Here is a 57,491-nt window from a genome sequence, read left to right as displayed (position 1 = left end):
CTGGCGCGAGCGGCTTGAAGGTCTACCCGAGGATCCGGGGCTGACCCCAGACCTCGCGCGTCCGCCGGTGCTCAGCGGGGAGGGTGACGCTGTCGAGTTCAGCATCGACCGCGACACCCGAGCCAAGCTCGCCGACCTCAGCCAGCAGCTCGGCGTCACCGAGTTCATGCTGCTGCAGTCCGCGGTCGCGGTAGCACTGCACAAGGCCGGTGAGGGCAACGACATTCCGCTGGGTACTCCGGTGGCCGGTCGCACCGAAGCCGAGCTCGATCAACTGGTCGGCTTCTTCATCAACATCGTGGTGCTGCGCAACGACCTGAGGGGTAATCCCACGGTGCGTGACCTGCTGAGCCAGGCCCGCGACACCGCGCTGGGGGCGTACGCCCACCAGGATCTTCCCTTCGATCAGGTCGTCGACGCGGTTCGCCCGGTCCGCTCGTTGTCGCGGAATCCGCTCTTCGGTGTCGTGGTGCACGTACGGGAGGCGCTGCCCGCCGGGCAGGTCGTGGAGTCGACCGCCGACGGTGACACCGTTTTCACCGCACTGGAACCGCCGTTCGACGTCGCGCACGCCGACCTGTCGGTGAACTTCTTTGCTGCTGCTCAAACTGCCGGCTCAGCCGGCTCTGCCGGCGGCGACGACGGCTACCGCGGCCACGTCATCTACCGCACCGACCTGTACCGGCGCGCGACCGCGGACCGACTTGTGCGCTGGCTCGGCCGTGTGCTCACCGCGTTCGCCGACGATCCCGATCAACGACTGCGTGACATTCAGGTCGCCGATCGCGAGGAGCGGCAACGGGTCCACGTCTTCAGCGCGCGGGCCGGCGTCAGCGTGCTCGACCAATGGCGAGATCCCGTGGCGGTCGGTGTTATCGGCGACGTCTACGACCACCACATCGATGAGCAGGGCGCACATCTGCGTCCGACGGGTAAGCGGGCTCGCTGGGCCGACAACGGCGAGGTGGAGTACATCGAAGCCGCTCCGCCGTCGGCGACCGCGGGCCGGGCAGGACCCGCCGGGTCTTTTGAGCCGGTCCGCACCGAAACCGAACGTGTACTCGCGGCAATGCTGGCCGAGGTGCTCGACGTGCCCGACGTCGGGCGCAACGACGACTTCTTCAGCCTCGGTGGCGACAGCATCCTCGCGGTGCAGGCGGCTGCCAGGGCGCGTGACGCGGGGCTGGCGCTGACCGCACGAATGGTGTTCGAGCATCCCGAGATTCATGAACTGGCCGCCACCATCGACGATGCGGACGGTGCACCGCAAGCCGCCGACGTCCGTCACGAGCCGATGGCGGCGTCGGGGCTGTCGCCCGACGAACTGGCGGCGGTGACATCGATGTTCACGTCCGCGCGCGATGGTGCGCCGTGACCCTGACCGATGCCAAGGCGGCCGTCGAAGATGTGATGGCTCTCAGTCCGCTGCAGCAGGGCCTGTTCTCGCTTGCACAGCTGAGTAGCGGCGACAGCGATGGCAACAGCCTCGCCGGTGGCGACGACCCGTATGTGATCGCGATGTCCGCCGACATCTTCGGCGCACTGGACCCGGAGTTGTTACGCAACTGCGCTGCAGCACTGCTTGCGCGGCATCCCAATCTGCGCGCCAGCTTCTTTCGCGGCGATCTGAGCCGTCCCGTGCAGGTCGTTCCCAGCCGGGTCGACACGCCGTGGCGCATCATCACCGCGCCCGCGGACGAGGTCGACGCGCTGGACTCCGACGAACGGCTGCGCCCGTTCGACCTGGAGCGGGGACCGGCGATCCGCTTCGTGCTCATCGAGGTGCCCGACTCGCATTGGCGGTTCGTGGTTGTCGCCCACCACATCATCATCGACGGGTGGTCGCTGCCGCTGTTCGTCGGCGAGCTGATCGCGCTGTACCGCGCAGGCGGCGACGCCGGTGTCCTGCCCCCGCCGCCGCGGCCGTACCGCGACTACATCGGGTGGCTCGCGGCGCGAGACCAGGAGGCCAGCCGGGCATTGTGGCGCGAGCACCTCAGCGGTACGGGCAGCCCGACACTGCTGTCACCCACGCTCTCCACCGGGAAGCTCGCCGCCGCGCCGCCGCGCCGTACCGAGCTGAAGCTCGACACCGACGCCACCGCCGCACTGGCCGAATCCGCACGCTCGCACGGTGTCACCGTCAACACACTTGTTCAAATGGCTTGGGCGACATTGTTGTCGGCCTTCACGGACCGCAGTGACGTGGTTTTTGGTGTGACGGTGTCGGGCCGCCCCAGTGAGCTGGCCGGCGTCGAGACCATGGTCGGGCTGTTCATCAACACTGTCCCGCTGCGGGTGCGATTGGATCCGGCGGCCGATGCCGGAGCGCAATGCGTTTCGCTGCAGCGCGAGGCGGCCAAGCTTCGTGACCACAGCTACCTGCCCCACGCCGAGCTGAGGTCGATGGGTGGGATCGGCGAGATGTTCGACACCCTGCTGGTGTACGAGAACTTCCCGCCAGGCGGACTGGTCGGCGGAGGGGAATTCACGGCCAACGGGGCCACCTTCCGTCCCGCAGCGCTGGAGAGCCTGTCGCACTTTCCCGTCACCATCGCCGCCCACATGGTCGACGACCAACTGACGGTGCTGGTCGAGGTGGTCGACGGGGCGTTGGGGTCGATGACTCCCGAGGGCCTTGGCGGACGGCTGCTCAACACCGTCGAGCGGCTGATTGCCAAGTGGGACAGTCCGCTTCGTGACATCAGCGTCCTGCTCGACGGCGAGGAGCCGCGCACCGCGATCGACGAGACGCCTGATTCCGTCGGGCCCGGGGTGCACACCAGGTTCACCGAGATCGCATACACCCGCCTGGCGTCGCGGGCGCTGAGCTGGTCTGGCGGCGAACTGACCTACCGCGAACTGGACGAGGCCGCCGACCGGGTGGCCGCCGCCCTTGTCGGCCGCGGAGTACGCGTCGAAGATCCGGTGGCGATCAACCTTTCGCGCGGACCGCAGTATGTGATCGCCATGCTGGGGGTGCTGAAGGCCGGGGGCGTGATCGTTCCGCTGGACCCCGCCATGCCCGCCGACCGGATCGCCGACATCCTCGCCCAGTGTGGCGCCACGGTTGTCGTCGACGATGAGCTGATATCGGCTGCCGCGCACGAGCAGTCCGACGTATTCGAAGCCGTGCCCGCCCATCCTGGCCAGGCGGCCTACGTCGTATTCACCTCGGGCACGACGGGTCGGCCGAAGGGCGTGATCGGCACACATCAGGCGCTGTTGGCCTACGCCGAGGATCACGCCCGGCACATCCTGCGACCTGCGGCCGCACGGTTGAGTCATCCGCTTCGCGTCGCGCATGCCTGGTCGTTCACCTTCGACGCCGCGTGGCAGCCGCTGGCCGCCCTGCTCGACGGACATTCGGTACACATCATCTCCGACGACGTCCAACGTGACGCCGAGTCGTTGGTCGAGATCATCGCGCGCTACGGAATCGACCTGATCGACACCACGCCGTCGATGTTCGCCCAGTTGCACGCGGTCGGACTGCTGACGACGGTGCCCCTGGGGGTACTCGCTCTCGGCGGCGAGGCGATCGGCATTCCGGCGTGGAATCTCATTCGTGACGAATGCGCCCGCACGGGCATGACGGCCTACAACTGCTATGGCCCAACAGAATCCACTGTCGAGGCCGTAGTTGCCCCCATCGCCGAACATGCCGAGCCCACGATCGGGCGACCCACCTCCGGTACCCGCGCGTACGTGCTCGATTCATGGCTGCGGCCCGCGCCCGACGGTGTACCCGGCGAGCTCTACCTGTCCGGTCGCCAGGTGACCCGCGGCTATCTCGGCAGACCTGCGGAGACTGCGGGCCGGTTCGTTGCCGACCCGTTCGTGTCCGGCGAGCGGATGTACCGCACCGGTGATGTGGTGCGACGCCAGCCCGACGGGGCACTGCAGTTCCTCGGCCGCTCCGACGCGCAGGTGAAGATCCGCGGCTTTCGCGTTGAGCCCGCTGAGATCTCGGCGGTGCTGCACACGCACCCGGCAGTTCGCCACGCACACGTCGCGGTGCGGGAGCGCAACCGCGGCGGGCCGCGGCTGGTCGCCTATGTAGCCGCCGAACTCGCCCCTGACCTCTCCGAGCTGCGAGCAATGCTGTCAAAACGGCTGCCGCGCTACATGGTTCCGCACAGTATCGTCGTCGTCGATCAGATGCCGCTGACGTCGCACGGCAAGATCGACGAAGCCGCGCTGGCCGCATTTGCCGTCGACGACGGTCCATCGGCTGCACCGGAGACGGAGACCGAGGCCGCGCTCGTCGCTGTGCTGACCGAACTGCTCGACGGCGCCGAGATCGACGTCACCGCTGAATTCCTTGCGCTCGGCCTCGACAGCATCGTCGCGCTCTCGGTGGTGCAGGGCGCCCGCAGACGCGGGATCCCCTTACGGGCGCGGCTGATGCTCGAATGCGCGACCATCCGCGAACTCGCTGCCGCCATCGACAGCGAATCGGTCACTCTCGGTCGGCAGGGTGAGGAGCAGACCGGGCCGATCCCCGTGCTGCCCAACGTGCACTGGCTCTACGAGCACGGGCAGCCTCGGCGGCTGGCGCAGACCGAGACGATCCGACTGCCTGACGGGATCACCCGCGCGGATCTGAACCGCATGCTCAAGGCCGTCATCGACGGGCACGAGACGCTGCGCAGCCGCCTGGACCTCGACACCATGACACTCGTCGAGCACGAGCCTGCGGACTTTCTCACCGAGGTGTGGGTCGAGGGCGCCATGGTCGACGCGGTGGCCGAACAGTCCGGACATGCGGTGGAAAGGCTGGACCCGCAACGGGGATCGATGCTGTCCGCCGTGTGGCTGCGCGAACCGGGCGGCCCCGGCGTGCTCATGGTGGTCGCACACGTACTTGCGTTGGACCCGGCGTCATGGCGGATCGTATTGGGGGAGCTCGACGCCTCCTGGTACTCCATCAGATCGGGTCGCGACCCCGTGCCCGCGTCGGAGCACACCAGCTATCGGCGTTGGTCACAGTTGCTCACCGAGCATGCGGCCGAACTCGATACATGTGATTTCTGGGCGGCCCAGCTCAACGGTGCCGATCCGGTGCTCGGCACGCGCCGCGTCCGTCCGCAGACCGACCGGATCGGCGACGTCGTCGTCACCATGTCCCTCACCGACCCCGATGTGTCGGCGCGCGTGCTCAACGGGGCCAAGCCGGCTCAGAACCTTCTTGCCGCCGCGGCGGCTCGGACCATCGACCGGTGGCGAGAGCACCGGGGGCAGGATCGGCCGCCACCGCTGCTCGCGTTGGAAACGCATGGTCGCGCTGACGGAATCGTCGTTGACGCCGACACCTCCGACACGGTCGGCCTCCTCACCGCCATCTACCCGCTGCGGATGGACTCGCCCGGTGCGCTCGAGGCGATGCCGGGCGACGGCATCGACTACGGGCTGCTGCGCTATCTACGCCCCGACACCGCGCGGCGTTTACAGGCGTACGCCGAACCGCAGGTGCTGCTCAACTTCCTCGGCGGGGTGCATGTTCCCACCGGCGGAGAACTGACGCCGGATCGTGCGCTGCTCGCGCACGTCTCACCGCGGCCGGAACCCGATCTTGCGGTGCGACATGAGCTGACCATCCTGGCGGCGGTGATCGGCGAGGCGGGCTCGCCGGTACTTGGCACGCAGTGGCGCACACTGCCCGACATCTTGTCCGCTGACGACGTCGTCACCCTGCAGGCGATGTGGCAGGACTCGCTACGAGAGGTTGCACCATGAGGCCCACGCTCGCCGTCGTCGGCGCGGGGGCCAAGGCCGTCGCCGTCGCCGCCAAGGCGGCTGAGCTGCACGACATGGGCGTCGAGGTGCCCAAAGTCGTTGCGGTGGAACGCACCGGTGTTGCCGCCAACTGGCAGGCCGAGGGCGGCTGGACCGACGGTCAGCACCGGCTGGGCACCAGCCCCGAAAAGGATGTCGGCTTCCCGTACCGCTCGTCGCTGGTGCCGCGCCGCAACGCCGAACTCGATGAACGCATGACGCGGCACAGTTGGCAGTCGTATCTGATCGCCACCGGTCAGTTCGCCGAATGGGTGGACCGCGGCAGGCCGGCGCCCACGCATCGCCGGTGGAGTCAGTATCTGCGCTGGGTCGCGGGCAACTGCGAGATGAACGTCATCTCCGGTGAGGTCACCGGGATTTCGGTCGACAGCACAGCTGACGCGCCGCGGTGGGCGTTGCACACGTCCGAGAAGGCACTACTCGCCGACGGCGTGATGATCACTGGTCCCGGCCAGCCCGAGCGGTCCATACTGCCCGGCAATCCGCGGGTGCTGTCGATCGCACAGTTCTGGCATCGGGCGGCGGGCAGCGAGCTGATCTCCGCGGAACGAGTCGCGGTCATCGGAGGAGGGGAGACCGCCGCCTCGATACTCAATGAGCTTTTCCGGCATCGGGTTTCGACGATCACCGTCATCTCGCCCGGAGTCACCCTGTTCACCCGTGGCGAGGGCTTCTTCGAGAACAAGCTGTTCTCCGACCCCACGGGCTGGACCGGCCTCACGCTGGATGAGCGCCGAGACGCGCTGGCCCGCACGGATCGCGGAGTGTTCTCCGCCCGGGTTCAGGATGCGCTGCTGTCCGACGACCGGATCCGTCACCTTCGGGGTCGCGTCGCACACGCGGTGGCGCGCGACAGCCGAATCCGACTGACGCTGAGCACGAATCAAGGCGGCGAGAATCTCGAGACGGTGCACGGCTTCGATCTGGTGATCGACGGTTCGGGTGCTGATGCTCTCTGGTTCGTGCCGTTGCTGGGCCAGGACGCCCTCGATCTGCTCGAACTCAGTCTCGGCGGTCTGCTCACCGGTGACTCGCTGCAGGAATTCATCGGCGATGACCTGGCGATCACCGGTCTCACACCGAAACTTTTCCTGCCCGGCCTGTCCGGGCTCACCCAGGGGCCGGGCTTTCCCAACCTGTCCTGTCTGGGTCTGCTGTCCGACCGGATACTCGGCGCCGACTTACAGGCCGCCGCCACCGACTATGCGCGGGAGAGAAGCGACGAGCACGAACCCATTCGATGACGGCAGCGGTTCTCTGGGTGAAGAGTGCACACAGGGCTGTGGTCGGCATCCAAACCACAGCCCTCGACGCAATCTCGCGCTAGCTACGAGGGCACGCTAACCCGAGGCGATCCGCCAACCGGCGCTCTGCTCCTGCTGTCGCCAGAACTCGGCGAAGCGCCCTCCGCGCTGGGTGAGCTCGTCGATCGTGCCCTGCTCGACGATTCTTCCGCCGTCGACGAACAACACCTGGTCGGCGTTGCGGATCGCGCCCGGCCGGTGCGCGATGATGACGCGAGTGCGACCGCGTGGATCGTCTCTGATCGCGTCGGTGATGGCCGTCTCGTTCTCGGTATCCAGCGCGCTGGTCGCTTCGTCGATCAGCAAGACCCCCGCCGGCTTCACGAGTGCTCGCGCGATGCTTACCCGCTGACGCTCGCCGCCGGACAGCGCGGCGCCCGCCTCTCCCACCCGTGTCGACTCACCGTCGGGTAGGCGCGAGACGATCTCGTCGACTCGGGCCAGCGCCATCGCATTTCGAACGTCCTCGTCGTCGGCATCCGGATGGCCGGCACGGACGTTGTCGCCGATCGGACCGTCGAACAGATACGGATGCTGGAACACCATGCTCACCAGGGCTCGTCGCGTGGTCGCATCGAGATCGCCGATATCGGTTCCGTCGACCAGGATCTGGCCGCGGTCGGGAGTGTGCAGGCCCGCGATGAGCGCGAGGATCGTGCTCTTACCCGAACCCGATGGTCCGACGATCGCGGTTGTCGTCCCTGGTTCGAGCACGAAGTTGAGCTCGGCGAGCACGTCTGAAGCGTCCTCCGCACCGTCGTAACGGAAGCCCACCTCCCGGAATTCGATTCGCGGCGTGCGATTTCCGGCATTCGCGACCGCAGAGTCGGCAGCGTATGCCGCCCGCGGGGCATCGATGATGCTGCGAAGGCGGGTGAGCACACCGCGTGAGTTCTCCATGGCGCTGGACAGGTCTGCCAGCACGTTGAAAGGCTCCAGGAACCGCACCGTGACGATCAACAACGCGACGGCCTCCGGTGCGCCGATCTGGCCCCGCACTGCCAGGGCCGTGGTCGTGCCTGCCAGCACGATGAGGGCGAGTTGGCTGGCCGCGCTGAACATCAGCTGTCCGGGAATCTGGAACAACAGCAGCCGCAAGGTGGCGCCCTGCGCGGTGGCCACGGCCGCACCGGTCTGGCTGCGTGCGGCGGTCGCGCGCCGACTCGCCCGCAGCGCCTGCTGGGTACGCGCGAATTCCAGGATGCGTTCGGTGAGTGCGCTGTGCGCGCGACCGTCGGCCGCGTCGGCGCCCCGCACGATCCGCTGACTGGCCCAGAGGGCGCCGAGCATCAGCGGCAACGTGATGGCTGCCGCCACCCCGAGTTGCCATGAGACGAAAAACAGCCCGATCGTGATCGTCGCGGGTAGCAGCACCGCACCGAGGAACGGCGTGAGCAGGTTCGCGACGAAGGAGACGAGGTCTGGTGCGCTGGCCGCGATGGCCTGCCGCGCCATCGCGGTGTTGTCGGTGGTGAACCAACCGAGCGGAACGTCGGTGAGCCGGTCGGCCATCCTGTGCTGGGTGTCGTTGGCCAGTGCGAAGCCGATGCGGTAACCGATGCGCGCCTGGACCATATCGACGATCCAGCCGCCGAAAGTGGCCGCGGTCAGAGCACCGAGCCACGGCAGAGCATCCGAAGGTGTCGTGCTGAACAGGGCGCCGAGGAGCGGCACCAGAAGCAGCGCGCTGGCGGCGCGCAGGATCACCGAGATCACTGTGAGCACCGCGTAGCCGGTGAGTGCGCCGCGGTGTTCGGCGGGGACGAGCCGGATCAGGTTGCCGATCATCGGGTGACCTCTCCGGTGAGCGCCCCCTGCGGCGTTCTTGCTTCGCCGAGTCGGCTCTCCCACAGCTGGCGATAGCGGCCGCCGGAGTCGAGCAACTCGGTGTGTCTGCCGATCTGTGCGATACGCCCGTGATCGAGCACGACGATCTGGTCGGCTTCGGTGATGGTGTGCAGCCGGTGGGCGATCACGAGCACCGTCCGCTTGTGAATGAGACGACCCAAGGCCTGCTGCACAAGGTATTCCGATTCTGGATCGGCAAATGCTGTCGCCTCGTCCAAGATCAGGATCGGTGTGTCGGCGAGCAACGCGCGGGCGATGGTGAGGCGTTGGCGCTCGCCTCCGGATAGTTGGCTGCTGGCACCGAGCGCTGTCTGGTATCCGTTGGGCAGCCGCATGATCCGGTCGTGGTTCTGGGCATCCGCGGCCGCGGCCTCGACCTCGGCGTCGCTGGCATCGGGCCGGGCCAGCGCGATGTTGTCGCGGACCGTGCCACCGACGAGTTGGACATCCTGGAACACAAAGCCGACCTGGGCGTACAACTCGTCGGGCTCCAGTGTCCGCACATCGCGCCCGTCGATGCGGATCGCACCGGTGTCGACATCATGGAAGCGGGCGAGAAGCGATGCCAGCGTGGACTTTCCGGATCCGGAGGGGCCGACCAGTGCGGTGACCGTGCCTCGTCGCAGGGTCAGTGTGACGTCGCGGATGACCGGAACGCCCGGCCGATAACCGAATCCGACGTTCTCGAAGGCGACGGTCCCGGAAGCGGGTGGCTTCGTCGCGGTGTCCGACATGCCGGTGGCCAGTTCGTCTTCGTCGAGGGTGACCGCGAGGCGACGGGCGGCCTGTAAACCCTCGCGCAGACCGGCGAATCCGAATGCCATACCGAGCAGACGGGTCCCGAAGGTCGTTCCGAGGATCAGGAACGGCAGCAACGTCACCGGGTCCATCGCCCCGGATACGACGAACAGGGTTCCCGCGAATGCGATGAGCCACAGGAACGTTGACGGCCGGGTGGTCAGGTCCATGAACGTCTTCTTGCCGATGAACGGGCGCTGCCAGACATTGATGAAGTCGATGTATTCGTCCAGGCGCCGCCGGAACGACGAGGTCGCCGCGCCCCCGAAGATCCGGATGACGGGCTGACCATCCAGATAGGCCGCGGCTTCACCGTTCATTCGCTCGGCCCACCGGGACGCCTCGGTGATCTTCGGGCCGCTCTGGTACACCATCGTCCACGTCGTGAGGATGTACACCAGGATCGGTAGTAGCAGGATCAACGCCAGCCGCCAGTCGACGACGAAGAGGTACACCAGCACCGCGATCGGCGCGACGACCGCGCCCACCGCATCCGACACCGCATGGGTGACGAGGTAGTGCAACGACAGGGTGTCGTCTTGGATGAGCTTCTTGACCGCACCCGACCCGCGCTGGGTGAACCACCCAAGGGGTACCCGGGCGAGCTTGTCGAGCAGCCGCCGGCGCACCGCCGCGTTGAACCGCATGTCGACGACGTGCAGCCACACCAGAAGTGCGGCGCTGAGCGCGGCGCCCGTCCCCAGCAGGACCACGAACACGATCAAAGTGCTGCGCATGGCGGCCTCGTCGGCTCCCGCCAGCAGCTGCCTGGCTAGCTCGACGAGCACGATGAAAGGCGCGAGCCCGAGGAGCGTGATGAGCGTTTCGAGAATGCCCGTGGCGATCAGCTGCGGCTTCACCGGAGCCAACAGATCCTTGGCGGCCTGCGAACGCCACCGTCCCTTGGGAGCCTCCGCCGGGACAGGCGTCGCCTTCGTCTCGACCGCTGCGCCGTTGTCGACCTCGGCGGGTGTGTCCTCGGCGTCGCGGCGGCTGCCCATCTCGCGGCCCTGCGTCCAGTACGCCTGCGCATGCACGTCGGACTTCGGGAATCCGAAGACGTCGCGCAGCCGCTTGCGCAGGTGCTTGAGCGAGCCGGCCTCCGGGCCTGCCCATGCCGACCAGTTCGACCAGTCCCGCTCCTCGATGGCCGCGGCCAGGGCGAGCTCGTCGACCCTGTCCACCCAGTGCAGTCGGCGACGCGGATGGTCGTTGAGCGGGATGAGCTCGTCGTCGGGGGAGTGGCGTTCGAGGTAGACCTCGACCTCGACGTCGGCCGGGAGCGCGGCAAGGATCGAGTTGATGGCGGGTATGGATGCCGAGTCGCCGATGAGTAGATAGCCGGCGGGTAGTTCTTCTTCGGGAACCGCAAACCCCTTGGAGCCCAACGCAACGACGGGAAGGGTCATACCCGGTTCGGCCCTTGCCGCCCAGTGACTTGCGGGTCCTGACGGTTCGTGAAGGACGACGTCCACCGCGAATTTGCCTGACTCCGGCTCCGTCCACACAAGCGTGTAGATGCGCTGAAACTCGCTGTCGCTGCCATCGGGGTCAGGAAACCAGAAGCGCAGGAACGCAGTTGGCTCTACGACGACGTCTTCGAAGATGGTCGGCGATGACATGGTGATCCGCACAAAATGCGGTGCCAACCGCGAGATCTCCAGGACCGTGGCCTCATGGTCGCGCCCCCCGAAGCTCCGCAGTAGGGCCCCCTGCAAGCCTCTGCCCATGTCCAATGTCCTCTGCTCGGCGGTTGTCCGATCTCGCAGTTAGTTAGCCTAGCCTAACCTGGCGCGGGGATATGCTGGCCGGCCTGCCGGTTCGAACCGCCCAGCTGAGAGACCTGCGCTGCTCTACCGTTGTGGCCGTGACCACTTCTCGGCGCACGCTGCGCGTTGTCGCCGTCTTGTGGATATCGGCAGCCGTCATTTTCGTCGCGTTCGAGGCGATCGCGGCGGCGGCCGTCCCGTCCTACAGCTATGTGGCCAAGTACATCAGCGTGCTGGGTGTCCCCGAATGGTCCCCGCGCGCGTCGCTGATGAACTGGGGGTTCTTCCTGCAGGGCGCGTTGTTCCTGGCCGGGGCGGTCGTGGCGGTACGTGCTATCCGCGGACTGTGGGCAGGCTTGGTCTTTCTGCTGCTGGTGGCCATCAACGCCGTCGGCAATCTCCTGGTCGGCATCGTCCACGGTTTTTCGCCGTTGTGGAATGACGGCTACGACTGGTTGCACGGAATGGGTGCGTTTCTGGCGATAGGCGGCGGCAATGCGGCCATCGTGGCCGGTTCGGTGGTCATTGGTCGTGCCGTGTCGGTGCGCTGGTATGCCCCAATCGGAGTGCTGATCGGCGTGGCCGGCCTCGTGTTGGCCGTAATGCTGCAGACCTACAGCACATGGGCGATCGACTTCTCGCATATCGGCCTCGTCGAGCGGGCTTGTGTGTACACGATCATGATCTGGCAGGTTTTCACCGGCGTGGTCCTGTTGGCCCTGGTGGCCCGACCCCGCCTAGACATTGCAGCACCGCGCGCCGAAGGAGCGGATTGATGGCAGAGACGACCCGAGTGGTGCTGGCCGACGATGACATCCTGCTTCGGGCGGGGTTGGCCAGTCTGCTCGAGGGCGCAGGATTCGAAGTCGTCGGGCAGGCCGGTGACGGCGAGCAGCTGATCAGCCTGGTCCGCGCGATGACACCGGGCCTCGTCGTCACCGACATCCGGATGCCGCCCACCAACACCAGCGAGGGGTTGGACGCCGCCAGGCTGATCCGGCAGGAACTTCCGAACACCGCAATCATGGTGCTTTCCGCACACGTTGCCGTCGACGATGCGATGGACCTGCTGGCGGCCGGCGACCGCATCGGTTATCTGCTCAAGAGTCGCATCACCGATGTCGCCGATTTCATCGATTCGCTGGAGCGGGTCGCCAGGGGTGCGTCGGTGGTCGACCCTGCTCTGGTCGCCGAACTCGTATCGGCACGCAGGCGAGACGACCCGCTGAGTGTATTGAGCGAACGCGAAAGCGAAGTACTGGCGTTGATGGCCGAGGGGCGATCGAATGCCGGTATCGCGCATCGTATTTGGGTCACCGAGGGCACCGTCGAAAAGCACATCCGCAGCATCATGAACAAGTTGAGCCTGCCGGAGACGGGTGAGGACCACCGCCGGGTGTTGGCGGTGCTCGCCTTCCTCGATGCTCGGTGAGCGCAGCGGCGATTACCGCTAGCCGGTAGTCCAGATTCCCGCCAGCGGTGGAGACAGCGCATCGGTGCGGGTTCGATTCTGGGGAGACACGATCGGCAAGAGGGGACGTGCTCGCCATGACAGAACGCTTCGATGCCCTGATTCTCGGTAGCGGTAACGGCGGAATGTATCTCGCCTGGCACCTTGCGCAATCGGGCCAGCGGACCGCGGTTGTGGAGCGCCGATGGATCGGCGGTTCCTGCCCCAACATCAACTGTCTGCCGACCAAGAATGAGATCTCCAGCGCCAAGGTCGTCGATCTCGCTCGTCATGCTGAGACGTTCGGTCTCCGCACGGGTGTGGTCACCGTCGACATGGCAGGAGTCAGGCGGCGCAAACGCGAAATGGTCGACTACATGATCGACGGCACCCGCAAGCGGTATGAGAACAGCGGTGCCGAACTCGTGATGGGAAGCGGTCGTTTCGTGGCACCGAGAACCCTGGAAGTGCAACTCAATGACGGTGGCACTCGCACGTTGACGGCCGACCGCGTATTTTTGAACCTCGGGACGCACGCAGCGGTTCCCGATGCCCCCGGACTCGTCGATGCCCAGCCGATGACCAATATCGAGCTGCTCGAACTTGACTATGTCCCAGCCCATTTGATCGTTCTGGGCGGTGGTTACGTCGGCATCGAACTGGCGCAGGCCTACCGCAGGTTCGGCAGCCGCGTGACGATCATCCAGCACGGCGCGCAGATCGCCGCGCAGGAGGACGACGACGTGGTGGACGAACTGCGGCGGCTGCTGTCCGACGAGGGCATCGATGTCATCGAATCGGCCGATCCGATCGCTGTGTCCGGCCGCTCCGGCAGCGAAGTGACCGTCGAGGTCTCTACGCCGTCGGGTGAGCGCAGCATCGAGGGCAGCGACTTACTGGTCGCGGTGGGGCGGGTGCCGAACACCGCAGGCATCGGCCTGGGAGTCGCCGGCGTCGACGTGGATGACCGCGGGTTCCTCGATGTCAACGACGAATTGGAAACGAGCGCGCCTGGTGTGTGGGGGATCGGCGAATGCTGCGCGGGTCATGAGCAATTCACTCACGTGTCGTTTGACGACTACCGGATCATCCGGGACAACTTGGCCGGCGAAAGCCGCTCTTCTGGCGACCGGTTGGTTCCGCGCTGCATGTTCACCGATCCACAGTTGGCGCGCGTCGGGATCACCGAGCGCGAGGCCCACCGTGACGGTGTCGAGGTCCGCGTGGTGCGACTGCCGATAAGCGCGGTGCTGCGCAGCCAGACCACTGGGGAAACAAGGGGTTTCATGAAAGCGCTGGTGGCCGCCGACGACCGCATCGTCGGTTTCACGATGTTCGGCGCGGAGGCCGGCGAGGTGATGGCCGTGGTTCAGATGGCGATGATCGCCGGCATGCCGTACCAGGCGTTGCGGGATGCGGTGCTGGCGCACCCCACGATGGCGGAAGGGCTGGGAACGCTCTTCTCGAACGTGTCCGAACTGGTGACGGTGTCATGAGCCATCACGATGCGACCGCGTTGGTGACGGGTGCGACGTCGGGCATCGGTCGCGCGATCGCACTGCGACTTGCGGCGGCCGGCGCCGAGGTCGTGGTACACGGGCGCAGCAGCGAGCGAGGAACTGAGGTCGTCAGAGAGATCGAAAACGAAAGCGGCAAAGCTCGGTTCGTCTACGCCGATCTTTCGCGGCCCGACGACGTTCGACGTCTGGCACACGAGTCTGGTCCCGTCGACATACTGATCAACAACGCGGGGATCTATCGTTTCGCTCCGACGAGCGGGACCGACGATGCTTCCTTCGACGAACATGTCAACATCAACCTGCGCGCGCCCTACATTCTCGTGCAGGAACTGTCGCCCGCCATGGTGGCGCAGGGCAGGGGCGCGGTGATCAACCTGAGCACCGTTGCCGCGGCGGTGCCGGCGCGCGACGCGGGCATATACGGGGCGACGAAGGCCGCAGTGGAATTGTTGACCAAGGCCTGGGCCGACGAATTCGGCGGATTCGGCGTGCGGGTGAATGCGGTGCGCGCCGGTCCGACGGACACGCCCGGCACGGCGGTGACACCTGGCCTTGTCGACGGCCTCGCCACCACGACGGCCTTGGGCCGAGTGGCATCCACCAACGAGATCGCAGGTGCAGTGACATTCCTGTGCTCGCCCGATGCCAGCTACGTCAACGGAGCGGTGTTGGAGGTGACAGGCGGCCAGCGCGCAATCGCGCCGTGAAACCGAGGTGTTAGGTCGAGACCTGTTCGGAAATAGGCAGATCCATGTCGAACACCCGCGCGTGCAGCACGATCCGGTTGCGCAAAGCCGAGCGCACGGCGCGGTGTAGGCCGTCTTCCAGATAGACATCGCCGTTCCACTTCACCGCGTGCGGGAAGAGGTCGCCGTAGAACGTCGAGTCCTCCGAAAGCAACCGGTCAAGCGCCAGCACCGTCGTGGTCATCACAAGTTCGTCCAACCGGATCTGGCGGGGCGGGATCTGTGCCCACTGCCGATACGACAGCCCATGCTCAGGGTAGGGCCTACCGTCGAGCACCCCCTTGAAGATCATCGGAGCCGCCCCGGTGGCGACATCTGGCTCCGGAGCCGCCCCGGTGGCGACTTCTGGCGCCGAGCAGTCAATCCCCGCGTCGTCCCCCGAGGCAAACGCATCACTTGTGGAGGCTATCGCAAACGCCGCACGCACCGCGTACAGCCGCTGGTGCGGCATCGCCGCTGATGATGGCCGTAAAATGAATTCCAACCCCTACGAGAGGCAGGTGAACGCATGGGCAGCGCCGATGATCGTCGATTCGAGGTGCTGCGCGCGATCGTCGCCGACTTCGTGGCCACCAAGGAACCGATCGGCTCGAAATCAATCGTCGAACGTCACAATCTCGGCGTCTCCAGCGCGACCGTCCGCAACGATATGGCGGTGCTGGAGGCCGAGGGCTACATCGCCCAGCCGCACACCAGCTCGGGCCGGGTCCCCACCGAGAAGGGCTACCGCGAGTTCGTCGACCGGCTCGAAGAGGTCAAGCCGCTCTCGTCCGCCGAACGCAGCGCCATCCTGGGATTCCTGGAGTCCGGTGTCGATCTCGACGACGTCCTGCGCCGCGCGGTGCGGTTGCTCGCCCAGCTGACCCGCCAGGTCGCGATCGTGCAATATCCGACGCTCTCGACGTCCTCGGTGCGCCATCTCGAGGTGGTCGCGTTGACGCCGGCGCGGCTGCTGCTGGTCGTCATCACCGACACCGGTCGCGTCGACCAGCGCATCGTCGAACTGGGTGACGCACTGGACGAACACGACGTCGCCAAGCTGCGCGACGTGCTGGGGCAGGCGCTGGAAGGCAAGCCGCTGGCCGCCGCATCGATCGCGGTCGCCGATCTGGCCTCCCAGCTCAACGGCACCGGCGGCCTTGCCGACGCGGTAGGACGGTCTGCGACGATGCTGGTGGAGACGCTGGTCGAGCACAGCGAGGAGCGTCTGATGCTGGGCGGCACGGCCAACCTCACCCGCAACACCGCGGATTTCGGCGGGTCGCTGCGTTCGGTACTCGAAGCGCTCGAAGAGCAGGTAGTGGTGCTGCGACTGCTGGCGGCGCAGCAGGAAGCGGGCAAGATCACCGTCCGGATCGGCCACGAGACCGAAGCCGAGGCGATGGCAGGCACATCGGTGATTACCACCGCATACGGAAGTTCGGGCAAGGTATACGGCGGTATGGGTGTGCTGGGACCGACTCGGATGGACTATCCGGGAACTATCGCCAATGTCGCCGCGGTTGCTCTCTATATCGGCGAAGTACTCGGTACCAGGTAGGGCCGGCACAAACCGCTTCTAACCAGCAGGAAAGGTCAGGCAAGTCAGCGTGGCACGCGACTATTACGGGCTGCTCGGCGTGAGCCGGGATGCGAGTGACGCCGAGATCAAGCGCGCGTATCGCAAACTGGCTCGCGAACTGCACCCCGATGTCAACCCCGACGAGGACGCGCAGGCGCGATTCAAGGACATCAGCGCGGCGTACGAGGTGCTCAGCGATCCGGAGAAGCGCCGCGTCGTCGATCTGGGCGGGGATCCGCTGGAATCCGCCGCTGGAAACGGAGCCGGGTTCGGCGGATTCGGTGGACTCGGCGACGTGTTCGAGGCGTTCTTCGGCGGCGGAGCCACGTCCCGGGGGCCGATCGGACGCGTACGGCCGGGTTCGGATTCGCTGCTGCGGATGCGGCTGGACCTTTCGGAGTGCGCGACCGGCGTGACCAAACAGGTCACCGTCGACACCGCAGTGCTGTGCGACCTGTGCCAGGGCAAGGGCACCCACGGCAACTCCAAGCCGGTCACGTGCGACACCTGCCACGGGCACGGCGAGGTGCAATCGGTGCAGCGCTCGCTGCTCGGCCAGGTGATGACGTCGCGACCCTGTCCGGTGTGCGGCGGGGTCGGCGAGGTCATCCCCGATCCGTGCCACCGCTGCGGCGGCGACGGCCGGGTGCGCGCGCGCCGTGAGATCAGCGTCAAGATCCCCGCGGGCGTCGGTGACGGCATGCGCGTACGACTGGCCGCGCAGGGCGAGGTCGGCCCGGGCGGCGGGCCCGCGGGGGACCTGTACGTCGAGGTGCACGAGAAGGCCCACGACATCTTCGTCCGCGACGGCGATGATCTGCACTGCACGATCTCGGTGCCGATGGTCGACGCGGCGCTCGGCGCCACCGTGACCGTCGATGCGATCCTCGACGGCCCGACCGAGATCACCATCGCGGCAGGAACCCAACCGGGACAGGTCACGACGCTGCGCGGGCACGGGATGCCACACCTTCGGTCCGGGGTACGGGGAAACCTGCACGCCCATATCGACGTGGTGGTGCCGTCGCGGCTGGACCACGAGGACATCGAGTTGTTGCGCAAACTGAAGGACAAGCGCAGCCGCGACACCGCCGAGGTGCGGACCGTGAACTCGAACGCCTCCGGCGGAGGACTGTTCAGCCGGCTACGCGAAACGTTCAGCGGTCGCTGAGAGCCCGTGACAGGGGACCCCATTGCTCCGCTCTTCTATGTCGACGCGCTGCCCCCGGTAGGTGAGCTTGCCGTGGTCGACGGCGACGAAGGCTTCCACGCGGCGAACGTCCGGCGGATCCGCTGCGGCGAGAAACTCGACCTCAGCGATGGTGCGGGCGCGGTTGCTCACTGTGTCATCGAGGGCGTCGGCAAAGGCGTGCTGACGGCCCGCGTGATGGACCGTCGGACAATCGAGCCACCAACGCCGAGGATCACCGTCGTGCAGGCACTGCCCAAGTCCGACCGCTCCGAACTGGCCATCGAGCTGGCTACCGAGGCAGGGGCTGATTCGTTCGTCGCGTGGCAGTCGTCGCGCTGCGTGGCGCGCTGGGAAGGCCAGACCCGCGTCGACAAGGGCCTGCGCCGATGGCGGGCCGTCATCCGGTCGGCAGCACGGCAATCCCGGCGGGCACACATCCCCGACGTCAGCGGCGTGGTATCGACGAAGGAGCTGGTGGAACGGGTGCGCGACATCGAGTCGACCCCGGTGCTCGTCCTGCACGAATCCGCGACACAACCGATCTCCGACGTGCCGGTCGCGGCTGCCGATTCGCTCCTCCTTCTCATCGGGCCGGAGGGCGGCATCGACAACGACGAGATCGTCGCACTGTCGGAAGCCGGAGCTTCGGTGGTGCGACTCGGGCCCACGGTGCTGCGCACGTCGACGGCCGCGGCGGTCGCGCTGGGCGCCCTCGGCGTGCTCACCAAACGGTGGTCAACGGGTTAACCATTGGGTTGCATCGGCGACCGGCGGTAAACTGGGTACTCCCAGGCAAACAAGCAGGCCAGACCAGAAAGCAGGCAGAAAACCGCACGTGACGCCCAGCGAGACGAACGCTGACTCCGACGCGACCGTTCGCAGCAGCATCGATGTTCCGCCCGACGAAGTCGTGGGCCTGCTTGGATCCGCCGACGAGAATCTGCGCGCGCTCGAGCGCATCCTGGCGGCCGATATCCACGTTCGCGGCAACGCGCTGACGTTGTCCGGGGAGCCCGCCGATGTGGCGTTGGCCGAGCGGGTGGTCTCCGAACTCATCGCGATCGTTGCCAGCGGCCAGCGGCTCACCCCCGAGGCCGTCAAGCACAGCGTTGCCATGCTCACCGGAACCGGCAACGAATCACCCGCGGAGGTGCTGACCCTCGACATCCTGTCGCGGCGAGGCAAGACCATCCGCCCGAAGACGTTGAACCAGAAGCGTTATGTCGACGCCATTGACGCGCACACTGTTGTCTTCGGTATCGGCCCTGCGGGTACCGGTAAGACTTACCTGGCAATGGCCAAGGCCGTCAACGCATTACAGTCGAAGCAGGTCACCAGGATCATTCTCACCCGCCCCGCGGTGGAAGCCGGTGAGCGTCTGGGTTTCCTGCCCGGCACGTTGAGCGAGAAGATCGATCCGTACCTGCGGCCGCTGTATGACGCGCTGCACGACATGATGGATCCCGAGTCGATCCCGAAGCTGATGAACGCGGGCATCATCGAGGTTGCGCCGCTGGCGTATATGCGGGGTCGTACGTTGTCAGATGCGTTCATCATTCTCGACGAGGCGCAGAACACGACCAGCGAGCAGATGAAGATGTTCCTGACCCGACTGGGCTTCGGCTCGAAAATCGTTGTCACCGGCGATATCACGCAGGTAGACCTGCCCGGTGGCGCGTCGTCCGGACTGCGTACTGCGATGCGGATTCTCGATGGCGTCGACGACATCCACTTCGCCGAACTCACGAGCGCGGACGTCGTTCGGCACCGGCTGGTGGCAGACATCGTCGACGCGTACGCGAAGTCAGAGGATCCCGACCTGATGAACAGGGCGCAGCGGCGTGCTTCTGGAGCCGGAAGGCCGGCGACATCGAACACAGCTAGTCGGCCACGGCGGTAACGGAATTCAACGATGAGTATTGAGGTGTCCAACGAATCGGGCATCGACGTTTCCGAAGAGGAACTGATCAGCATCGCCCGATTCGTCATCCGCAAGATGAAAGTACATCCTGCTGCCGAACTTTCGATGGTGTTGCTCGACACCTCGGCGATGGCAGACCTCCATATGCGGTGGATGGACCTGCCCGGCCCCACCGACGTGATGAGCTTCCCGATGGATGAACTCGAACCCGGGGGCAGGCCCGACGCGGCCGAACCCGGTCCGTCGATGCTCGGCGATATTGTGCTGTGCCCGCCGTTTGCCGCCGATCAGGCTGCCGTGGCGGGTCATTCGCTCGGACAGGAACTGGCGTTGTTGACGGTGCACGGGGTGTTGCATCTACTGGGCTACGACCATGCCGAACCCGATGAGGAAAAGGAGATGTTCGCCCTGCAACGCCAACTGCTCGAGGAGTGGGTCGCCGACCAGGTCGAGGCGTATCACCAGGATCGTCAGTCCGAGAAGGACCGGCGCCTGCTGGACAAGTCCAGATTCTTCGACCAACCGTGAACAATCTGGGTCAGTTGATCGGCGCGATCGTTCTGATCGGTGTGGCCGGACTTTTCGCGGCAACCGATGCGGCGATCAGCACAGTTTCGATCGCCCGCGTCGAGGAACTCGTGCGCGACGAACGTCCCGGCGCGGTCCGGCTCGCCAGAGTGATGGCCGAGCGGCCGCGCTTCATCAACCTCTGCGTGCTGCTCCGAATCGCCTGCGAGGTAAGCGCGACCGTGCTGTTGGCCGCTTTCCTCGACGACTATCTCGGGGTGAGCTGGGGCCTCGTCACAGCGGCGGCGGCCATGACGGTGGTCAGCTTCGTCGCGATCGGCGTGGGTCCGAGGACCGTCGGCCGGCAAAACGCCTATTCCATCTCGCTAGTGGCCGCGCTTCCGCTGCAAGCGATTTCGATCGTGCTCACCCCGGTGAGCCGACTGCTGGTGTTGCTCGGTAACGCGCTGACGCCGGGCCGCGGCTTCCGCAACGGCCCATTCGCGTCCGAGATCGAACTGCGTGAGGTCGTCGACCTGGCGCAGCAGAGTGGTGTGGTGGCCGATGATGAGCGGCGCATGATTCAGTCGGTGTTCGAGCTCGGGGACACCCCGGCGCGCGAAGTGATGGTGCCGCGCACCGAGATGGTGTGGATCGAAAGTGACAAGACCGCGGGCCAAGCGACCTCGCTCGCCGTGCGCAGCGGGCATTCCCGCATCCCGGTGATCGGCGAGAACGTCGACGACGTCATTGGCGTCGTCTACCTGAAAGACCTTGTCCAGAAGACGTATTACTCGAACAACGGCGGGCGGGACACCAAAGCGTCCGAGGTGATGCGGCCCGCGGCTTTCGTGCCGGACTCCAAACCGTTGGATGAGCTGCTGCGGGAAATGCAGCGCGACCGTGTCCACATGGTGCTGCTCGTCGACGAATACGGGGCGATCGCAGGGCTCGTCACGATCGAGGACGTGCTGGAGGAGATCGTCGGCGAGATCGCCGACGAGTACGACACCGACGAAGTCGCTCCGGTGGAAGAGCTGGGCGGCAACAGGTACCGGGTGTCCGCCCGGCTCCCGATCGAGGACCTCGGTGAGCTCTACGACATCGATTTCGACGAGGACCTCGACGTCGATACGGTCGGTGGTCTGGTTGCCTTCGAGTTGGGGCGTGTTCCGTTGCCGGGCGCCGAAGTCACCTGGGACGGCCTGCGCTTGCGCGCCGAGGGTGGGCCGGATCACCGCGGACGGGTCCGTGTCGGCACCGTTCTGGTCAGTCCGACCGAGCGTGCGGAGGATGGCGATGACTGACCTCGATGCCGAGGACGCCAAGTTGGTGACGCTGGCGCGCGGCGCGATGGGGCGGGCCGAGGCATCCAGTGGTGCGGCCGTGCGGGATAGCGACGGGCGCACCTATGCTGGCGCGCCGGTGGCGCTGGACTCGCTGGGGCTGACTGCGCTGCAAGCCGCTGTCGCGGCAGCCGTGTCCAGCGGTGCGGCCGGACTCGAAGCCGCCGTTGTGGTGGGTGGAACAGCTGACGACGCAGGCGTCACCGCGGTGCGCGAGCTGTCGGCCGACGCCGTGGTGATCGTCACCGATCGCGCGGGTAACCCATTGTGAAGCTCGGCGCGAAAGAGCTCCGATGAACGAGTTTCGTTCGGGGTTCGTCTGTTTCATCGGACGTCCCAACACCGGCAAGTCGACGCTGACCAACGCCCTGGTCGGCACCAAGGTGGCGATCACCTCGAACCGGCCGCAGACCACTCGACACACCATCCGCGGCATCGTGCATCGCGAAAACTTTCAGATCATCCTGATCGATACCCCTGGGCTGCACCGGCCGCGCACGCTACTGGGCCAGCGGCTCAACGAGCTGGTGAAGGACACCTACTCCGAGGTCGACGTGATCGGGCTGTGCATTCCCGCCGACGAGCGGATCGGCCCGGGGGACCGGTGGATCCTTGAGCAGATCCGCACCATCGCACCCAGGACGACGCTGGTCGCGATCGTCACCAAGACCGACAAAGTGGCACGGGATCGCGTTGCCGCGCAGTTGATGGCGGTGAGCGAGCTCGTCGGCCCCCACACCGAGATCGTTCCGGTGTCGGCGACCACCGGTGAGAACCTCGACGTACTGACCGACGTGTTCGCGTCACAGCTGCCGCCGGGGCCGGCGTTCTACCCCGACGGGGAGCTCACCGACGAGCCAGAGGAAGTGCTGATGGCTGAGCTGATCCGCGAGGCCGCACTGGAAGGTGTGCGTGACGAGCTGCCGCACTCACTGGCGGTGGTCATCGAAGAGGTTGAGCAACGCGAAGGAAGGTCAGAAGAGCAGGGCGAGCTGGTCGACGTTCACGCCATCATCTACGTCGAACGAGACAGCCAGAAGGGCATTGTGATCGGCAAGGGCGGCGCGAGGCTGCGGACAGTCGGGACAGCGGCACGCACGCAGATCGAAAAGCTCTTGGGCACGAAGGTCTATCTCGACCTACGAGTCAAGATCGCCAAGAACTGGCAGCGCGACCCCAAACAGCTTGGCCGGCTTGGGTTCTAGGGTTACAGATAGGCGATGCAGTGCGCAGCGTCGCCGGGGGCCTGCTCGGCCACGACGGTGCCGTCGACGGTGATGCGGCACCCTTGGCTCCCGGTCTTGGTCACCACGACGACCTGGAGCAGTGCCACGTCAGGACCGATCGACACAGCCTGAGTGAACGGCGCGGCGGTGTCTTCGGGGATACGGCCGCCGGGATCCAGGTCGATCGAGTACACGGTGCCCGACCCGGTGACTTCGAAGACGACGTTGCGCGATTGTGCGGACGCGGGCGCGGTGCCGACACTCGCCGATATTGCGGCCGCCGCGAACGTCAGCGCCGCCACTTTCGTCACGCTGATTTCCACGGATCCTCCCGAAGAAAGACTTTTGCCAATGCGGGACGTCAGCCCGGTGCGCCTGCGCCCGGCGTGCCGAACGGCCTGCCGGGTGACTGCACCGGCGGTGCACCGTCGCCCTTGCCGTAGACCGCCACCACGACGGTGCGGTCGATCAGATTTGCGGACCACACACCGATGTCGACGTTCGAGCAGTCCGACATGATCGCGTTGTAGTCGGGTCGGTGATACCACTGATTGATCAACTCGATGCCGCTGATGGCGAGCGCCGGATTGATCGCCGTCGTCTCGGCGACTGGCCCGGCATAGCCGGCGTTGCGTGCGCGATCGGCCACCGTCGAACCGTCGGAACCGATATCGCCGGCCAGCGCGCGGTTGTTGAGGACATCGTTGGTGTGCCACTGCGCGGCCAGGCGCAGCTTGGGGTTGATCTTGATGTCGGTCGTACAGCCGGCTTGGTGCTGCATGGTGTAGACGTTGGCGACCACGCCGTCGTTCAGCCGCTTGTTGTCGGCACCGGCCGTCGGTGTTCCGATGATGCTGCCGGCCGCCACCACCAGGGCCGACAGTGCATATGCAGAGTGCCGCGCCGTCATGGGCGATGACATTACGCCACTTCGCCGGGCGTGATGTGCGCTATGGAATCGTCGTGCGGGCCGGTGGGCTCCGGATCCGGTGCCGTGGACGGCGTCCACCACACCTGCGGCTGCCGGTTCGACCAGCCGTTGATCGCCTCGAGTGCGGCGGCGAGCGAGATCAGTAGCGGCTCACTGTTGGCCGGGCCCATCAACTGCACGCCGATCGGCAGACCCGAGGACGTGAACCCGGCGGGCACACTGATCGAGGGCCAGCCCAAGAGGTTCCAGGGCCAGGTGACGGGGCAGGCCCGAATCATGGCGCGGTCGGTGGCCAGGCCACCGAGCCTGTCGAAGTCGTGCACTTCGGGAGGCGGTTGTGCGGTCGTCGGCGCGAGTACGACGTCGGCAATGTTGAAGATCCACCCCATGCGGCGCTGGGACGCGGCCTCTCGGGCGCGGGCCTTGCGAAGCGTGTTCTGCGATAGCAGCCAGCCCGTGCGGATGTTGGCTCTGGTGCGATCGTCGAGTGTGACGTCGCGGCCGAGGCGATCCGCCCACTCGACCAGCCCCGCCGTCGACCGGGACAGGAAGTTCCAGGACATGGCCAGGTCGTATCCGGGATCGGCGGACACGATCGTGTGTCCGAGTTCTTCGAGCTGCGCTGCGGTGGTCTCCAGCGCAGCACGGATCTCGGGATGCAGCTTGGCCCGGAAGACGGTGAACGGGAACTTCGTGGACTGCGCGATCCGCAGTGGGCCAGGCGCCCGGCCGACGTAGTCCGATACCTCTACCGGCGGCGGCTGGTGCAGATCACCGGGAACGTTGCCGGACGCCGCGTCGAGCACGATCGCCGCGTCGGTGACCGTTCGGGCGAGCACACCGTTGACGGTGATGCCGTTGAACGCCTCGGGCAACGGCCAGGTGGAGATCCTGCCGCGCTGGGGTTTGATACCGACCAGGTGAGTCCACGCCGCGGGGATGCGGACGCTGCCCGCGCCGTCCGATCCGATGGCCGCGGCCACCAGACCGGCAGCCACGGCGGCGGCGCTGCCGCCCGACGATCCGCCCGGTGTGTGCTCACGCGACCACGGATTGCGGGTGTGACCGAAGGCGGGCCCACTGGTGAACGGCCACTGACCCAACTCGCACGTGTTGGTCTTGCCGACGATCACCGCGCCCGCGGCCTTCAGCCGACGCACGACTTCGGCGTCGGCTTCGGCAGGCCGGATCGTGCCGTCGGCGCCGAACCTGGTGGGCACCCCTTCGACGTCGACGTCGTCCTTCACCGCGATCGGGATGCCCAACAGTGGAAGGTGTTTGCCGGCGGCGCGTTTGCGGTCCGCTCTGGCGGCGTCGGCCAGAGCCTGGTCGGCCAGCACCACCCGGAATGCGTTGAGGGTGGGCTGGCTGGCCGCGATCGCGTCGAGCGATCGGCGCACCAGGTCTTCGGACGTGACTGAACCACTCGCCAGCTGAAACAGCTGCTGAGTGAGCGTGGGGAATCGGAGCTGTTCGACCATCGCCTACAAGAATATCGGCGCTGCGTACCGGAATCTGTCCGATCGCAGTGGGAGACTGTTGTGATGCGGCTGTACCGGGATCGAGCGGTGGTGCTGCGTCAGCACAAGCTCGGTGAGGCCGACCGGATCGTCACCCTGCTCACCCGCGACCACGGGCTGGTGCGCGCGGTGGCCAAGGGTGTCCGGCGTACCCGCAGCAAGTTCGGGGCCAGGCTGGAGCCGTTCGCGCACATCGATGTTCAGCTGCATCCCGGTCGCAATCTCGACATCGTCACCCAGGTCCAGGCCATCGATGCGTTCGCCACCGACATCGTCAGTGACTACGGCCGCTACACCTGCGCGTGCGCGGTCCTCGAGACCGCCGAGCGGCTGGCAGGCGAGGAGCGGGCGCCGATGCCCGCACTGCACCGGCTGACTGTCGGCGCGCTGCGGGCGGTCGCCGACGGTAGCCGGCCGCGGGAACTCGTGCTGGACGCTTACCTGTTGCGCGCCATGGGAATCGCCGGCTGGGCGCCGGCGCTGATCGAATGCGCCCGCTGCGCGACGCCGGGTCCGCACCGGGCGTTCCACGTCGCAGCCGGGGGCAGTGTGTGCGTACATTGCCGGCCGTCGGGATCGGTGACACCACCGCAGGGGGTGTTGGACCTGATGGCCGCGCTGTATGACGGGGACTGGGAGCACGCGCAGGCGTCGACGACATCGCATCGCAGCCAGGCCAGCGGCCTGGTCGCCGCGCACCTGCAGTGGCACCTGGAACGCCAGTTGCGAACGTTGCCGCTGGTCGAACGGATGTACCGGGCCGATCAGACAGTCGCTGACCTACGGGCGCCGCTGGTCGGGCAGGATATGGCGCATGGCTACCAAGAAGGGCAAGCAGAAGTACCCACAGCTGCCCCAGGCGCCTGACGACTACCCCACATTTCCCGACAAGTCGACGTGGCCGGTCGTCTTTCCCGAACTGACGCCCCGCAGCCACGGCAGGTTCGCCAGGCCGCCGCAACACACCTCCAAGGCCGCCGCGCCTCAGATCCCGGCCGGCCAGGTGCCGAATCACGTCGCCGTCGTGATGGACGGCAACGGGCGGTGGGCCACCCAGCGCGGGCTGCACCGCACCGAGGGGCACAAGATGGGCGAGGCGGTGCTCATCGACATCACCTGCGGTGCAATCGAAATCGGCATCAAGCACCTGACGGTGTACGCCTTCTCGACCGAGAACTGGAAACGCAGCACCGAAGAGGTGCGCTTCCTGATGGGATTCAACCGTGAAGTGGTCCGTCGGCGCCGCGAGAACCTGAATGACATGGGCGTGCGGATGCGCTGGGTCGGTTCACGGCCGCGCATGTGGCGCAGCGTGATCAAGGAGTTCGACATCGCCGAGCAGATGACGGTCGACAACGACGTCATCACGATCAACTACTGCGTCAACTACGGTGGCCGCACCGAGATCGTCGAAGCGGCCCGCGAGCTCGCGCAGCAGGCAGCCGACGGCAAGATCAACCCCGGCCGGATCAGCGAGGCGACCTTCGCCAAGCATCTTCACCGCTCCGACATTCCCGACGTCGACCTGTTCATCCGGACATCGGGGGAGCAGCGGGCGAGCAACTTCCTGCTGTGGCAGGCGGCGTACGCGGAGTACGTGTTTCAGGACAAACTGTGGCCCGACTACGACCGCCGAGATCTGTGGGAGGCGTGCGAGGAGTACGTGAACCGCAACCGTAGGTTCGGCAGAGCCTAGTGTCCATGCAGGATCGACTGGCGGCCGTCCTTGGGGAGGTGCTGTCGCTGAGTCGGGAAGAGGACGGCGCGATCACCCTCCACCACGATGGCACGGTCGCGTCGCTGCGGGTCGTCGAAATCGCCGAAGGTCTTGAGCTCGTGTCGCTCACCCAGATCCTGGCGTGGGACCTGCCGTTGGACGCCAAACTCCGTGCGGCGGTGGCAGATCACGCGCACAACACCCTTCTTGGCACGGTGTCACTGGCGACCAAGGGTGGCCACGCCCAGGTCGCGGCAGGAGCCAAGCGCAACTCGAAGAAGACCGCAGATGTGTTGCTGCGCTACAACTTCCCTGCGGCGGGTCTGACTGACGATGCGTTGCGCACACTCATTCTGATGGTGCTGTCCACAGGTTCTGACGTGCGCCGCGCACTAGTCTGACTACGCGCCTTCCGTGCACGCCCCGCAGAGGCCGAAGATCTCGATGGTGTGGCTGACGTCGGAGAACCCGTGCTCGCGAGCGACTTCGGTGGCCCACGTCTCGACCTGATCGCCCTGCACCTCGACGGTCGAGCCGCAGGCCCGGCAGACCAGATGATGATGGTGGTCGTCGGAGCAGCGTCGGTAGACGGCCTCGCCGGTATCGGTGCGTAGCGCATCGACAAGGCCGGCGGTCGCCATCTGCTGCAGCGTGCGGTACACGGTGGTGAGCCCGATGCCCTCACCGCGTTTGCGCAATTCGTCGTGTAGCTCCTGGGCAGACCGAAATTCGTCGAGCTTGTCCAGCAGCGCGGCGATGGCGGCGCGCTGTCGAGTCGAGCGAACGCCGGTGGCTGGGGTCGTCACTCGTTGCCCTCTGCCGCGTGGGTCACGGCCGCGACGACGATTTCGGCGAGGTGGTGATCGACCAATCGATACATCACTTCGCGTCCCGACCGCGCTCCCGCCACCACGCCGGCGGACTTGAGGATCCGCAGATGCTGACTGACCAATGGTTGCGGCACCGCGAGCGCGTCGACGAGTTCGTGGACACAACGCGCCGACTCCCGCAGCTGGAGCACGATCGCGATGCGGACCGGCGCGGCCAGCGCGCGCAGCAGGTCTCCGGAGGTGTCGAGCACGTCGCGTGGCGGCAGTTCCGGGAACGGTGCGCCGCTGTGGTCGTGTCCGATCTCGGCGGGAACCGAGCCCTCTTCGCACTCGCTGCCGGCGAAAGTGGAAACCGTTTTCATTATGGCGCCAAGAATACATGCGGACTTCCGCATGTCAATGCTGCGGATGCTTCTCGATAGGGTGTTATCTCGTGGCTTCCATCATCGACACCGTCGCCAACCTCGCCAAGCGTCGTGGGCTCGTCTTCCAGTCCGGTGAGATTTACGGCGGCACCAAGTCGGCGTGGGATTACGGCCCGCTCGGGGTGGAACTCAAGGAGAACATCAAGCGGCAGTGGTGGAAGTCGGTCGTGACGGCCCGAGATGATGTCGTGGGGCTGGACTCCGCGATCATCCTGCCGCGCGAGGTGTGGGTGGCCTCCGGGCACGTCGAGGTGTTCAACGATCCGCTCGTCGAGTGCCTCAACTGCCACAAGCGGCACCGGCAGGACCACATGCAGGAGGCGTACGCCGAGAAGAAGGGGCTCGATGACCCAGATTCGGTGGCGATGTCCGAGATCGCGTGCCCGGACTGCGGCACCAAGGGGCAGTGGACCGAGCCGCGCGACTTCAACATGATGCTCAAGACCTATCTCGGTCCGATCGAGACAGAGGATGGTCTGCACTATCTGCGCCCAGAGACGGCGCAGGGCATCTTCGTCAACTTCGCCAACGTCGTGACGACCGCACGTAAGAAGCCACCGTTCGGCATCGGCCAGATCGGTAAGAGCTTCCGCAACGAGATCACCCCGGGCAACTTCATCTTCCGCACCCGCGAGTTCGAGCAGATGGAGATGGAATTCTTCGTCGAACCCGCGCACGCCAAGGAATGGCACCAGTATTGGATCGACACTCGCTTGCAGTGGTACGTCGATCTCGGTATCGATCGCGACAACCTTCGGCTCTTCGAGCATCCGAAAGAGAAGTTGTCTCACTACAGCGACCGCACGGTCGACATCGAGTACAAGTTCGGCTTCCAGGGCAACCCGTGGGGCGAACTCGAGGGCGTGGCCAACCGAACCGACTTTGACTTGTCCACGCACTCAAAGCATTCCGGCGTCGACCTGTCCTTCTTCGACCAGGCGACCGAGACCAGATACGTGCCATATGTCATCGAGCCCGCAGCCGGTCTGACCCGCTCGCTGATGGCGTTCCTGGTCGACGCCTATCACGAGGACGAGGCGCCCAACGCCAAGGGCGGTGTCGACAAGCGCACTGTGCTGCGGCTCGATCCGCGGTTGGCTCCGATCAAGGCCGCGGTGCTGCCGCTGTCGCGCAATGAAGCGCTGTCCCCGAAGGCGCGCGATCTGGCCGCCGAGCTCCGCAAGTTCTGGAACATCGAGTTCGACGACGCGGGCGCCATCGGCAGGCGCTACCGTCGCCAGGACGAGATCGGCACGCCGTTCTGCGTGACGGTCGACTTCGATTCGCTCGAGGATCAGGCGGTGACGATCCGTGAACGCGATGCCATGACGCAAGATCGCGTCGCGCTCGACGCCGTCAGCGATTACCTCGCCACCCGCCTCAAGGGCGCCTAGCGGGTCCTGCGCGACTGCACGCTTGTTGTACACATCCGCCGAGAGAGGGCGGAAACAGGCGTGCAGTCGGCGGCTAGAAGCGGCCGCCGCCGCCGCTATAGCTGCGTCCCGACGACCGCGATGACCCGCCAAACGACGTCGACCGACCATTCCCGAGACCGCCTCCGAAACCACCGCCGAAGCCGCCGCGCAGCGCGCCGCTGAGGATGTTGCCGATGATGATGCCGCCGATGACCCCGCCCATGTTGGAGCCGCTGCCGCCCCCGCCCCAGCCAGACGTATACGACCGCTGCGCGGCCGCGACGTCATTGCTGGCCAACGTTTGAGCCTGTCCGGCCAGCATGTCGGCGCCGTTGGCATGTGCGATCGCCTCGCTGAGATTGGTCGCCCTCCTGTCCTGTGCCGCCTGAAGTTGGCGGACGGCTTCGGCGAGCCTGGTGCGGGCCTCGGGTCCGATGCTGCCGCGGCGGGTGTCGATGAAGTCCGAGACGCCCCGCACGCGGGACTGCGCGGAGAACAGCGCCTGGTCGAACGCCCTGCTGAGGCGTTTGGCGGCCTGTAATTCTTCGGTAACGGTTGCCAGCAGTCGATCCAATTCCGCGTCGGCCCTGGTCAGGCGCGTGAACGTGCCGAGAGGGTCCGTGCTGCCGTTCTTCTGAGCGTCGGCGACGGCAGCCGCGGCCTGGTCGCGTGCCGAGCCGAGCTCACGTTGATGGTTCGTGTTGCCCTGCTGCAATATCCCGCTGGCCTGGTCGACACCGTTCTGGATGTCGGTGATGGCGTCGGGAAGTGCTGCGACGGCACGGTTGATGTCGGCACCCGCACTGTCGACCGCGTCCAGTAGCGAACGCGCTTGTCCCAGCGAGGATTCCGCGGCGCGGATCGCATCGACCAGACCCATCTGCTGGCCCACCGGTCGGGCGACGAGTGTCCGCGCGGTGCTGATGTTCTGATCGGCGAAACCCAACCGCTGCTGGGCGGTCTTCACATTGTCGGCGACCGAAGTGAGTGCGGAGGCATCGAATTGACTGTGCAGCGCGGCCAGCGCCTGCTCGGCCGGGCCGAGGCGCGCGGTGAGGTCCACCATCTGCTGGGTCATCGCGTCCAGTCGGCTGGGTGCGTTGATGACGAGATCACGGAGTTTGTCGAACGCCTCCGATTGCGCGTCCAGTTCCCGGTCGGCCTTGGCGGCGGCGACCACCACGCGGGTGAGCAGATCGCGGCGCTGCTGCGGCGTCTCGGGCACGGCGTCGTCGAGAATCTGGCGGACGTTGAACGCCTGCGCCAGCGTCGTCTTGGCGTTGTTGACCGCGCGACTGAAGGTGTCGGTCTGGGCGGCGCCGAATTCTTCGACCGCCAAGGCCAATTCGCTGTCGCTGGTTCGTACCGCGTTGTCGACGTCGACCACCATCATCTTGGAGAGGTCGTCGAGTGCGTCGATCGGGACGGCGGCCAACGCGTTGGGGTCGGCGGGATCCACCCGCTTGGCCGCGGCGAACTCGGCCTCTCGCCGCTGGCGGCGACGCCGTCGAGACCAGAAATAGAGTGCCAGGACGATCAGTCCGAGGACCGCCATGACGATCAGAAAGCCCAGCCAGGTGACGCCGGTGTTCGGCGATGACGGACCCGTCGAGGTCGTCGATTCGGTCAGCCCGTTCGCCGCGGCGACCGCGGCGGCTGTCCAATCGCCCTGGCGCAGAGCGGGTTCGATCTCGTTGCGCTGCAGGGCCGCGGCGTCGGACTGGCTCATGATGGCCGACGGCACCTGGAATGCGTAGGCGCGTTCTCCGGTGGCGATCGCCAACAGCGCATCCCGGTCGCCGAAGTCACTGATCTGCATCGTGGTTCGCGCCCACCCGACCGCGCCCTGCCCGAAGCTGTCGACGTACACCACCCAGAGTCGGGTGCGATTCTCGTTGTACAGCTGGTTCACGGCGTTCTCGACCTGCACGAGCTGACCCTGTGACAGCACACCGGCCCTGTCGGTGACGTAGTCCGGCACACGGAACGGTGGTTCGGCGGCAGTGGCGGGAGCCAGCACGAGACCGGCGGTCAGCACTGAGAGCACGACGCTGAGCAAGCGGGCGATGCGCATGCTGGCCAATCTAGTACTGGCAGACTGTGCGGCGGTGGCAGCGAATCAGGATCTCTACGACAAGTTCGACCGAGAGCGAATGGTGGTCGAACCGCGCAAGGCTGCCGCGCTGCCGGGAACCGATACCGAGCACCGCACGGACTTCGCCCGTGACCGGGCCAGAGTGCTGCACTGCGCCGCGCTGCGCAGGCTGGCCGACAAGACCCAGGTGGTCGGACCCCGGCAGGGCGAGACTCCGCGCACCCGGTTGACCCATTCGTTGGAGGTCGCCCAGATCGGCCGCGGGATGGCCATCGGCCTCGGCTGCGATCCCGACCTCGTCGATATGGCCGGGCTGGCCCACGACATCGGGCATCCGCCGTACGGGCACAACGGTGAACGTGCCCTCGACGAGATCGCCTCCGAGTACGGCGGCTTCGAGGCCAACGCGCAGAACTTCCGTATACTGACCCACCTGGAGCCCAAAGTCCTTGACCCCCAAGGAAACAGTGCCGGATTGAACCTCACCCGGGCCGGGCTGGATGCGGTGACCAAGTATCCGTGGCGCCGGGGTGGACGGCAGCGCAAGTTCGGCTTCTACACCGACGACGCGGCGGCCGCGGAATGGCTCCGGTCGGGTGCACCCGACGAGCGGCCATGTCTGGAGGCGCAGGTCATGGACTGGGCCGATGACGTGGCTTATTCGGTGCACGACGTCGAGGACGGTGTCGTCTCGGGCCGGATCGACATGCGGGTGCTGGCCGACGACGACGCGGCCGCCGTACTGGGGCGGCTTGGCGAATCGAGCGGGATGGGGGCAGGACTGCCTGCCGACGATCTCGTGGCTGCCGCGGGCCGACTGTCAGACCTGCCCGTCGTCGCGGCGGTCGGCAAGTACGACGGCACACTCGCCGCATCCGTCGCGCTCAAACGCCTGACCAGCGAGCTGGTCGGGCGGTTCGCCTCCGCGGCCATCGCCGCGACGAGGGAGGTGGCCGGAGCGGGCCCGCTGGTGCGCTATCAGGCCGCGCTTCGAGTGCCGGAGTTGGTCCGGGCCGAGGTGGCCGTGCTCAAGATCCTGGCGCTGCAGTTCATCATGTCCGACCCGCGACACCTGGAACTCCAGGGGCAGCAGCGCGAACGCGTCCACCGCGTGGTCGAGTGGACGCTCGCCGGCGCACCCGCCACGCTCGACCCGATCTTCGTCCCCGCGTTCAACGCGGCCGCCAATGACGGCGCCCGGTTGCGAGTGGTCATCGACCAGGTCGCATCCTTCACAGAGGGGCGATTGGAACGATTGGAACCGGCCTAAAGCCGGATCGAGTGCAACGCAGCGGGCTCTAGACTGGCCCGGTGGCCGGCCGCATTCCTGATCGTGACATCGCGGCCATTCGCGAACGCGTTCGCATCGAGGAGATCGTCGGGGACTACGTACAACTGCGGCGGGCGGGTGCGGACTCGCTGAAGGGCCTCTGCCCGTTCCACGACGAGAAGTCCCCGTCGTTTCACGTGCGGCCCAACCACGGCCACTTCCACTGCTTCGGCTGCGGCGAGGGTGGTGACGTCTACGCATTCGTCCAGAAGATCGAGCACGTCAGCTTCGTCGAGGCGGTCGAATTGCTGGCGGACCGCGTGGGTCACACCGTCACCTACACCGGTGCCTCGACGACGAACGTGCAGCGCGACCGTGGCAGCCGCAGCAGGCTGCTTGCGGCGAACGCCGCCGCCCAGGAGTTCTACGCCGAGGCGCTGAAGTCCGACGAAGCGGCCCCGGCCCGCGAGTATCTGGTCCAGCGCAACTTCGACGCCGAGGCCGCGGCGAGATTCGGCTGCGGCTTCGCCCCGTCGGGCTGGGAAATGCTGACAAAGCATCTGCTGCGCAAGGGTTTTGAGTTCAAGGAGCTGGAGGCCGCCGGTCTGTCGCGGGAGGGGCGGCGCGGCCCGATGGACCGCTTCCACCGCCGGCTGCTGTGGCCGATCCGGGCCAGCGGTGGGGAGGTCATCGGCTTCGGAGCGCGGCGCATCTTCGACGACGATCAGATGGAAGCCAAGTACATCAACACTCCCGAAACCGTGCTCTACAAAAAGTCGTCGGTCCTGTTCGGCCTCGACCTGGCCAAGCGCGACATCGCCAAGAGCCATCAGGCAGTCGTGGTCGAGGGCTACACCGACGTGATGGCGATGCACCTCTCCGGCGTGACCACGGCCGTCGCCTCCTGCGGCACCGCGTTCGGCGACGAGCACCTGTCGATGCTGCGCCGACTCATGATGGACGACAACTTCTTTCGCGGTGAGCTGATCTATGTGTTCGACGGCGACGCCGCAGGACGTGCGGCGGCGGTCAAGGCCTTCGAAGGTGAACAGAACCTCGCCGGGCAGTCGTTCGTCGCCGTGGCCGACGACGGAATGGACCCCTGCGATCTTCGGCTGAAGTCCGGCGAGGGGGCGCTGCGGGACCTGGTGGCGCGGCGCACCCCGCTGTTCGAGTTCGCCATTCGCACCGCGCTGGCCGACCATGACCTCGACAGCGCCGAAGGCCGGGTCAACGCGTTGCGGCAGTGCGTGCCGATGGTCGCGAGGATCAAAGAACCCATGCTGCGCGACGAGTACGCGCGTCGACTGGCCGGTTGGGTGGGCTGGGAAGACGTCGCACAGGTGATCAGCAGGGTGCGCGAGGAAGCGCAGAAGCGCGGCATGCCCGAGCGTGGCCGTCGTCGCGCCGCGGTCACCGAGGAGGTCGCGTCGCGCCAGGCCCGCCATGCCGCGGGGGCGGCCGAACGCCCCGATCCAGCCGACCCGACGCTGTGGCCGCAGCGCGAAGCGCTGAAATCCGCGCTGCAATATCCGGCGCTCGCCGGGCCGGTCTTCGACTCGCTGACCGTGGAGAGCTTCACTCACCCCGGCTACGCCGCGGTCCGGGCAGCGATCGCTGCGGCCGGTGGTGCGGCCGCGGGTCAGTCGGGCGGCCAGTGGATCGATGCGGTGCGTGGGCAGGCCGCATCGGAGGCAGGCGCGGGCCTGGTCAACGAGCTCGGCGTGGAAGCCATCAACGTCGAGGACGACGACAAAATGCCGCGCTACATCGCCGGAGTACTGGCCCGACTGCAGGAAGTGTGGGTCGGACGTCAGATCGCCGAGGTCAAGTCCAAGCTGCAGCGCATGTCGCCGGTCGAGCAGGGCGACGAGTACCACGCGCTGTTCGGAGACCTCGTCGCCATGGAGGCGTATCGCCGCAGCCTGCTGGAACAGGCCAGCGGCGACGACCTCACTGCGTGATGCCGCGTAACGCGATAGGGTAGGCCCGCGAATCAACCGTCGGGGGACGGTTCAGAAAGGCTCACTCGTGACATCGACCAAGAACCAGGTGCGGCGGCTCATCGCCGCAGGCGCGTTTGCGGTCGCCGCGGTCGCGGCGCCCTTCGCGGCATCGGCGTTGACCACCTCCGCCGCCTCCCAGGATCTTGCCGGGCCGGCCTGTCTGGCGTGGTTCGGCAACAAGGAAGACGGTCACTGCCTGTCGTACTCGAACGGCTTTCCGGTCGCCGGCGGTACGCCCTCGTTCCAATTCGGCAACGGCGGCGGCGTGGTCGGCCCGAACTGGTCCACCGGACCTCTGCTGCCGGGCCAGACCATCAACCGGCCGATCGGCTGACTAGCGCTGCCGGCCTTTCGGCACGGCCTCCGGTCCGATCACGGTCGTTCCGCGGTCGATCTCGCTCAGCGTGACCATCGGTGCATCCGGTGACACGCGATCCGCAATCCTGCGACGCCCTGCGTCGATCACTGCCTTGGCTGCTGGGCTCTCTGTGACGGCCTTGTACGTGCCGGCTATCTGTTCATATCGGCGTCGGCCCGCCTTCGTACCCAAGACGTAGCCGACAGCCAAAACGGCGAGATACCGGATCACAAGACCTCTCCCAGACGACGGTGTAGTTGGTATCCATCCTGCCTCACTCGGAGGGGTACGCGTGGGGCGGCGGCGCATTGGCGATGCGAGCGGGACGTACGCTAAAGTCATCCCTCGATCCGCGCTGACAACACCGTCGCGGACGGGCAGTCCCCTGTAGCTCAATTGGCAGAGCGTTCGGCTGTTAACCGGAATGTTGGTGGTTCGAGTCCACCCGGGGGAGCAACGTTCATCCATCGCGTGAGCTCCAGGTGACGCGCCTTTTCCAAGAACTCTCCAAGGCGACTGCCCAAGTCTCATCCCATGCTGATACGACGCACCTCAGACTGGATCCTCGGCACCGCGATGGCCGCAGCCGTCGCCCACTTCACGCAGTTGACGGAGCTGTCGCGGGTGGCTCAGACCTTCGCCGACGCCTTCGAACCCGACCTCGACGCGTGGGAGTACATCCCGGTGGCACTTGCCACCGCGGAACAAGCTGCGTGAGTCTGGCTTACCAGCAGGCCTGACGCCGGTCGGCCTGGAACAGGTTGTCCGCGGCACACGGTCCCGCACTGGCGGACACCAGGTCCCGCACCTGGTTGTACAGATCGACCGTCGCCGTGGTGGCCAGCCGCGCGGCGAGATCGAAATTGTTGATCGGCGGGTTGCTGCCCGGCACCATGATGCTGCCGCGCGGGCTGTTCCAGGCGTCCTTGTTCAACGTGGAGTGGCATTCGACGAATCCCGGCGGCGGACCGCCGGGAGGGCAGCCACCCAGCAGGTCGTCGTGGTTGGCCTGGATGTCGAAGAATCCGGTGTGCAGCCCCGGAGGGAAGGCCGCAGGATCGCAGGTGGGCATCAGCGGGGGCGGCATCCGGTCCGGCTCGTTGATCGCGATGTTGTCTTCGACCCAATTGGAGTGGGAGTAGAAGTCCTGCAGCGCGTGTGCGAGGCCGCCGAATGCGGCGCGGGCGGCGGGTCCGTCGACCAGATCGCTGCCGCCAGGGCCTGCGGGACGGGCGCCGGCGAGGATGACCGGGGTGAAGAAGTTCCACGCCTCTTGCGTCAGATTGCAGATCTCGACGGGATTGTTGGCGCCGTCGATGTGGCGGAACTCGTCGGAGAAGAACGCGTCGCTGCCGACCGCACCGGCACCCGGCGGCGGGCCGACCAGGATCTGGCCGATCGCGGCCTGATCTACACCGAGCGGCTGCAGCGCGTCGCGGGTGATGCGATCGTGGTTCTGGATCTGAAAGGCTTGCGCCGACGGGGCGAGCGCCCCGACGACTGCGGCGGTTGCTGCGACCGCTACGGCAACCGAAAGACCCCTCTTGGGTCGGTGGGACGAGAACATCGACTACCCCCTCCGGGTATGGCAGGTCCCCTCGGACCACCGATCCTGAATTCTGTCAGCGACTGACAGGGAGCATCTCAGAAATCGGCGGATTTGTGACGTCCCGCACGACCATCTGGGGCGTGTGTTGCCTATGTGTCGATGATGTTCTCCGGATGCAGCATTTCGGCGTAGCGAAGCTGCTCGGGTATGCCGAAACCCTCCACCAGTAACTCGGCGTAGGGCCGCAGATCGCGGCACCGCTCATTGACGCCGCGCGTGACGGCCTTGGCGCGTTCGGTCGACAGGAAGCGGTGCTCCATGAACCACGCCCTGTCCTCCTCGATCACCGTCAGCGCGTAGAGGTCACAGACCAGGTTCAGGATCTTCCGCGCCTCTTGCCCTTCAACAGACGTGGACTCGCAGGAGTCGATGCCTGCCACGAACGCCTCGAGGATGATGCGGTCGATGTGTGCGCGCGCGGTGTGCAGCACATGGTCCTGCACCGAGTTGAACGCCTCGAACGCGCTCATCTCCTTGGACTTCCCCTGCAGCCGGCGCGCCACGGTGGCGAGCATGTACTCCTCGCGATCCTCGAACATCTTGACCTGAGTACCGCGGTTGAAGAGGCTGCCTTCCTCCTCATTGTCCTGGCGAGTGTCGAGGATCGTCTGCATGATCGTCTCGGCCGCAGTGCGTTTGAGCACCCGCTCACCGGCGAAGTTGGCCGCGAACCGCACCCACTCGACCGGGCTCATGCCCTTGATGTCGTCGGCGTAAGCGGTCAGTAACTCCTTGGCGACCAGTTGAGTCAGCACGTGGTTGTCGCCTTCGAAGGTGGTGAACACGTCGGTGTCGGCCTTGAGCCCGATCAGCCGGTTCTCGGCCAGATAGCCTGCACCGCCGCAGGCTTCCCGTGCCTCCTGGATGGCGCGCGTGGCGTGCCAGGTGTTGGCGGCCTTGAGTCCGGCCGCCCGCGACTCCAGCTCGCGCTGCTCCTCGACATCGGGGTCATCCGACGTCTGCAGCTCGTGGCATTTGGCCACCAGCTCGTTCTGCGCGAATTGCAGCGCATAAGACTTCGCGATCAGGGGGAACAGCCGGCGCTGATGCACGAGGTAGTCCATGATCAGCACCTCGTGGTCGTCGCCGGGCGCTTCGAACTGCCTGCGTTCCAACGCATACCGAGTCGCGATGTCGAGCGCGACCCGGGCTGCGGCTCCTGCGCTGCCGCCGACGGTGACGCGTCCGCGGATCAACGTGCCGAGCATCGTGAAGAACCGTCGGCCCGGATTCTCGATCGGCGAGGAATAGGTGCCGTCTTCGGCCACGTCTGCATACTTGTTGAGCAGGTTCTCCCGCGGGACGCGAACGTGGTCGAACTGGATGCGCCCGTTGTCCACGCCGGGTAGGCCGCCCTTGTAGTGGCAGTCGCTGGTCGTCACGCCGGGCAGATCGTTGCCCGCGTCGTCGCGGATCGGCACCACGAAGCAGTGCACTCCGTGTCCTTCGCCGTCGGGGGTGATCAGCTGCGCGAAAACCGCGGCGACACGGGCGGTTTCGGCAGCACCGCCGATGTAGTCCTTGCGCGAGGTACGGGTGGGCGAGTCGATCACGAACTCCTGTGACGCGGGATCGTATGTCGCCGTGGTCTCCAGGGCCTGCACATCGCTGCCGTGGCCGGTCTCGGTCATCGCGAAGCAGCCCAGCAGGTCCAGGTCGATGATGCGCTGGACGTAGGCCTCGTGGTGGCGTGCGGTGCCGAGGTTCTCGATGGCCCCGCCGAACAGACCCCACTGCACGCCGGCCTTGACCATCAGCGACAGATCCGACATGGCGAGCATCTCGATCTGCGTCACCGCCGCACCGACGTCGCCGTTGCCGCCGTGTTCCTTCCTGAACCCGTCCTCGGCGGCCCCGTGCGAGGCCATGATCTTCAACTGTTCCGCCACCTTGGTGCGGGCGATGACGGTGTTCGGCGTGTAGTGCGGTCGGAAGACTTCGCTGGAGAGTTCCTCCCGCACCTGGTTCTTCACATCGCGCCAGCGGCCGTCGAGGGCGTTGCGTAGATGTTCCGCAGTGGTGGTCATAACTCGACCGTAGCCCTTTGGAGGCGCCTCGAAACTGTGATGTCAGAAACGTAGCCAAACCTTGCTAGACCAGGCGAAATCGGTGGCGTTGAATCGACTGCATGTCAAAGTCGGGGATGGATGGACCGGCAGCCCCGACGGGCGTGCCGCACAGCACCACACACCGGCACTCCGATGTGTCGGGCGGCTGGTTGCGCGCGGCGACCTTCGGAGCGATGGACGGACTGGTGAGCAATACGGCTCTCATCGCGGGCGTCGGGGCCGCCGCCAGCGCGCATACGGTACTGCTCAGCGGTGTGGCGGGGTTGTTGGCCGGTGCCTTTTCGATGGCGATGGGCGAGTACACGTCCGTGACGACCGCCAACGAGCAGATCGACTCCGAGGTACTCGTCGAGCGGCGCGCGTTCCTCAAACATCCGCAGGCCGAGAAGAGCGAACTGGTGGCGATGCTGATGGACATGGGGATGGAGCGGGACACCGCCGTGACGGCCACCGACGAGATCCACCGCGACGAGGACCGTGCGCTGAACTTCCACCTCGTGCAGGAACTGGGTATCGACCCCAGCGAGAAGCCCTCGCCGTGGGTCGCGGCCGGATCGTCATTCGCGATGTTCACGGTCGGAGCGATCATCCCGCTGATCCCGTACCTGCTCGGATTCGAGTCGCTGTGGGCCGGACTGCTGTGCGGCGGTGTCGGGCTCATCGTCGCGGGCGGTGTGGCCGCGCGCTTCACGAGGCGCCCAGTCTGGTTTGCGTCGTTGCGGCAGCTGGCATTCGGCATGACCGCCATCGCGGCGACGTATCTTGTCGGGGCACTCGTCGGTACAGTCACCGGGTGAGGCAACTGCGGTGCGGCCTGTTCGCCGCCGCGTTGTGTCTTGCCGCCTGCAGCTCCGCGCATACGTCGTCGACGGACTTGGACTACCTCGGGCAGATCGACTTTCCGTCGGGCACCGCGTTCGATGACACGATTGTCGGAGGGCTTTCGGCGATCAGTTACGACCCCGGCCGTCAGGTCTACTACGTGATCAGCGACGACCGCTCGGCGAGGGACTCGGCGAGGTTCTACACCATCCGAATCATGTTGCCGAACAACAGATTGACTGGAATCGAGTGGCTCGACACCACGCCGCTGCTGGACCGGTCCGGCGCACCGTTCCCGCCGCTGTCGCCCGACGCCTCACCTCCGGTGATCCCTCCTGATCCCGAGGGCATCGCCTTCGACGAGCGCCGCCAACAGCTGTTCTGGTCCAGCGAGGGTGAGCGCATCGTCAAGGACCCGAACCGGCCGCTGCTGTTGGATCCGTGGGTCCGTGTCGCCGGGCTCGACGGCTCTTTCCGCGGGCAATACGCGCTGCCGCCCGTGCTGTCGATGGCACAGCAGGACTCGGGAGCCCGGAAAAACGAGGGCCTCGAGGGCCTCACGTTGACCCCGAGCGGCAACTATCTGTTCGCGGGTATGGAAGATCCGGGCTTCAACGACGGCAGCCTGCCGACCGCCGACGCCGGTGCCCTGACCCGCATCACCCGGTTCGACGTCGCGACGGGCACCGCCACCGCGCAGTACGCCTATCCGCTGGACCCGATCAGCGCGCCGGACGGGGAAGCGAACGGCCTGTCGGATCTCGTGGCGCTCGACGACGACAACTTCCTGGTCATCGAACGCTCGCACGGCAGTCACAACGTGGCGCGTATCTACCGGGCCGGCATCGCAGGAGCCGACAACATCTTGGGCAGACCAACAATTGCGGATGCACCGCCGACAGCGATGACCAAAAGCCTGCTCGCCGATCTCTCGATGATGCCCCAGGTGCAGAACCTGGACAATGTCGAGGGAATCACGTTGGGTCCCAAGCTGCCCGACGGCAGGCAGGTTCTGGTGCTCGTCACTGACGACAACTTTTCCGAAGAGCAGATGACGCAGTTCTACGCATTCGCGCTTTCGTGATTTCGGTGCGGAAACGTTCGTTCAGCGACTGTAAGCGCACCGAAATCACTAAGAATCGCTGCCGACGGTGATTGCGGTCGCCTCGTCGACATCGTCGACCTCTTCGACATCGATGCCCGTCAGATGCGCGCGGGTGAGCGCCAGGACTCCGGCGGCCAGGACCACCGCTCCCGCGCCGACCCAGTACGGCACGTGCACGTTGATCTGCTCACCGAGCACACCTGCCAGCCACGGCGCCAGCGCGGCCCCGGAGAACCGCACGAAGCTGTAAGCCGCAGAGGCGACACCTCTTTCGACCGGCGCCGCCTTCATCACGGTTTCGGTGATCAACGTGTTGTTGATGCCGATGAACAGGCCCGATACCACCACACACGTCGCGAGAACGGTTTTGTTCTCCGTGCCGACCGCCATCACCGCCAGGGTCGCCGACATCGCCAGTAGGTTCACCAGCAGCGTCGGCACCGTGCCGAAGCGGTGTTGCAGTCGCGGTGCGACGACGACCGACGTGAATGCCAATGCGACGCCCCAGCCGAAGAAGATCAACCCGATCTCATGGGCGCTCATGTCGAGCGGGAACGGGGTGAACGCCAGCAGCGTGAAGAAGCCGAAGTTGTACAGCAGTGCGGTGATTGCGACGCCGAGCAGCCCACGGTGCCGCAGCGCTCGGAAGGGGTCGGCCAACGTCGTCTTACGCTGCGCGGGTGGGGTCGACGGCAGCAGGATGGCCGTGACGACGACGGCGAAGGCCATCAGTGCCGACACCCCGAAGAACGGGCCACGCCATGAGATCGACCCGAGGACACCGCCGACGAGCGGGCCGACGGCGATGCCCAGTCCCAGCGCCGCTTCGTACAGAATGATCGCCTGCGCCACCGAACCGCGCGCCGAATTGACGATGGTGGCCAACGCCGTCGCAATGAACAGCGCGTTGCCCAGCCCCCAAAGTGCCCGCCAGCCAACAATTTCGGTCACCGTGTCCGACATGCCGGCCAGGCCCGCACCGGCGATGATCACGACGAGGCCGAGTAGCAGTGTGCGTTTCGGGCCGATCCGGCTGGCCACCACGCCGGTGATCAGCATGGCCACGCCCATCACCGCCATGTAGCTGGTGAACAAAAGCGACACCTGCGACGCGGATGCGTTCAGGTTGTCGGCTATCGGCTTGAGGATAGGGTCGACGAGACCGATGCCCATGAACGCGACAACAGACGCGAAGGCAACGGCCCAAACAGCTTTGGGTTGACGCCACATGCGGGCGAATACTCCTTTTTCGTCGCGAGTTACTTGGCGGTGGTGGGGGAGGCCGCGTCCGCGAGAAGTCCGCGCAGCACCCGAACGGCCTCGCCGAGCGCGTGGCGATCCGTGGCATCGAGGCGCTCGAGATACGGGTCGATGGCCGCGCCGCGGTCCACGCGCACCTGCCTCAGCGTCTCGGTTCCCTTGGCCGTGATCTCGATGAGCACGGCCCGCGCATCGCCGGGGTCGACGGTGCGTGATACGTAGCCCCCGTCTTCGAGCCTGCGCACCTGGGTCGTCATCGTCGGTTGCGAGCAGTGATCCAGCGCCGCGAGATCGGATATGCGGGTCGGCCCCTGGTCCTCGATGGTCGACAGCAGTCGCGCCTGGGCGAACGGCAGCGGCAGCCGGGCGCGTTGGGTGGCGAGTCGATTTATCCGGGCGACCACGGACAGCAGGTCGGCTCCGAGGGTCTGAGTCATCCGTCCATGATTACATAGCTTCACTATGCAGTTCAATCCCTGGCCGGGTTGATTGCTGTTCGCAGTGAGGCGATGCCCGTTCTTAGAGAACGACTGGCAGAATCGTGCAATGGCCGTGACCGGGGAATCGAGCGCTACTCGACGTTCCGGCGCGCTGAGCCCTGGTGAACTCGCCCAGGCATCGGTGATTGCGGCGCTGTCCGCCGCTACGGCGATCATTGCCGTCGTCGTTCCGTTCGCGGCCGGCCTTTCGTTGCTCGCCACCGTCCCGATGGGACTGCTGGCCTACCGGTACCGACTGCGGGTGCTGCTCACGGCAACGGTGGCAGGCGCGATCATCGCCTTCCTGATCGCCGGCCTCGGCGGCTTCATGACCGTTGTGAACTGTGCCTACATCGGTGGACTCACCGGGGTCGTCAAGCGCCGCGGACGCGGCACCATGACCGTCTTCCTCAGTTCGCTTGTCGCCGGCGCGTTCTTCGGCGTGCTCGTCGTGACGGCGCTGACCATCCTCGTGCGGCTGCGCCACCTCGTGTTCGAATCGGTGACCGCCAACGTCAACGGCGCCGCCGCGATCATCGCGCGCATCCCGAACATGGAAGGCTTCGCCGACCAACTCAAACGCGACTTCGCCACCGCGCTGGACTACTGGCCGTTCCTGTTCTTCGCCTCATCGGTGTGGTCCATCGCAATGGTCACGCTCATCGGTTGGTGGGCGTTGTCGAGGGTGATGTCGCGACTGCTGACCATTCCCGATGTGCACAAGCTGGACTCCTCGGCCGATACCGGACCGATCGCACCGGTCCCGACCAAGTTGCACGACGTCCGCTTCCGCTATCCCAGCGCAGACCACGACGCGCTCGGGCCGGTGTCGCTGAACGTCGAACCGGGCGAGCATCTCGCCATCACCGGCGCCAACGGCTCGGGCAAGACGACGCTGATGCTGATGCTGGCCGGACGCGAACCCACGGCCGGCACCATCGAGCGGCCCGGTGCCGTCGGCCTGGGCCGGCCCGGTGGCACGGCGGTGATCATGCAGCATCCCGAGAGCCAGGTACTGGGTACCCGTGTCGCCGACGACGTGGTGTGGGGCCTGCCGCCCGGCGCGACCACCGACATCGGAAAGCTGCTCGGCGAGGTCGGCCTGGACGGGCTGGCCGAGCGCGACACCGGGGGTCTGTCCGGTGGTGAGCTGCAGCGCCTCGCGGTGGCGGGGGCGCTGGCCCGTGACCCGGCACTGCTGATCGCTGACGAGGTCACCAGCATGGTGGACCAGGACGGTCGCGGAGCATTGATGGAGGTGCTCTCCGGGCTGACGAAGCATCACGACATGTCGTTGGTGCACATCACTCACTACAACGACGAGGCGGATGTCGCTGACCGCACCGTGAACCTCACCGGAAATGGCGGCGCCGCCGACAACACCGACATGGTGGAGACCGCTTCGGCGCCTGCGGCGACGGTGACGGCGGCCCACCATTCCGACAAGGCCCTACTCGAACTCAAGGGCGTCAACCACGAATACGGCAGCGGAACGCCTTGGGCCGCAACGGCGCTGCATGACATCACCTTCACCGTCAACGAGGGCGACGGCTTGCTGATCCACGGTCTCAACGGTTCCGGAAAGTCGACGCTGGCGTGGATCATGGCCGGGCTCACCGTCCCGACCGCGGGCAGCTGCCTACTCGACGGCACCCCGGTGTCGGATCAGGTTGGCGCCGTGGCGATCTCGTTCCAGGCGGCCCGCCTGCAGTTGATGCGGGGCCGGGTGGATCTGGAGATTGCCTCGGCGGCTGGGTTCTCGCCGCGCGACCGCAGGCGGGTGGCGAAGGCGCTGTCCACCGTCGGTTTGGATTCCGGCCTGGCGAAACGACGCATCGATCAGCTCAGCGGCGGCCAGATGCGCCGTGTGGTGCTCGCCGGACTGCTGGCCCGTGAGCCGCGTGCGCTCATCCTCGACGAGCCACTCGCCGGGCTGGATGCGGCGAGTCAGCGTGGGCTGCTGCGACTCCTGGGCGACTTACGGCGCGATGCGGGTCTGACATTGGTCATCATCTCCCACGACTTCTCGGGTCTCGAGGAGGTGTGTCCGCGCACCCTGCATCTGCAGGACGGGGTGCTGGCGCCGACACCGACCGCGGCGGGAGGCAGAGCGTGACGGCCCCTACCGTGAGCCAGCGGCCGCGCAGACAAGTCGTGCTGCTGCGGCCCGTGCCGGGCAACAGCGCCATCCATCGGCTGTGGGCCGGCACGAAACTCCTCATGGTGGCGGCCATCGGCATCTTGATGACCTTCTACCCCGGGTGGGTGCCCATCGGCGCGGTTGCCGTCCTGGTGCTGGTGGCCGCACGGATCGCACGGATTCCCCGAGGCGTACTGCCCTCGGTTCCGGGCTGGCTCTGGTTTCTGGTGTTGTTGGGCGGCCTCACTGCGACTTTCGCGGGCGGCAGCCCGGTGCTCGACTTCGGCTCGGTCGAGGTCGGGCTCGGCGGGCTGTTCAACTTCTTACGCATCACCGCGCTGTCGATCGTCCTGCTGGGCCTCGGCGCCATGGTCTCGTGGACGACGAATGTCGCCGAAATCGCCCCCGCAGTCGCCAAATTGGGGCGGCCGCTGCGTGCACTGCGCATACCAGTCGATGAGTGGGCGGTGGCGCTGGCATTGGCGTTGCGCGCATTCCCGATGCTGATCGACGAGTTCCGCGTCCTCTACGCCGCGCGCCGGTTGAGACCCAGGGATGTGGCGTCCACCAGGCGCGGGCGCTTCCGCAACGCATGGCTCGAGTTGATCGACCTGCTCGCGGCGGCCGTTGTCGTTGCGTTGCGGCGAGCCGACGAAATGGGCGACGCCATCACCGCGCGCGGTGGCGCGGGCCAGATTTCGGCATCGCCGTCGGGCCCGAGGGCGATTGACTGGTGGGCTCTGGCGATTGTGATCGTGGTCTGCGGCACCGCACTCGCGCTGGAGCTCACGATCCTGGGCACCAGCGCCGTCACGAGCTGACGCCTCCGGCTGTTTTCGCGACGCACCGGGGCCGCTATTACGGTGGAGGGTGTGACAGCGCAACGCCGAGTCGACGCCGACTTCCTCGAGCTGCCGCGCCATGACCTGGCCGATGCGGCACTATCCGCGGCGGTCGCCGCCGGAGCCAGCTACGCCGACCTGCGTATTCATGCGATCACGACGGAGCACGTTCAGCTGCGCGACGGCGAGTTGGAGGCCGCCGTGGTCAACCGTGAGATCGGCCTGGCGGTGCGGGTCATCGTGAACGGCACGTGGGGCTTCGCCTCGCACGCCGAGCTGGAACCGGGCACCGCCGCCGAGACCGCGCGTCGAGCAGTACACGTGGCGGCGACGCTGCAGCCGCTGAACGCCGAACGCATCGAACTTGCCCCCGAGCCGGTGTACTCCGACGTCAGCTGGGTGTCGGACTACCGAATCGACCCGTTCGACGTCGCCGCGTCCGACAAGATCGCGGTGCTCGGCGAGTACTCCGGACGTTTGATGGCTGCTGACGGCGTCGACCACGTCTCGGCCGGACTGCATGCGATGAAGGAGCAGACCTTCTACGCCGACACGTTCGGCTCTTCGATCACCCAGCAGCGGGTCCGGCTGATGCCGACCCTGGACGCCGTGACCGTGGACGCCGCGGCGGGCACGTTCGAAACAATGCGCACGCTGGTGCCGCCGATGGCCAGGGGCTGGGAGGTCGTCGCGGGTGACGACGTGTGGAACTGGTCCGACGAGCTGGCGCAGCTGCCGTCGCTGCTTGCCGAAAAGGCCAAGGCGCCCAGCGTTTTGGCGGGGCCGACGGATCTCGTGATCGACCCGACCAATCTGTGGCTGACGATCCACGAATCGATCGGGCACGCCACCGAGTACGACCGCGCGATCGGCTATGAGGCGGCCTACGCCGGCACATCGTTCGCGACGCCGGACAAACTGGGCACGATGCGCTACGGATCGCCGGTGATGAACGTGACCGCCGACCGGACTGTCGAATACGGTTTGGCCAGCGTCGGCTTCGACGACGAGGGAGTACGGGCGCAGAGCTGGGATCTGGTGCGCGACGGGATCTTCGTCGGGTACCAGCTCGACCGGGTGTTCGCCCCGCGATTGGGCGTCGCGCGGTCCAACGGGTGCTCGTACGCCGACTCGCCGCATCACGTGCCGATCCAGCGGATGGCCAACGTGTCGCTGCAGCCAGGCACCGATGACCTGAGCACCGACGATCTGATCGCCCGCGTGCAGGACGGCATCTACATCGTCGGAGACAAGTCGTGGTCGATCGATATGCAGCGCTACAACTTTCAGTTCACCGGACAGCGATTTTTCCGCATCCGCGACGGGCGCTTGGACGGCCAGTTGCGCGACGTCGCGTACCAGGCGACCACGACCGACTTCTGGGGGTCGATGGAGGCCGTCGGCGGGCCGTCGACGTGGCGCCTGGGCGGCGCATTCAACTGTGGCAAGGCGCAGCCGGGTCAGGTCGCGGCCGTCAGCCATGGCTGCCCGTCGGCGTTGTTCCGTGGTGTGAACGTGCTCAACACGCGCGACGAGTCGGGGCGGTAGTCGGTGATCGGAGCACAGCAGGTAGTCGACTCTGCGCTGGCCGAGGCCGGCCGGCTCGGCAAGGCCGACGAGACCATCGTCCTGGTGACGGACCGCGCGGACGCGTCGTTGCGCTGGGCGGGCAATTCGATGACCACCAACGGCGAGTCGGTGAGCCGTAGCACCGCGGTGATATCGATTGTGCGACAGGGAAACACCGCGCGAGTCGGATCGGTGCGGTCCAGCGATGTGGACCCGTCCTCGATCGCCGGTCTGGTGGCCGAGTCGCAGGACGTGGCACTCTCGGCACCCGAGGCGCCGGACAGCGCGCCGCCACTGCCCGCCGAGGGCGCGCCCGACGATTGGGACGCCCCGGTGCCGGGCACCAGCGTTCAGGCGTTCCTCGAGGTGGCGGGCAGTCTGGCGGCGCGGGGTTTCAGCGGCGCGGATCAGCTGTACGGGTTCGCCCGCCACGAGGTCGAGACGACGTTCTTGGCCACCTCGAACGGGTTGCGGCGCCGCTATTCCCAGCCGACGGGTTCGGTGGAGATCAACGGGAAACGTGATGACGCCAGCGCGTGGGTGGGGCACAGCACCACGGACTTCGTCGATGTGCCAACGGATTCGCTGCTCGAGAGGCTGTCCACGAGGCTGGGCTGGGCGCAGCGCACCGTCGAGCTGCCTGCCGGACGATACGAGACGATCATGCCTCCGTCGACCGTGGCGGACATGATGATCTATTTGTGGTGGACGATGGACGGCCGCGGTGCCGAGGAGGGTCGCACCGCGCTCTCGGCCCCCGGCGGCGGCACGCGGGTGGGGGAGAGACTCACCGATCTGCCGCTGACGATGTACTCGGATCCGTTCGCCGAGGGGTTGGGGTGTACGCCGTTCGTCACGGCGTCGGCGTCATCGGAGCGGGCGTCGGTGTTCGACAACGGGCTGGACATCGGGCGCGCGGACTGGATTCGCGACGGTGTGATCAGCACGCTGGCGTATCCGCGTGCGTCGGCCGCGGAGTTCAATGCGCCCTTCGCGGCGCCTGCGGACAATCTGCTGATGACGGGCGGCACGGCCAGCCTTGCGGACATGATCGCGAGTACCGAGCGCGGCCTACTGCTGACCACGCTGTGGTACATCCGCGAGGTCGACCCGGCGGTGCTGCTGATGACGGGCCTGACCCGCGATGGCGTCTACCTGGTCGAAGACGGCGAGGTGACGGCGGCGGTCAACAATTTCCGGTTCAACGAAAGCCCGCTGGACCTGTTGCGACGGGCCACCGAGGCCGGTGCCACCGACCGCACGCTGCCGCGGGAATGGGGGGATTGGATGACGCGGGTGACGATGCCGTCGCTGCGGATCCCGGACTTCCACATGTCCTCGGTGAGCCAGGCGCAATAATCCATGGGTGAGTGACGAGAATCTGGCCGAGCGGATCGGCGGTCTGGTGGCGATGTCGTCGGGGAATGGACGGCTCGACACGTTGATGCGGTTGACGTGCGGCAGGGCGCTGGCGCTGTCGCCGCTGCCGATGGAGGTCGATCTGATCGACGGCGCGGCCGAGCATGAGCCGCTGGTGTGCGCGTTCACCGAGCAGTTCGCCGTCGATGTGTCGGGCATCGGTGACAACCAGCGCAAGCAGCTGACGAAGGCGCTGGGCGACAAGGTGTTTCGGACCGTCGTGATGATGTTCATCGCCGACTTCGTGCCACGGGTGTGGGCCGGGTTCGAGGCGCTTGGGCTACGTAAGGCCGGCAATGGCGGCGCGGTCGACTGGGACCACGACTCCGATCCGACCGACGCTCTGCTCAACGGGTTCCTGCCGGCGGTGGCAAGGCTGCGCGAGCTGGATCCGGTCACGACGGAGGTCGTGCGGCTGCAAGGCGCAGCGCAGCACAACTGCCGGCTGTGCAAGTCGAGGCGGGAGACCAATGCGCTGGATTCGGGTGGGTCGGAGGACCTGTACGGCGAGATCGAGCAGTACGAGTCCTCGGAGAAGCTGACCGATGCGCACAAGGCCGCGCTGCGGTTCGTCGACGCGATGATCTGGACGCCGTCGCAGATCAGCGCCGAAACCGCGGCAGGGGTGCGCAAGAACTTCTCCAAGGATCAGGCGTTCGAGTTGACGCTGGACATCATGCGTAACGCCGCCAACAAGATCATGGTGTCGCTGGGGGTGGACGCCCCGTTGGTGACCGATGGCACGGAGTTGTTCTCCGTGGACGCCGACGGGCAGACGGTCTCAGCCGGTTAGCGCATGCGAATATAGGTGCCGCACGATCGGGGGCGGTAGCTCAGTTGGTTAGAGCCGTGGACTCATAATCCATTGGTCGCGGGTTCGAGCCCCGCCCGCCCCACTTCGATCGCCTGACTAACGGCTGACTGCGGGCGAATCTGCACGTTGAGGCGTCACAGCCGCGGCGGACCGGTTGCGCGCCAGCATGATTGCGGGAATCGCTGCGAGGACGAAGAGCATCCCGGCCATCGCGACGTATAGGTATACGCCGGTCGTGGTGCTCACCGGGGCGCCGTCGGCGAAGGTGCCGGGGACTTGGGTGGACTTGAGTACTTCGCCTCCAGCGACATTGAAGACGACCGAGCCGAGGGCGAGCACGACTGACACGAGACCAGCAATCGTCCCCTGACGCTCGGGCGGTGCCAGATCGGTCGCAAGGTTGTAGCCGGAGGCGCCGATAGCGCCGGCGGCGACACCGAGCATGGCGCCGCACGTGATCGCCAGCGGGAGCACGGATACGCCCGCCAGCATCGCGAACGTGCCCGCTATTCCGATGGCGATGCCGCCGAGCAGCGGTAGTGCGGGACCGATTCGCCCTGCGATCCATCCGGCACACACGCCGCCGATGACGATGCCGAGATTGGGCGTGGCGAGCAGCACGGCGATGGCCTCTCCGTGGCCCAATCCGTAGCCGAGCCCGAGGTCGGGCGGTACCTGGCCGATGATGCTCGTCAGTTGCAGCATGCTTCGGAACGCGCCCGCGGCCAGTACCAGGGCCAGCAGCATCAGCAGGACGGGGCGACTCAGTGCCCGGATGTCGATGATGGGTTCGGCGACCCGCAGCGCGAGAACGACCCAACCGGCCAAGGCGGCGGCACCGGCCGCCAGCAGCGCGAGCATTCCCCCTGACAGCCATCCGAGGTCTCTGCCGAGGCTGACGTAGGCGAGCACGGCAGCGAGACCGCCGCCAAGCAGGAACGCTCCGACTACGTCGATACGGCCGGTGCTGCGGATCGGCGACTCCGGAATGACGGAACGCACGCACAGCGCGGCCGCCGCGGCGAGCAGTGCGGCAGCGACGAACACACTCCGGTAACCGAACATATCGATGATCGGCTTCATCAGGAACGGCTCGACGATTCCGAGGATCGACGAGCCCGAGGTCACGAGCCCGACCGCGGCCATCGCCACCACCGGGGTGCAGATCTGTCGCAGCAGAGCCACGGTGAGGAAGACCGCGGCGAATGCGGCGCCTTGGAGGAAGCGCCCCGACATGAAGACCCAGATGTTGGGAGCGACGAGGCAGACCAGCGCCCCTGCGCAGGCGAGGAGCAGCGTGGTGATGAGGACCAGGCGTTTGCCGAAGATATCGGAACTTTTCGCGAGCAGCGGCGACCAGATGGCCCCCGCGAGCATCGCGCTCGCGTTCAGCCAGGCGGCCTGATCTGTATCGAAATGCTCGAGCAATTGAGGCAGGACCATCATGGGCGAGCCGACGACGACATCTGCCAGGACGTTGGCGAGGATCAGGACGGCCACCCAAAGGATGAGCCGACTAGTCCAGCGGTGCTCCGGGGCGCCGAAGGCCGGCTTATCCAGCGCGTCTTTCACTATGGGTTCTCTCCTCGAGTTAGGGGGCCGACGAACGACTCGCCACGAGGGCGGCGCTACCGCCAGTCGTGTGCGCCGGTGTCGGCTGCTTGTAGCGCCTTGTTGCGGGCCGGCAATCGCAGCCCAGCTGGGCGCTGCCGGGCCTCATACCGGCTCCGGAAATAGGGATGTTCACGGGAGTGCTCCAAGAATGAAAGACGGCGGTAGTATTAAAGCTACAAAAAGTTGCTTTAAATGGGGACCGTACACAGCGCTCGCTTGCACCGCAACCTTCACGTCGCGACAATCGGCACCCGAGCAGATTTCAGGAGGTGAGCGCGAGGATGTCTGACGGAACTACTCACCAGACGCCGGCGCGGCGCCCCGGTGGTCGCAACGCGCGAGTGAGAACGCAGATCCTCACCGCGACCGCTGAGCTCGTGGCGCGCGACGGCATCGCGGGCTTCCGCTACGAGGACGTCGCCGAGTTCGCCGGCGTCCACAAGACCAGCGTCTACCGCAACTGGCCCGACCGCGAGGAGCTGGTGGCCGAAGCCCTGTTGCATTACGCCGAGGATCTGGCCTCCGTCGCCGACACGGGCGACATCCACCGAGACCTGGTGGACTTCCTCCTGGCCCTTGCCGGTGGCCTGGAAACGCCGTTCGGCCGGGCACTCGAACAGGCCATTCAGCCTGCCCGCCAACGCTCCACAGTCCAGGCGGTAGCCAGGATCCTCGACCAGCGCGTGGCTGCCATGCGTGGGCGGGTGGACGCCGCCGTGGACCGGGGCGAGCTCCCCCCGGTGGACAGCTCCTTTCTCGGCGAGATGATATCTGGCCCAGTCCATCTCATCGTCAACCGCGGTATGCGCCGATTCACCCGCACAGACGCTGAGCGCATCGTCGGCGTCGTGCTCGCAGGCATCCGGGCGATGGCTCCCCAAACCTGAGCCAATCGCCCTTGGACGCGGGGCGCTCGATGCCACATACGCGGTTGTGGGCTGAGCCGGACTGGGAGTATGCGATGTACGGCGGAGCTCGCCACCGTTGCGATCGAGTCGGATTCGTATGCACCCGTATTCGACGGGTCGGCCGGACGACCCGACCTCGCCGAGTTTGTCTTCTTCGATGTCCTTGCTGCGCAGGAGTTTCCAGACTGGACCGCCACGGCGGACGAAGCAGTCGGACTTCTACAGGCGAACCGGTGCGCGTCCCCGAATCAGCAGCCATCACTCAAGTGGTGGGAGAGCTCGCTACTCGACGCGCTGAGTTTCGCACTCGTTGGGCCGCCCACAACGTCACCGCGCACCGACACGACACCAAGCGGTTCTGCCGAGTTCGGCGACCTCACACTGACTTATAACGTCTTCGAACTCACCGCAGCACCGGGTCTCCATCGCGTCGATCCGCGCGCTTACGACGTCAGGTATCAAGATCGCGATTTCCGCGCTGATTTGATCTAGATTGATCGCGTGGTCTCCGGCGACAAGGGCAGCGAGCGCGTAAAGCGAAGTTTCGGTGTCTCCAAGGTGCTCGACGCCTTCCTTGATTCCCCGCTCTCGGGCATCGCACCGTGGATTTTACTGTCGGTCGTCGGCAGCCCGGGCCACTACGAGGCGGCCATCGCCATCGCCTTCGGGCTTTCCCTCCTCGTCCTGTGGGCAGGCCACCGCCGCGGAGACAGCCTGCATTCCCTGACCGTCTTCGGTGTCGTCTTCTTCGGCGTGCTGCTCGTGGTCAGGGTGCTGGTCGGGGCGGGCGTCGAAACCTGGCTCAGCACTTGGACAGGCGAGATGTCCAATATCGCGCTCACGGTGTTCGCACTGACCACGCTGGTGCTGCGCCGACCCTTCACCCTGTCCTACGCAAAAGACATGACGCCCGAGGAGTTCTGGGACACACCGGGTTTCCGGCGAATCAACTTCATCGTTTCTGCGGTATGGGCCGCCGCATTCGCATTCTGCGCTGTGGTCGGATTCATCGGAATCATCTGGCTGCACGACTCGGATAACTTCTGGACCGGCTGGATACTGCAGCTCGGAGCGACGTTCTTCGCCGTGGCGTTCACTGACGTCTACCCCGACTACGTCGGTGCCAAGTTGGACCGCGAGGCAGGGGAGTCCACCGAGCCGGTGCCGTCGCTACTTCCCATCGTGGACTGGATACCGATGTATGTCCTCATCGTCGGCATCATCGGCTGGGTCATCGACGAGGTACCCGACTGGCTGGCGATCACGCTCATCGCCGCCGGTGCGATTGGCTCTGCAGTCGTGCGACGTCTCGCCCCGGCGGCTGTCAGTAAGACATAGCTCGCGCGACGCGCCCCGCGCAGTTATTGCGGATGGTCGGCCAGATAGGCCTCGACCGGGATCGGTTCCATCGAGACATAGCCGATCGGCAGCAGGACGTCGCCGGCGGTCGTGCGGTAGTAGACATCCCATCGGTAGTAGCCGGCGAACGCGCCGGGGTCGGCCGCCAGCACCGCGGCATAGTCATTCACCGCTTGTACGTATCGGTCCGAATTGTTGTACCGGAAGATGGCGTGATCGCGATTGCCGGCGAAGTCGTTGGCGGAGAGGTAGCGGCCCGCCGCCATGATGCTGTCGCGCAGCGAGTGGATGTCGCCGCCGTCGCCGTAGGCCTCGAATGTGGACGGCAGAAACTGCATCGGGCCTTGCGCGCCTGCGGTGCTGGTGCCTTCGATGCTGCCGAAGCGGGTCTCGATGAGGTGTATCGCGGCCAGGTAATTCCACGGAACACCGGACGCCGCCTCGGCTTCGCGGTAGTGAGCCATCAACGCGTCCGCCGGAGCCGGCGCCACGATCCGCCAGGCGGGGACCGTGTCCCTCACTTCCGTCATCGGATACAGCTGACGGCGGGCGTCGACGTTGAGGTCGTAGGTCGCCACGAGCCACGGCGGAATTCGAGGGTGGATGATCGCGTCCCACTCGGGGTTGCGCCCGATGGCGCGGTAGGCGGCCTGCTGGCGGCGTGCGGCGACGGCGAGCGCCGGTTCCGGTGTCGCTGGGTCACGCAGCGCCTGCTCGTCGGCTATCAGATCATCGGCCAACTGTGCCGGGTCGGACGAGATCTTTGGCTGCGCGCCGGCAGGAGCGGCCGGCGGGCCGGGTGACGTCGGCTGGTCCATCGTCTGCGCGGGGATCGTCGAGGGTGGCGCCGTCGGCGCGGGTGACGGATCCGACGGCGCGGCATTCGAGCATCCGACGAGCATCAACATGCCCGCCGCAAGTACCAGCAGGCGTCGGCGAAAGCTGTCAACCACCGCCCGAGTCTGTCGTACCTGCTCGCCGCCTGCAGGCGATCGCACGAGGAAGTAGACGGCCAAGGTTGCCCCCCACGCCCGCCAAGTCACCGACGACGACATTGCCGCCGTTCGCGCCGCGGGTCTGAGCGAGGACCAGATCTTTGAGGTCGTGGTGTGCGCCGCGATCGGCCAGGCAGACCGTGAGTACAACATTGAACTTTGCCGCGTTGGCCGCGGCAGCCGGAGAAGCCGGGGCCTCCACATGAGACTTCAAGTCCTCGACCGAGGGCACGTCGGACTGGTCGATCGGCGACCGTGAGCTGATGGCCGCCGTCGTCTCTCAGGCCAACGACAGCCCGTTCTGCGTGGCCGCGCACTCCGCCACGTCAACCCTGTGGTTCGGCGATGCGGCGAAAGTCGCTGGCACCCTTGGGAATCTGGGCACGCGCCGCTCGAGGAGCCGCTGCGGACAACACTTTGCATGCTCGCCAAGCTCGCCTCCGAACACTCGATTGATGCCGACGACATTCGGGCCGTGCTGGCCGCCGGCGCCACCGCAGCGCAGATCCGAGACGCTTTGGCCGTCGCTCTGGCCTTCGGCATCACTGCCCGACTGGCCAATGCGTTCGACTTCAGCGTGGCGAACTCCGCCGCGATGACTGCCGGTGCGCAGCACCTCTTGAAACGTGGATATCGATAAGCGGGCTCGCGCTAGAACCAGACTTTTCGGCCGCCGACCGGGCGGCCGACTGCGCCGAGGATCCACAGCACAACGCCGACCACCACGAGGATTGCTCCGATGGTGTACAGGATGGAAAGGCTGGTGAAGTAGCCGATCAGCAACAGAATGATGCCGAGGACAATCATGGTGAAACTCTTCTCTTGTGGGTAGTGCGGTGGGCTAACGAACATGTGATTTGCCAGATCCGTCAATTCCAAACCTTCGGTCTTCCAGCACTGCGTGCGGCCGCAGTCGACCCGACCATGCCGGGGCGTAACGTCTGCTCGAGAACACACGTGGATGTCGGCGAACCTGGCAGATGCCGAGGGGATTTGAATGGCTTGGGATTTCAGTACCGAACCGGAGTTTCAGAACAAGCTCGACTGGGTCAAGCGATTCTGTGAGGAGAAGGTCGAGCCCCTCGACCACGTGTTTCCGCACGCGGTGCGCCTGCCGGACCCCGCGGTGAAAGCCTATGTCCGCGAACTGCAGCAGGAAGTCAAGGATCAGGGCCTCTGGGCGATCTTCCTCGACGAGGAACTCGGCGGCCCCGGCTTCGGTCAGCTCAAACTCGGCTTGCTCAACGAGGTGATCGGACGCTACGCCGGGGCCCCGCACATGTTCGGCGCCTCCGCCCCGGACACCGGCAACATGGAGATGCTCGCGGCGTACGGCACCGAGGAGCAGAAGGAGCGTTGGCTCACCCCCCTGATCAACCAGGACATTTTCTCGGCCTATTCGATGACCGAACCGCAGGGCGGCAGCGACCCCAACCTCTTCAGGACGACCGCCGTCCGCTTCGGTGACGAGTGGGTGATCAACGGCGAGAAGTGGTTCACCTCGGCCGGTCGCGTCGCCGACATCCTGTTCGTGATGTGTACCAACGGCATGTTCGTGGTGCCGCGGGAGACGCCCGGCGTGGAGATCATGCCCGAACCCCGAAACCACAACCACATCGTCTACCGCGATGTGCGCGTGCCGCTGGACCACCTCCTCGGACCGGAAGACGGCGCAAAGACGTTGGCGCAGAGGCGACTTGGGGGTGGACGTATCCACCACGCCATGCGCACCATCGCGCAGTGCAACCTGGCCTTCGACATGATGTGCGAGCGGTCGCTGTCACGGGAGTCGCACGGCAAGCTCATCTCCGACCACCAGATGGTGCAGGAGAAGATCGCGGAGTCCTACGCGATGATCAAGATGCTGCGCCTGTTCGTCCTCGAGACGGCCTGGAAGATCGACAACACCTCCACCCAGGAGGCGCGCACCGAGATCGCCGCCGTCAAGTTCACGATGGCCAAGGTACTGCGCGAAGTGTCGTTCAACGCGTTGCACATCCTCGGGTCGCTGGGCACCACCGACCTCACCCCGATCCAGGCCATGTATGCCGCCGCGCCGACGATGGGCATCGCGGACGGTGTCGACGAGGTACACAAGGCGACCGTCGCCCGCCGGGTGCTGGGCGGCTACACCCGTCACGAAGGCAACTTCCCGACCGAATTCCTGCCGTACAAGAGGGAAGAGGCACGAAAGAAGATGCAGCCGCTGCTCGACGCGCGGCCCGAGCTGGCCGCCGCGGCCGAGGCGTATGAGAAGTATCTGGGCCGTCGCCGCTGATGCCTTGGATTTGGTGGAGGAACGCTAAGTGCCCTCGGCAGTCCTATGCCCGAGATTGAAGCCATGGCTGTGATTGGCTGAACGACCCTGTGTTCAATCTCGACTGTAGGAAGCGCAATCGTTAGTGCCGCCCACGGGGCGTACTGCCATCACGCGCCGTGGTCGCGACCTTCGCGAGCCCGCGCGGCGGCCACTATTTGCGTGTCCGGCTGAATGGCTTCCTCGGCGAGCTTTCCTCACCTGATGCGGGCGAATTGCACAGCGCGTGAAACCGTAGGGTGAGGTCATGCGGATCGCCATCATCGCGCTGGGCTTGCTCGTCGCCTTCTTCGGGGTCGTGTTCACCCTGCAGGGTTTCGGCGTCATCGTGAGCGATAGTCCGATGACCAACACCACGACGTGGTCCGTCCTCGGGCCGATCATCGCGCTGGTCGGCATCGCCTTGGCTGTCGTCGCCGCCCGCCGCCGCGGCCCTTAGTGTCCCCCATCGCCGTCGCCTCGGCCAGGGTGTAACACCTAGGTCGAACAAACGATGAACCTTCTGAGACCGGAGCATGCGACTGCTTCTGTTCCAGGCAATCATCGGGCGGGGATGGCAGCCCTGGCACAGTCGTGGACCGCAGTGCCTCTCCTTATGACCGAAGGAGTCGATAAA

The 57,491-nt window shown here is 66.3% G+C and carries 53 protein-coding genes and 2 tRNA genes (1 of these 55 cut by a window edge); 38 read left to right on the top strand and 17 right to left on the bottom strand.

Annotation, left to right across the window (positions count from 1 at the left end; translation table 11 throughout):
- The 3 genes in view from CSQ99_RS12980 to mbtG are tightly spaced (each overlapping or abutting the next) and all read left to right on the top strand, a layout consistent with a single transcriptional unit that may run on beyond the window.
- A protein-coding gene (locus tag CSQ99_RS12980; protein WP_099039433.1) for a non-ribosomal peptide synthetase crosses the window boundary here: on the top strand, positions 1-1,375 show its 3' portion. Its footprint begins 3,797 nt before the window's first position; the window shows 1,375 of its 5,172 coding nt (coding positions 3,798-5,172); its start codon lies beyond the left edge, outside the window; its stop codon occupies positions 1,373-1,375.
- The gene (locus tag CSQ99_RS12975) at positions 1,372-5,739 is read left to right on the top strand and encodes a non-ribosomal peptide synthetase (RefSeq protein ID WP_099039432.1); all 4,368 of its coding nucleotides are present in this window, start codon (positions 1,372-1,374) and stop codon (positions 5,737-5,739) included. Before CSQ99_RS12980 ends, CSQ99_RS12975 begins: the two co-directional genes overlap by 4 nt.
- Complete coding sequence (mbtG, locus tag CSQ99_RS12970; protein WP_099039431.1) at positions 5,736-7,043, top strand: NADPH-dependent L-lysine N(6)-monooxygenase MbtG; 1,308 nt, start codon at positions 5,736-5,738, stop codon at positions 7,041-7,043. The genes CSQ99_RS12975 and mbtG overlap by 4 nt, the downstream gene beginning before the upstream one ends.
- Before the next feature lie 96 nt (positions 7,044-7,139).
- Here the strand turns inward: mbtG and CSQ99_RS12965 are convergent, their stop codons facing one another.
- Together CSQ99_RS12965 and CSQ99_RS12960 are read right to left on the bottom strand one after the other, a co-directional pair.
- Positions 7,140-8,891, bottom strand: coding sequence for an ABC transporter ATP-binding protein (locus CSQ99_RS12965; protein WP_099039430.1), 1,752 nt, complete (start codon positions 8,889-8,891; stop codon positions 7,140-7,142).
- Entirely contained in the window at positions 8,888-11,479 is a 2,592-nt protein-coding gene (locus CSQ99_RS12960; protein WP_099039429.1) for an ABC transporter ATP-binding protein/permease, read from the bottom strand. Before CSQ99_RS12960 ends, CSQ99_RS12965 begins: the two co-directional genes overlap by 4 nt.
- Before the next feature lie 137 nt (positions 11,480-11,616).
- On the opposite strand from CSQ99_RS12960, the gene CSQ99_RS12955 reads away from it, so the two are divergent.
- From CSQ99_RS12955 to CSQ99_RS12940, 4 genes are all read left to right on the top strand, one after another.
- Positions 11,617-12,294, top strand: coding sequence for a DUF998 domain-containing protein (locus tag CSQ99_RS12955; RefSeq protein WP_245908886.1), 678 nt, complete (start codon positions 11,617-11,619; stop codon positions 12,292-12,294).
- Positions 12,294-12,950, top strand: a complete 657-nt coding sequence (locus tag CSQ99_RS12950; protein WP_099039427.1) for a response regulator — start codon at positions 12,294-12,296, stop codon at positions 12,948-12,950. Before CSQ99_RS12955 ends, CSQ99_RS12950 begins: the two co-directional genes overlap by 1 nt.
- A gap of 116 nt (positions 12,951-13,066) precedes the next feature.
- Complete coding sequence (locus tag CSQ99_RS12945) at positions 13,067-14,464, top strand: dihydrolipoyl dehydrogenase family protein (RefSeq protein ID WP_099039472.1); 1,398 nt, start codon at positions 13,067-13,069, stop codon at positions 14,462-14,464.
- Positions 14,461-15,195, top strand: a complete 735-nt coding sequence (locus CSQ99_RS12940; RefSeq protein WP_099039426.1) for an SDR family NAD(P)-dependent oxidoreductase — start codon at positions 14,461-14,463, stop codon at positions 15,193-15,195. The genes CSQ99_RS12945 and CSQ99_RS12940 overlap by 4 nt, the downstream gene beginning before the upstream one ends.
- A 10-nt stretch (positions 15,196-15,205) precedes the next feature.
- Here CSQ99_RS12940 and CSQ99_RS12935 read toward each other — a convergent pair whose 3' ends face one another.
- A complete protein-coding gene (locus tag CSQ99_RS12935) occupies positions 15,206-15,526 on the bottom strand; it encodes a type II toxin-antitoxin system VapB family antitoxin (protein ID WP_099039471.1) in 321 nt (106 codons plus the stop codon).
- Positions 15,527-15,742: 216 nt separating this feature from the next.
- Here CSQ99_RS12935 and hrcA point away from each other — a divergent pair, with 216 nt between their 5' ends.
- From hrcA to era, 8 genes are all read left to right on the top strand, one after another.
- Positions 15,743-16,774 (top strand): heat-inducible transcriptional repressor HrcA, encoded by a 1,032-nt coding sequence (gene hrcA / locus CSQ99_RS12930; protein ID WP_099039425.1) that lies wholly within the window; start codon positions 15,743-15,745, stop codon positions 16,772-16,774.
- A 49-nt stretch (positions 16,775-16,823) separates the two neighbouring features.
- The gene (gene dnaJ / locus CSQ99_RS12925) at positions 16,824-17,966 is read left to right on the top strand and encodes a molecular chaperone DnaJ (RefSeq protein ID WP_099039424.1); all 1,143 of its coding nucleotides are present in this window, start codon (positions 16,824-16,826) and stop codon (positions 17,964-17,966) included.
- Between the two features lie 21 nt (positions 17,967-17,987).
- Entirely contained in the window at positions 17,988-18,734 is a 747-nt protein-coding gene (locus CSQ99_RS12920) for a 16S rRNA (uracil(1498)-N(3))-methyltransferase (protein WP_099039470.1), read from the top strand.
- Positions 18,735-18,822: 88 nt separating this feature from the next.
- Positions 18,823-19,887: a PhoH family protein gene (locus tag CSQ99_RS12915; RefSeq protein WP_099039423.1), complete on the top strand. Its 1,065-nt coding sequence runs from the start codon at positions 18,823-18,825 to the stop codon at positions 19,885-19,887.
- Positions 19,888-19,899: 12 nt separating this feature from the next.
- A complete protein-coding gene (ybeY, locus tag CSQ99_RS12910) occupies positions 19,900-20,436 on the top strand; it encodes an rRNA maturation RNase YbeY (RefSeq protein ID WP_099039422.1) in 537 nt (178 codons plus the stop codon).
- Positions 20,433-21,722, top strand: a complete 1,290-nt coding sequence (locus tag CSQ99_RS12905) for a hemolysin family protein (RefSeq protein ID WP_099039421.1) — start codon at positions 20,433-20,435, stop codon at positions 21,720-21,722. The genes ybeY and CSQ99_RS12905 overlap by 4 nt, the downstream gene beginning before the upstream one ends.
- The gene (locus tag CSQ99_RS12900) at positions 21,715-22,032 is read left to right on the top strand and encodes a cytidine deaminase (RefSeq protein WP_099039469.1); all 318 of its coding nucleotides are present in this window, start codon (positions 21,715-21,717) and stop codon (positions 22,030-22,032) included. Before CSQ99_RS12905 ends, CSQ99_RS12900 begins: the two co-directional genes overlap by 8 nt.
- Before the next feature lie 22 nt (positions 22,033-22,054).
- Positions 22,055-22,966, top strand: coding sequence for a GTPase Era (gene era, locus CSQ99_RS12895; protein ID WP_099039420.1), 912 nt, complete (start codon positions 22,055-22,057; stop codon positions 22,964-22,966).
- Positions 22,967-22,968: 2 nt separating this feature from the next.
- Here the strand turns inward: era and CSQ99_RS12890 are convergent, their stop codons facing one another.
- Genes CSQ99_RS12890 through CSQ99_RS12880 form a run of 3 tightly spaced genes read right to left on the bottom strand, consistent with a single transcriptional unit; the run spans position 22,969 to position 25,399 of the window.
- Positions 22,969-23,310 carry an MmpS family transport accessory protein gene (locus tag CSQ99_RS12890; protein WP_099039419.1) on the bottom strand — a complete coding sequence of 114 codons (342 nt, stop codon included), beginning with the start codon at positions 23,308-23,310 and terminating at the stop codon, positions 22,969-22,971.
- Positions 23,311-23,348: 38 nt separating this feature from the next.
- A complete protein-coding gene (locus CSQ99_RS12885; RefSeq protein WP_099039418.1) occupies positions 23,349-23,897 on the bottom strand; it encodes a CAP domain-containing protein in 549 nt (182 codons plus the stop codon).
- An 11-nt stretch (positions 23,898-23,908) separates the two neighbouring features.
- The gene (locus CSQ99_RS12880) at positions 23,909-25,399 is read right to left on the bottom strand and encodes an amidase (RefSeq protein ID WP_099039417.1); all 1,491 of its coding nucleotides are present in this window, start codon (positions 25,397-25,399) and stop codon (positions 23,909-23,911) included.
- 63 nt (positions 25,400-25,462) lie between these two features.
- On the opposite strand from CSQ99_RS12880, the gene recO reads away from it, so the two are divergent.
- Genes recO through CSQ99_RS12865 form a run of 3 tightly spaced genes read left to right on the top strand, consistent with a single transcriptional unit; the run spans position 25,463 to position 27,556 of the window.
- Positions 25,463-26,305: a DNA repair protein RecO gene (gene recO / locus CSQ99_RS12875; protein WP_099039416.1), complete on the top strand. Its 843-nt coding sequence runs from the start codon at positions 25,463-25,465 to the stop codon at positions 26,303-26,305.
- Positions 26,253-27,134 carry a decaprenyl diphosphate synthase gene (locus CSQ99_RS12870; RefSeq protein WP_099039415.1) on the top strand — a complete coding sequence of 294 codons (882 nt, stop codon included), beginning with the start codon at positions 26,253-26,255 and terminating at the stop codon, positions 27,132-27,134. The genes recO and CSQ99_RS12870 overlap by 53 nt, the downstream gene beginning before the upstream one ends.
- A complete protein-coding gene (locus CSQ99_RS12865; protein WP_099039414.1) occupies positions 27,134-27,556 on the top strand; it encodes a hypothetical protein in 423 nt (140 codons plus the stop codon). Before CSQ99_RS12870 ends, CSQ99_RS12865 begins: the two co-directional genes overlap by 1 nt.
- On the opposite strand, the gene CSQ99_RS12860 is transcribed toward CSQ99_RS12865, so the two are convergent.
- Positions 27,557-27,961: a Fur family transcriptional regulator gene (locus tag CSQ99_RS12860; RefSeq protein WP_099039413.1), complete on the bottom strand. Its 405-nt coding sequence runs from the start codon at positions 27,959-27,961 to the stop codon at positions 27,557-27,559. It lies immediately after the preceding gene.
- The gene (locus CSQ99_RS12855; protein WP_099039412.1) at positions 27,958-28,347 is read right to left on the bottom strand and encodes an ArsR/SmtB family transcription factor; all 390 of its coding nucleotides are present in this window, start codon (positions 28,345-28,347) and stop codon (positions 27,958-27,960) included. The genes CSQ99_RS12860 and CSQ99_RS12855 overlap by 4 nt, the downstream gene beginning before the upstream one ends.
- Positions 28,348-28,364: 17 nt before the next feature.
- On the opposite strand from CSQ99_RS12855, the gene CSQ99_RS12850 reads away from it, so the two are divergent.
- Entirely contained in the window at positions 28,365-29,804 is a 1,440-nt protein-coding gene (locus tag CSQ99_RS12850) for a glycine--tRNA ligase (RefSeq protein WP_176561005.1), read from the top strand.
- Between the two features lie 73 nt (positions 29,805-29,877).
- On the opposite strand, the gene CSQ99_RS12845 is transcribed toward CSQ99_RS12850, so the two are convergent.
- Positions 29,878-31,899, bottom strand: a complete 2,022-nt coding sequence (locus CSQ99_RS12845; RefSeq protein WP_099039410.1) for a TPM domain-containing protein — start codon at positions 31,897-31,899, stop codon at positions 29,878-29,880.
- Here CSQ99_RS12845 and CSQ99_RS12840 point away from each other — a divergent pair.
- From CSQ99_RS12840 to CSQ99_RS12830, 3 genes are all read left to right on the top strand, one after another.
- Positions 31,898-33,190, top strand: a complete 1,293-nt coding sequence (locus CSQ99_RS12840; RefSeq protein ID WP_176561004.1) for a deoxyguanosinetriphosphate triphosphohydrolase — start codon at positions 31,898-31,900, stop codon at positions 33,188-33,190. The genes CSQ99_RS12845 and CSQ99_RS12840 overlap by 2 nt on opposite strands.
- Before the next feature lie 41 nt (positions 33,191-33,231).
- Positions 33,232-35,154, top strand: a complete 1,923-nt coding sequence (gene dnaG / locus CSQ99_RS12835) for a DNA primase (protein ID WP_099039409.1) — start codon at positions 33,232-33,234, stop codon at positions 35,152-35,154.
- Positions 35,155-35,221: 67 nt separating this feature from the next.
- The gene (locus CSQ99_RS12830) at positions 35,222-35,530 is read left to right on the top strand and encodes a DUF7155 family protein (protein WP_099039408.1); all 309 of its coding nucleotides are present in this window, start codon (positions 35,222-35,224) and stop codon (positions 35,528-35,530) included.
- On the opposite strand, the gene CSQ99_RS12825 is transcribed toward CSQ99_RS12830, so the two are convergent.
- The gene (locus CSQ99_RS12825; RefSeq protein ID WP_099039407.1) at positions 35,531-35,785 is read right to left on the bottom strand and encodes a hypothetical protein; all 255 of its coding nucleotides are present in this window, start codon (positions 35,783-35,785) and stop codon (positions 35,531-35,533) included.
- 150 nt (positions 35,786-35,935) lie between these two features.
- Here CSQ99_RS12825 and CSQ99_RS12820 point away from each other — a divergent pair.
- Both CSQ99_RS12820 and CSQ99_RS12815 read left to right on the top strand, forming a co-directional pair.
- Positions 35,936-36,008 (top strand) — tRNA-Asn (locus CSQ99_RS12820).
- A gap of 80 nt (positions 36,009-36,088) precedes the next feature.
- Positions 36,089-36,271 (top strand): thiazole synthase, encoded by a 183-nt coding sequence (locus CSQ99_RS12815; RefSeq protein WP_099039406.1) that lies wholly within the window; start codon positions 36,089-36,091, stop codon positions 36,269-36,271.
- Between the two features lie 7 nt (positions 36,272-36,278).
- Here the strand turns inward: CSQ99_RS12815 and CSQ99_RS12810 are convergent, their stop codons facing one another.
- Positions 36,279-37,121 (bottom strand): hypothetical protein, encoded by an 843-nt coding sequence (locus CSQ99_RS12810; protein WP_099039405.1) that lies wholly within the window; start codon positions 37,119-37,121, stop codon positions 36,279-36,281.
- Between the two features lie 131 nt (positions 37,122-37,252).
- Positions 37,253-39,190 (bottom strand): acyl-CoA dehydrogenase family protein, encoded by a 1,938-nt coding sequence (locus CSQ99_RS12805; RefSeq protein ID WP_099039404.1) that lies wholly within the window; start codon positions 39,188-39,190, stop codon positions 37,253-37,255.
- A 101-nt stretch (positions 39,191-39,291) separates the two neighbouring features.
- On the opposite strand from CSQ99_RS12805, the gene CSQ99_RS12800 reads away from it, so the two are divergent.
- Together CSQ99_RS12800 and CSQ99_RS12795 are read left to right on the top strand one after the other, a co-directional pair.
- The gene (locus CSQ99_RS12800) at positions 39,292-40,029 is read left to right on the top strand and encodes a VIT1/CCC1 transporter family protein (protein ID WP_176561003.1); all 738 of its coding nucleotides are present in this window, start codon (positions 39,292-39,294) and stop codon (positions 40,027-40,029) included.
- Positions 40,026-41,138: an esterase-like activity of phytase family protein gene (locus CSQ99_RS12795; protein ID WP_245908885.1), complete on the top strand. Its 1,113-nt coding sequence runs from the start codon at positions 40,026-40,028 to the stop codon at positions 41,136-41,138. Before CSQ99_RS12800 ends, CSQ99_RS12795 begins: the two co-directional genes overlap by 4 nt.
- A 48-nt stretch (positions 41,139-41,186) precedes the next feature.
- Here the strand turns inward: CSQ99_RS12795 and CSQ99_RS12790 are convergent, their stop codons facing one another.
- Together CSQ99_RS12790 and CSQ99_RS12785 are read right to left on the bottom strand one after the other, a co-directional pair.
- Complete coding sequence (locus CSQ99_RS12790; protein ID WP_099039402.1) at positions 41,187-42,389, bottom strand: MFS transporter; 1,203 nt, start codon at positions 42,387-42,389, stop codon at positions 41,187-41,189.
- A gap of 29 nt (positions 42,390-42,418) precedes the next feature.
- Positions 42,419-42,856, bottom strand: coding sequence for a MarR family winged helix-turn-helix transcriptional regulator (locus CSQ99_RS12785; RefSeq protein WP_099039401.1), 438 nt, complete (start codon positions 42,854-42,856; stop codon positions 42,419-42,421).
- Between the two features lie 109 nt (positions 42,857-42,965).
- On the opposite strand from CSQ99_RS12785, the gene CSQ99_RS12780 reads away from it, so the two are divergent.
- From CSQ99_RS12780 to CSQ99_RS12755, 6 genes are all read left to right on the top strand, one after another.
- The gene (locus CSQ99_RS12780) at positions 42,966-45,014 is read left to right on the top strand and encodes an ABC transporter ATP-binding protein (protein WP_099039400.1); all 2,049 of its coding nucleotides are present in this window, start codon (positions 42,966-42,968) and stop codon (positions 45,012-45,014) included.
- Entirely contained in the window at positions 45,011-45,859 is an 849-nt protein-coding gene (locus CSQ99_RS12775; protein ID WP_099039399.1) for a CbiQ family ECF transporter T component, read from the top strand. Before CSQ99_RS12780 ends, CSQ99_RS12775 begins: the two co-directional genes overlap by 4 nt.
- Positions 45,860-45,910: 51 nt before the next feature.
- Positions 45,911-47,428 (top strand): TldD/PmbA family protein, encoded by a 1,518-nt coding sequence (locus CSQ99_RS12770; protein WP_099039466.1) that lies wholly within the window; start codon positions 45,911-45,913, stop codon positions 47,426-47,428.
- Between the two features lie 3 nt (positions 47,429-47,431).
- Positions 47,432-48,808 (top strand): TldD/PmbA family protein, encoded by a 1,377-nt coding sequence (locus tag CSQ99_RS12765; RefSeq protein ID WP_099039398.1) that lies wholly within the window; start codon positions 47,432-47,434, stop codon positions 48,806-48,808.
- Positions 48,809-48,815: 7 nt separating this feature from the next.
- Positions 48,816-49,661 (top strand): carboxymuconolactone decarboxylase family protein, encoded by an 846-nt coding sequence (locus CSQ99_RS12760; protein WP_176561002.1) that lies wholly within the window; start codon positions 48,816-48,818, stop codon positions 49,659-49,661.
- A gap of 29 nt (positions 49,662-49,690) precedes the next feature.
- Positions 49,691-49,764: transfer RNA gene (locus CSQ99_RS12755), tRNA-Ile, on the top strand.
- Between the two features lie 14 nt (positions 49,765-49,778).
- Here CSQ99_RS12755 and CSQ99_RS12750 read toward each other — a convergent pair.
- Positions 49,779-51,254: an MFS transporter gene (locus tag CSQ99_RS12750; protein ID WP_099039397.1), complete on the bottom strand. Its 1,476-nt coding sequence runs from the start codon at positions 51,252-51,254 to the stop codon at positions 49,779-49,781.
- Between the two features lie 323 nt (positions 51,255-51,577).
- Here CSQ99_RS12750 and CSQ99_RS12745 point away from each other — a divergent pair, with 323 nt between their 5' ends.
- The 3 genes from CSQ99_RS12745 (at position 51,578) to CSQ99_RS12735 (ending at position 53,542) form a co-directional block, all read left to right on the top strand.
- Positions 51,578-52,183, top strand: a complete 606-nt coding sequence (locus CSQ99_RS12745) for a TetR/AcrR family transcriptional regulator (protein ID WP_099039396.1) — start codon at positions 51,578-51,580, stop codon at positions 52,181-52,183.
- Positions 52,184-52,212: 29 nt separating this feature from the next.
- A complete protein-coding gene (locus CSQ99_RS12740) occupies positions 52,213-52,596 on the top strand; it encodes an MmyB family transcriptional regulator (protein WP_425437818.1) in 384 nt (127 codons plus the stop codon).
- A 109-nt stretch (positions 52,597-52,705) separates the two neighbouring features.
- Positions 52,706-53,542 (top strand): hypothetical protein, encoded by an 837-nt coding sequence (locus tag CSQ99_RS12735; protein WP_099039394.1) that lies wholly within the window; start codon positions 52,706-52,708, stop codon positions 53,540-53,542.
- A gap of 23 nt (positions 53,543-53,565) precedes the next feature.
- Here CSQ99_RS12735 and CSQ99_RS12730 read toward each other — a convergent pair whose 3' ends face one another.
- Positions 53,566-54,471 carry a lytic transglycosylase domain-containing protein gene (locus CSQ99_RS12730; protein WP_099039464.1) on the bottom strand — a complete coding sequence of 302 codons (906 nt, stop codon included), beginning with the start codon at positions 54,469-54,471 and terminating at the stop codon, positions 53,566-53,568.
- A gap of 508 nt (positions 54,472-54,979) precedes the next feature.
- On the opposite strand from CSQ99_RS12730, the gene CSQ99_RS30975 reads away from it, so the two are divergent.
- Positions 54,980-55,198 (top strand): hypothetical protein, encoded by a 219-nt coding sequence (locus CSQ99_RS30975; RefSeq protein ID WP_176561001.1) that lies wholly within the window; start codon positions 54,980-54,982, stop codon positions 55,196-55,198.
- A gap of 11 nt (positions 55,199-55,209) precedes the next feature.
- Here CSQ99_RS30975 and CSQ99_RS12720 read toward each other — a convergent pair whose 3' ends face one another.
- Positions 55,210-55,431, bottom strand: coding sequence for a hypothetical protein (locus CSQ99_RS12720; protein WP_176560994.1), 222 nt, complete (start codon positions 55,429-55,431; stop codon positions 55,210-55,212).
- Between the two features lie 124 nt (positions 55,432-55,555).
- Between CSQ99_RS12720 and CSQ99_RS12715 the strand changes: the two genes are divergently transcribed.
- Positions 55,556-56,836: an acyl-CoA dehydrogenase family protein gene (locus tag CSQ99_RS12715; protein WP_099039393.1), complete on the top strand. Its 1,281-nt coding sequence runs from the start codon at positions 55,556-55,558 to the stop codon at positions 56,834-56,836.
- A gap of 286 nt (positions 56,837-57,122) precedes the next feature.
- Positions 57,123-57,314, top strand: a complete 192-nt coding sequence (locus CSQ99_RS12710; protein ID WP_099039392.1) for a hypothetical protein — start codon at positions 57,123-57,125, stop codon at positions 57,312-57,314.
- The last annotated feature ends 177 nt before the right edge of the window (positions 57,315-57,491 follow it).

Origin of the sequence: Mycobacterium neglectum, assembly GCF_002591975.1 — a bacterium.
In the GTDB taxonomy this organism is placed as follows: Bacteria; Actinomycetota; Actinomycetes; order Mycobacteriales; family Mycobacteriaceae; genus Mycobacterium; species Mycobacterium neglectum.
Note: the sequence above shows the minus strand (reverse complement) of the source record. Positions and strands in the feature narration are given on the sequence as shown.

Coding starts and splice junctions, on each gene's coding strand:
- ybeY (WP_099039422.1), top strand. CDS start 19,900: ATGAGTATTGAGGTGTCCAACGAATCGGGCATCGACGTTTCCGAAGAG.
- CSQ99_RS12815 (WP_099039406.1), top strand. CDS start 36,089: ATGCTGATACGACGCACCTCAGACTGGATCCTCGGCACCGCGATGGCC.
- CSQ99_RS12715 (WP_099039393.1), top strand. CDS start 55,556: ATGGCTTGGGATTTCAGTACCGAACCGGAGTTTCAGAACAAGCTCGAC.
- CSQ99_RS12800 (WP_176561003.1), top strand. CDS start 39,292: ATGTCAAAGTCGGGGATGGATGGACCGGCAGCCCCGACGGGCGTGCCG.
- CSQ99_RS12730 (WP_099039464.1), bottom strand. CDS start 54,471: ATGTTGATGCTCGTCGGATGCTCGAATGCCGCGCCGTCGGATCCGTCA.
- CSQ99_RS30975 (WP_176561001.1), top strand. CDS start 54,980: ATGCTCGCCAAGCTCGCCTCCGAACACTCGATTGATGCCGACGACATT.
- recO (WP_099039416.1), top strand. CDS start 25,463: ATGCGGCTGTACCGGGATCGAGCGGTGGTGCTGCGTCAGCACAAGCTC.
- era (WP_099039420.1), top strand. CDS start 22,055: ATGAACGAGTTTCGTTCGGGGTTCGTCTGTTTCATCGGACGTCCCAAC.
- CSQ99_RS12850 (WP_176561005.1), top strand. CDS start 28,365: ATGCGGACTTCCGCATGTCAATGCTGCGGATGCTTCTCGATAGGGTGT.
- CSQ99_RS12900 (WP_099039469.1), top strand. CDS start 21,715: ATGACTGACCTCGATGCCGAGGACGCCAAGTTGGTGACGCTGGCGCGC.
- CSQ99_RS12840 (WP_176561004.1), top strand. CDS start 31,898: ATGCTGGCCAATCTAGTACTGGCAGACTGTGCGGCGGTGGCAGCGAAT.
- CSQ99_RS12780 (WP_099039400.1), top strand. CDS start 42,966: ATGGCCGTGACCGGGGAATCGAGCGCTACTCGACGTTCCGGCGCGCTG.
- CSQ99_RS12805 (WP_099039404.1), bottom strand. CDS start 39,190: ATGACCACCACTGCGGAACATCTACGCAACGCCCTCGACGGCCGCTGG.
- CSQ99_RS12880 (WP_099039417.1), bottom strand. CDS start 25,399: ATGGTCGAACAGCTCCGATTCCCCACGCTCACTCAGCAGCTGTTTCAG.
- CSQ99_RS12745 (WP_099039396.1), top strand. CDS start 51,578: ATGTCTGACGGAACTACTCACCAGACGCCGGCGCGGCGCCCCGGTGGT.
- CSQ99_RS12810 (WP_099039405.1), bottom strand. CDS start 37,121: ATGTTCTCGTCCCACCGACCCAAGAGGGGTCTTTCGGTTGCCGTAGCG.
- CSQ99_RS12945 (WP_099039472.1), top strand. CDS start 13,067: ATGACAGAACGCTTCGATGCCCTGATTCTCGGTAGCGGTAACGGCGGA.
- CSQ99_RS12935 (WP_099039471.1), bottom strand. CDS start 15,526: ATGATCTTCAAGGGGGTGCTCGACGGTAGGCCCTACCCTGAGCATGGG.
- CSQ99_RS12885 (WP_099039418.1), bottom strand. CDS start 23,897: ATGACGGCGCGGCACTCTGCATATGCACTGTCGGCCCTGGTGGTGGCG.
- CSQ99_RS12710 (WP_099039392.1), top strand. CDS start 57,123: ATGCGGATCGCCATCATCGCGCTGGGCTTGCTCGTCGCCTTCTTCGGG.
- CSQ99_RS12960 (WP_099039429.1), bottom strand. CDS start 11,479: ATGGGCAGAGGCTTGCAGGGGGCCCTACTGCGGAGCTTCGGGGGGCGC.
- CSQ99_RS12940 (WP_099039426.1), top strand. CDS start 14,461: ATGAGCCATCACGATGCGACCGCGTTGGTGACGGGTGCGACGTCGGGC.
- CSQ99_RS12965 (WP_099039430.1), bottom strand. CDS start 8,891: ATGATCGGCAACCTGATCCGGCTCGTCCCCGCCGAACACCGCGGCGCA.
- CSQ99_RS12845 (WP_099039410.1), bottom strand. CDS start 31,899: ATGCGCATCGCCCGCTTGCTCAGCGTCGTGCTCTCAGTGCTGACCGCC.
- mbtG (WP_099039431.1), top strand. CDS start 5,736: ATGAGGCCCACGCTCGCCGTCGTCGGCGCGGGGGCCAAGGCCGTCGCC.
- CSQ99_RS12855 (WP_099039412.1), bottom strand. CDS start 28,347: ATGAAAACGGTTTCCACTTTCGCCGGCAGCGAGTGCGAAGAGGGCTCG.
- hrcA (WP_099039425.1), top strand. CDS start 15,743: ATGGGCAGCGCCGATGATCGTCGATTCGAGGTGCTGCGCGCGATCGTC.
- CSQ99_RS12870 (WP_099039415.1), top strand. CDS start 26,253: ATGGCTACCAAGAAGGGCAAGCAGAAGTACCCACAGCTGCCCCAGGCG.
- CSQ99_RS12740 (WP_425437818.1), top strand. CDS start 52,213: ATGCCACATACGCGGTTGTGGGCTGAGCCGGACTGGGAGTATGCGATG.
- CSQ99_RS12950 (WP_099039427.1), top strand. CDS start 12,294: ATGGCAGAGACGACCCGAGTGGTGCTGGCCGACGATGACATCCTGCTT.
- CSQ99_RS12790 (WP_099039402.1), bottom strand. CDS start 42,389: ATGTGGCGTCAACCCAAAGCTGTTTGGGCCGTTGCCTTCGCGTCTGTT.
- CSQ99_RS12785 (WP_099039401.1), bottom strand. CDS start 42,856: ATGACTCAGACCCTCGGAGCCGACCTGCTGTCCGTGGTCGCCCGGATA.